Source organism: Variovorax glacialis (genome assembly GCF_051216375.1).
Lineage (GTDB): Bacteria > Pseudomonadota > Gammaproteobacteria > Burkholderiales > Burkholderiaceae_C > Variovorax.
On record NZ_JBPJZT010000017.1, the window covers coordinates 54,376 to 111,271 of the forward strand.

Sequence of the window (56,896 nt, forward strand, 5' to 3'; positions counted from 1 at the left end):
CGACGAGACGACGCTGTCAGTGGTCGAGGTCACCGGCGGCGGGGCCTTGCGCGATGTCCAGTGGCGCGAGGCGCTGTCCGGCCAGCCGTTGACCAGCGCGAGCGTCACCACCACCGGCCCGGCGGTGCTCGTCGCATGGTGGTGGGGCGATGCGGGCGTTGATCAGGACAAGACCGCCGTACCCAACAACGGCTTCACGGTGATCGATTCGGTGCTGAGCGCGGGCGCCTTGGTGCAGGGCGCCGTCGCCGTCAGGCAGGTGAGCGCGGCCGGTACCTACAACGTGACCTGGGTGTCGACGCCACAGCAGGGCGCGCAGCTCTGGCTCGTTGCAGTGCAGGCGGCCTGAGCCGCTGCGCGCGCGGCTGTTCAGCCGTTGCGAAAGAGAAAGCTGTACGCGTTGAGCGCCGGCACGCCGCCAAGATGCGCATACAGCACCTTCGAGCCCGCGGGAAACTCGCCGAGCCTTACCTTCTCGATCATGCCGTGCATCGACTTGCCTTCGTACACCGGGTCGGTGAGCATCGCCTCCATGCGCGCGCTCAGGCGAATCGCCTCGAGCGTTCCCTCGTTCGGCAGACCGTACTCCGGGCCGCCGAAACGGGTGTCGAGCACCACGTCCCTGGCGGTGATGTCGCGGCCGAGTTCGACCATCTCGGCCGTGTGCCGCGAGATGCGCAGGATCTGGTCGAAGGTCTGCTGCGGCTTGGCCGAAGCGTCGATGCCGATGACGCGATCGGCGCGCCCGTCGGCCGCGAAGCCCACCACCATGCCGGCCTGCGTGCTGCCGGTGACTGAACAGGTGACGATGTAGTCGAACTTGAAGCCCAGTTCCGCTTCCTGCTGCCGCACTTCTTCCGCGAAGCCGACGAAGCCAAGTCCGCCTTTTGGATGCTCGGAGCAGCCCGCGGGAATCGGGAAGGGCTTGCCGCCGGCCCGGCGCACGCTGTCCATGGCGTCTTCCCAGCTCTTGCGGATGCCGATGTCGAAGCCGGCGGCATCGAGCCGCACGTCAGCGCCCATGATGCGGGACATCTCGATGTTGCCCACGCGGTCGTACACCGCATCGGAATAGTTGACCCAGTTCTCCTGCACCAGCACGCACTTCATGCCGAGGTGGGCGGCCACCGCCGCGACCTGCCGCGTCTGGTTCGACTGAATGCCGCCGATGGACACGAGCGTGTCGTAGCCGCCTTCGATGGCTTCGGGGATGAGGTATTCGAGCTTGCGCGTCTTGTTACCGCCGAAGGCGAGGCCGCTGTTGCAGTCCTCTCGCTTGGCATAGAGCTCGACCTTGCCTCCGAGGTGCGCGCTGAGCCGGCGCAGCGGCTGGATGGGCGTGGGCCCGAAGGTGAGCGGGTAGCGCGGGAATTTCTGCAGGTTCACGGGGCGATTCCTTGTTGAAGCGATGCGCTGAATCGTAGGAAGAATCGCCTGTTCGATGGTTGCAAATTCAATGCCGTTCGCGACACTAACGCCTGTACGTTGCGTCGAAGAGCGATATTAATTTTGTGAAAGTCAGCATGGTCACAACAAAATTGCAAGCCAAGGATGAACTGGACCGAACCGATCGCGCCATCCTGCGCGCCCTGCAGCGCGATGCCTCGGTGTCGAACGTGGCGCTCGCCGCCAAGGTCAACCTGAGCGCGCCGGCCTGCCTGCGGCGGGTCGAGCGACTCAAGGCGATGGGGCTCATCCGGAAAGTGGTGGCGCTGCTCGATCCTGTGGCGCTGGACTTCGGCACGCTGGTCATGATCGGCGTCGTGCTCGACCGCTCCACGCCCGAGTCCTTCGCGAGTTTCGAGAAGGCCGTGCAGAAGGTGTCGGGCTGCCTGGAGTGCCACGTGGTCACCGGCGAGTTCGACTACTTCATGCTCGTGCGCACGCGCGACAACGACAGCTACAACCGCCTGCACGCCGAGCAGTTGCTGTACCTGCCCGGCGTGCGGCAGATTCGGACCTTCATGGTGCTCAAGGAGGTGATGTCGACGACGCAGCTGCCGCTGCAGGCCTGACCCCCCTTCATTTGGAGAATGGTCAACGCGGCAGGCAAATGCTATTGTCACCGGCCGAATCGACGCGGCAAGATCCGCCGGCGAGTCGGGCTATCCAACCTGACACTGATGGAGGAAGGTCGATGACTTCAAAGCCGATTTCCGAGCAGGATGCGCACGACATTGCAGTCGATGCATACATCTACTGCTACCCCCTCGTCACCATGGATGTCACACGACTCCAGTCGACGAACATCGAGCCCGGAAAGGAATTTGGCAAGGGCCCGATGAACATGTTCGTGAACATCCCGGCCTACCCGTCCGCGGACATGAAGCTGGTGGTGCGGGTGAATTTCGACACCCTCTATTCCATCGCATGGCTCGACCTCACGAAGGAGCCGCAAGTCGTTTCCGCGCCGGACACGAGTGGTCGCTTCTACCTGCTGCCGATGCTGGACATGTGGTCCGACGTGTTCGCATCGCCGGGCTGGCGCACGACAGGCACCCAGGCCGCCGAGTATCTCGTCACGCCGCCCGGCTGGACCGGCAAGGTTCCGGATGGCGTCACGCAGATCGCGGCGCCGACCTCCTATGTCTGGATCATCGGCCGCACCCGGACGGACGGGCCCGGGGACTACGACGCGGTCCGGGCGATCCAGGCCGGCTACCGCGTCACGCCGCTCTCGGGTTTCGGCAAGCCGCCTGTTCCTTCGACGGTGAAGATCGACCCCGGTGTCGATATGAAGACGCCGCCAAAGACACAGGCCGACACCATGCCGGCCGCCAAGTACTTCAGCTATGCCGCCGAGTTGCTCAAGCTGCATCCGCCGCACGTCACCGACCAGCCGATGGTCGCGCGGATGAAGCGCATCGGACTCGAACCGGGCAAGCCCTTCGACTTCGAGAAGCTCGATCCGACGGTGCGCAAGGCCCTCGAAGGCGCGCCTGCGGCAGCGCAGCAGCTGATGGCCTGGAAGGTTCCGACGCTGGCCCGCGTCGCCAATGGGTGGTCCATGAACACCGACACCATGGGCGTGTACGGCAACTACTACCTCAAGCGCGCGATCGTCGCCCAGCTGGGCCTCGGCGCCAACCTGCCCGAGGACGCGATCTATCCGCTGAACCTCGGGGACGAGGCCGGCAAGCCGCTGTCCGGGGCCAACAAGTACGTGATCCACTTCGACAAGGGCGCGACGCCGCCCGTGAACGCCTTCTGGTCGATCACGCTCTACGACGATAAAGGCTTCCAGGTGGGGAACACGCTGGACCGGTTCGCGCTGAGCAGCTGGATGCCGTTCGAGACCAACGCGGACGGGTCGCTGGACCTGTACTTCCAGAACGAGAGTCCGGGCAAGGGCAAGGAAGCGAACTGGTTGCCTGCGCCCAAGGGGTCCTTCAACCTGACGATGCGGCTCTACTCGCCCAGGCCGGATGCGATCACCGGCAAATGGAATCCGCCAGCCGTGAAGATGGCCTAACCTGGCAGCCAGCCGCACAACGAGCGCGCCGTTCGGGTGCTCACTCGATCACCCGGGTGGCGCGCTTCAACACGGAAGGCGGAATCGTCATGCCGAGCGCCGTCGCCGTCCTGCGGTTGACGACAAGCTGGAACACCGCCGGCAACTCGATCGCCAGGTCGCCGGGCGGTGTGCCCTTCAGGATCTTGTCGACGTAGGTTGCGGCGCGTCGGCCCAAGGCTTCGAGGTCCGCGCCATAGCTCAGCAGGAAGCCGGCGTCGGCAAGCAGTGTCAATTCGCAGATCGAAGGCAGTCGATGAGCGACGGCCAGCTCGGCCAGTGTCGTCCGGTTCGAAACGATCGTGTTGGTCGCAATGGCGTAGAGCCCTTGCGCGCGCTTCGATGCTGCGAACGACATTGCGCGTTCGAAGTCCTGCGGCCCCTTGACCTCCAGCATGGTCAATTCGAGTCCGAGCGCGCGGGCGCCGGCCGCCACGCCAGGGTCGTCGAGTTCGGCCGGCGCCACCATGACGGCGACCCGCTCCATTTCCGGCACTGCGCTCTTGAGGATTTCGAGTTGCTTCGACGCGAGCTCAGGGAACGTCACCTGGACGCCCGTCACGTTGCCGCCGGGTCGGGCCAGTGTTTGCGCCCAGCCTTCACGGACGGGGTCACTGCCGCTGATCGCAACGATGGGAATCGTGCGCGTCGCCTCGCGGGCGAACTGCAAAGGGACGGGACCGCCGGCCAGGATCACGTCCACCTTGAGCGTGACGAGTTCGGCGACCAACACCGCAAGCCGCTCGGTCTGACCGTCGGCATAGCGTTCGATGAACACGACGTCGCGGCCGTCGACATGGCCCAGGGCGCGCATGCCTTGGCGGAACCCGTTGTTGGGGTCCGGATCCGTGCCGGACGGCGCATGTGCGAAGGAGAGCAGCCCGATCCGCGGCACCCTCGCCTTGGCGGGCTGTGCATGCAGCGCTGCGGCTCGGGTTGCCAGATGCGCAACGGCGATCGAGACCACAAAGCGACGGTTCATCACCACCTGCGTCCTCCCGGCGACACTGGGCTGGACCAAAGTCTACGCCCGGACGCCGACTGCGCGGTGCTATTTCGCAGTGAGCGGCTAGTCGAATCGGACCAGTGTCCGGCCCGCAATCCTTCCCTCTAGCTGCCGTCCGGCGGTTTCCGCAAGCTCTGAAAGCCGGATTTCATGCACATGCGGTTCGATCGCGGAGAACGTCGGCTTCCATTCCGATCCAAGGCGGCCCCAGAGCCGCTTTCGCACGTCCCAACCTGCATTCGCGACCACGCCGAAGAGGCTGATCCCTCGCATGATGAAGGGCAGCACGCTGCCGTCGAAGGCATTGCCGCCCGCGTTGCCCACCGAGGCCACGCATCCTCCTTCGCGCGTGCTGCGCAGCAGCCACGACAGGGCGCTGCCGCCGACGTTGTCGATGCTCGCAGCGAACCTCGGCTTTTCCAATGGGCGCGTGGATGCCGTGATCTCGGCGGCGTCGATGACCTCGCCGGCACCCAGCGCAAGCAGTGCAGCGGACTGCTCGGGTCTGCGCGTCACGGCCGCCACGCGGTAGCCCGCGGCCGACAGGATGCCTATCGCGAGCGTGCCCACCGCGCCCGCTGCGCCCGTCACCGCGATGGTTGCGTCGTTCGGCTTCACGCCATGGCGCTCGAAGGCGTCGAGGGCCATCGCGACGGTGAAGCCCGGCACCCCGAGCACCGCGCATTGGTAGGCGCTCAGACCCGCAGGCAAAGTCATCGCGTGCGCCGCCGGCACCCGCACGTATTCGGAGAAGCCCCCGTCGAAGGCGATGCCGGTCCGGAAGCCGTGCACCAGCACGGTCTGGCCGACCTCGAATGAGCGACTCGCCCCATCGGCAACAGCCACCACATCACCCACCAGTTCGATGCCGCAGATGCGCGGGTAGCTTTCGACGATCTTTGCGCGGCCCAGCAGCGAAAGAGAATCCTTGTAGTTGAGGCCCGCATAGCGCGTTCGCACGACAAGCTCGCCCGCTGAAAGCGCGTCGAGTGCGATGGATTCGAGGCGGGTCTGTACGCCGCCGTCGCCTTGGTGCGTGCGGAGGCATTGGAATCGCGAAGGAATGCTGGCGGGTGAGTTCATGGCGGCTTCGTGTGCGGAAGGGGTCGGGTCGCTCATCAAAACACAGCGCCAGCGTTTGGCAATGCTGTGATTCGCCTGTCGAAACGCCCTCTCGACGCCGCCATGGTCGCGCGCGAACATGAGCGCTCCTACAACCATCCCGCCGGAGACAACCCGTGACCATCGCCCGACTCTTCTCCGACCATCGCCTGGATGCCCTCGAATCCGAGGAGCGCGCCCTCATCGAACGGCTGCGCGTCCTGTGCCGCGAGGAATTGGGCCCCCAGGCGGCGGCCGGCGCGCGCGAGGACGTCTTCGCCTGGAACACCTTTCGCACGCTCGCGCGCGAAGGCATCGTCGGCACGGCCTTTCCGCGTGAATACGGCGGCACCGATGCGCGCCAGGTGGCGCGCGTCTGCATCATCGAGGAGCTGGGCCGGGTGTGCAGCACCTCGGCGTCGATGATCACCGGCACGGACCTTTCGGCGCGCGCCGTGGTCGCGGGGGCCTCCGACCGCCTCAAGCGCGAGTTGCTACCGGCGCTGTGTCGCGGCGAGATCCAGACGGCCTTCGCGCTGACGGAGCCCTCCGCAGGCTCCGACGTTCGCGGCCTCGCGAGCACCGCGCGGCGCGACGGCGATCACTACGTGCTCAACGGCGCGAAGAAGTTCATCACCCGTGCCGGTACGGCGGACTGGCTCATGGTCATCGCGCGCCTGATCGACGATGCCGGTGCCGCCAGCGAAAAATTCGTCGGCCTGCTCGTGCCCAAGGGCGCAGCGGGCCTGACGGTGAGTGCCGATGCGGCCAAGCTCGGCTGGTTCGGCGTGCCCATCGCTTCGCTCGAGTTCGACAACGTTCGCGTGCCCGTCACGCATCGGCTCGGCGAAGAGGGGGAGGGCTTCTCGCTCGCACAGGACGCGCTGCTGCGCGCGCGTATCGGGCACGCATCGATGGCGCTGGGCCGCGCGATCGGCGCGGTGGAGATCGCCGCCACCTACACCGCCGATCGCAGCGCCTTCGACAAGGCGCTCAACGCGCACCAGGGCGTGCAGTGGATGCTGGCCGACATGGCCACGCAGATCGAGGCCTCGCGCGCACTCGTGTGGACCGCGGCGCAGAAGTACGATCGCGGCGACAGCGACACGGCCACCTTCGCGTCGATGGCCAAGCTGCACGCGACGGACCTCTGCATGAAGGTCGTGACCGATGCGCTTCAACTGACCGGCGGCTGCGGCTATCTCAAGGACTTTCCGCTGGAGCGCTTCTTCCGCGACGCCAAGCTCAACCAGATCGGCGAGGGCGCGAGCGAGGTCCACAAGACGGTGATCGGTCGCGACCTCGCGCGGCGCGTTGGCCAGTCGGAGCGCAACCCGTGCCTGCGCGACGGGCCGCTCACGGACTATTGATGGCCTTCCGGATCAGATCACGCCCTCGGCCTCGAGGGCGCTGAGCTCGCCCGCGGACAGTCCGAATTCCGCATACACCTCGGCGTTGTGCTCGCCCACGTCCGGGCCGGTACGCGGCACGGGCATCTCGCGCCCGGTGATTCGCGGCACGATGCAGGGCGCCGGCACGCTGCCGTACTGCGGATCGGGCAGCCGAACGATCGCCTGCCGCGCCACGAACTGCGGGTCGCGCTCGATGTCCTCGATCGAGTAGACCTTGCTGAAGGGAATGCCCGCAGCCTCCAGCGTGCGCTCGATGGCCTCGTAGGGGCGTGCGGCGAACCATTCCGACAGCATGCGATCGAGTTCGCGCAGATGCACGACGCGCTGAATGTTGGTTGCAAAGCGCTCGTCGCCGGCCCACTCGGGATGGTCGATGGCGGCTGCGAGCCGCGCAAAGATCGCGTCGGAGGACGCGACCAGCGAAAAGAAGAAGCGGTCCGCGCTCACGTACATGTTGCTCGGTGCGGTGTAAGTCGCGCAGTTGCCCGCCGGGGCGCGGACCAGGCCGAGTTGCTCGTGTTCGATGGCGAGCGGATCGAGCAGGCGGAACAGCGCCTCGGTGGCCGACAGGTCCACTTCCGCGCCCTTCGCCGTCGGGTCGGCCCGCAGGCGCGCGATTTCGGACGCGATCGAGAAGGCGGTGAAGAGCCCGGCCACCGCGTCGCCCACCGGGAAGTTCATGTGCTGCGGCGAACCGCCCTCTTCGCCCGTCAGATTGGTGAAGCCGCTCATCGCCTCGAACACGCGCGCGAATCCGGGTCGTGCGCGGTAGGGGCCGGTCTGGCCGAAGCCGGTGAGACGGAGGATCACCAGCCGCGGATTGATCGCCCACAGCGTCTCGGCATCCAGGCCCCAGCGGTCCATCGTGCCGGTGCGGAAGTTCTCGACCAACACGTCGAAGTGCGGAAGCATCCGCAGCAGGAGTTCGCGGCCGCGCGGCTTGCGCACGTCGAGCGAGATGCCGCGCTTGCCGCGGTTCGCCACCTTCCACCACAAGGGCACGCCTTCCTTCACGGGTTGCAGGGATCGCAACGGGTCGCTGCCGTCCGGCAGCTCCAGCTTCACGACCGTCGCGCCGTGATCGGCGCACAGCGTCGCGCCGAACGGCGCTGCCAGCACGGTGGCCATGTCGAGGATGCGGACACCCGACAGGGCGCCTGATGAAGGGGTGGATGCAGTCACTGTGTGGCCTCTGGGGAGTGGGTTCGGCGGGGCAGGGGTTCGGTTTTCCCCGTTTTTGCCAGAGCGCCTTTTGCACTACAACGGGTGTTTCGCACAGCGAAACAGGTTCACCAGCCCCATTCGATCGAGTCCATCATGAGTTCCAGCCAACGCCCGACATCCAACCGCCGCGCCATGTTCAACGCCCCGCTTCCTGGTCTCGTGAATCCGCACGACCTGAGCGCCGACCGCCAGTTCTCGATGAACTTGGCGCGCGGCATGGAAGTGCTGCGCGCGTTCACGCTGGCCGACCCGATGCTCGGCAACCGGGAGATCTCCGACCGCACGGGCCTGCCCAAGCCGACGGTCTCGCGGCTGACCTACACGTTGACCCTGCTGGGGTACCTGAGCCGCGTCGAAGGCCTGCAGAAGTACCGGCTGGGCTCGGGCGTGCTGTCGCTCGGCTACCCGCTCCTGGCCAACACGCGCGTGCGCCAGATCGCGCGGCCCTACATGGAGCAGGTGGCGCGCGAGACGGGATGCACCGTCAACCTCGGCATGCGCGACCGCACCAGCGTGGTCTATCTCGACACCTGCCGCGTCGATGCGGGCAACGTCTACCAGCCGGACATCGGCAGTACGCGCCCGCTGCTGTCGACCTCGATCGGACGCGCCCTGATCCTGGCCAGCCCGCCCACGGAGCGCAAGGCCATCCTGAACCGGCTGAGCGTGGAAGACCCGGAGCGCTTCGCACTCGACAAGCCGCTGTGGGACGCCGACCAGAAGGCCTTTGCGCAGCGCGGCTACTGCTATTCGCACGGCGACTGGCGCAAGGACGTGCATGCCGTCGCGGTGCCGATCCGCCTGAGTGCGCGCGACGAGATCGTCGCCCTCAGCTGCACGTCCGCCGCCTATCGGCTGAACAAGTCGACGCTGGAGAAACAAGTGGCGCCACGGCTGCTCGATGCCGTGCGCCTGATCGAAACCGCGTGCGGTACGCCCGCGCTGACACCCAGGAGAACCAGTCCATGATCCGCAACCCCGACGCCTTCGCAAGGCTGCTCACCGAGGTCCGCCAGTTCGTGCGGGACGCGTGCATGCCGCTCGAGGCCGAAGTCGACCAGAGCGACGAAATTCCGCCCGCCATCGTCGAGCGGATGCGCAGCCTGGGGCTGTTCGGCCACAGCATTCCCGAAGCCTACGGCGGCGCCGGGCTCACATCGGAAGAGCTGTCGCTGGTCAACATCGAGGTGTCGCAATGCGCCACCACCTTCCGTGCACGCTTCGGCGGCAACACCGGCATCGCATCGGAATCGCTGGTCGTCGATGGTACCGAGGCGCAGAAGAAGACCTGGCTGCCGCGCCTCGCGAGCGGCGAGGTCACCGGCTGCTTCGCGCTGACCGAGCCGGAAGCCGGCTCCGACGCGACCGCCCTGACGACGACCGCCGCGCTCGACGGCGATGACTATGTGATCAATGGCCGCAAGTGCTTCATCACGAATGCGCCGATCGCCGATCTGTTCACCGTGTTCGCGCGCACCGATGCGGCTGCCAAGGGCGCCGCGGGCATCAGCGCCTTCCTGATCCCGCGCGGCACGCCGGGCCTGAGCACGCCGCCGGCCTATCGCAAGATGGGTCAGCACGGCTCGCCAGTGGGCGAAGTGGTGCTGGAGGATTGCCGGGTCCCGGCTTCGGCGATCGTTGGCGGACAGCCCGGCCAGGGCTTCCGCACGGCGATGAAGGCTTTGAACAAGCAGCGCATCAACCTCGCGGGCTTGTGCGTCGGCCCGGCGATCCGGCTGGTCGACGAGATGGTGGATCGGGCGATGTCGCGACGCCAGTTCGGCCAGCCCATTGCCGAGTTCCAGCTCGTGCAACAGATGATCGCGGAGAGCAACGTCGAGGTACATGCCGCGCGCGCGCTGGTGCTGGAAACGGCGCGCAAGCGCGATGCCGGCGAGGACGTGACCATGGAAGCGTCGATGTGCAAGCTCTTCGCCTCGGAAATGTGCGGTCGCGTGGCCGATCGCGCGGTGCAGGTGTTCGGCGGAGGCGGCTATGTGGCGGACAACGTCGCGGAACGCTTCTATCGCGATGTGCGGCTGTTTCGGCTGTACGAGGGCACCAGCCAGATCCATCTCGTCAACATCGCCAAGCGCACGGTCGCGCTGGCGCTGGCGCGCAAGGCGGCTGCATGAAAGCGCTGGCCGGCCTGCGCGTGCTGGAGTTCGCCACGGTCGGCGGCGTGCCCTTCTGCGCCTGGTGGCTCGCGCAGCAGGGCGCGCAGGTCACGCGGGTCGCGAATCCGCGTGCTCCCGAACTGGGCGTGCCGGTCGACGCGGAAGCCGACATCGGCCAGTGGGGGCGAGAAGTGCTGACGCTGGATCTCAAGACGGCGGAGGGCCGCGAGGCCGCGCTCGATGCGGCCGCACAGGCGGATGTGCTGCTGGAGGGGTTTCGGCCCGGCGTGATGGAGCGCCTCGGCCTGGGGCCTGCGGCGATGCATGCGCGCAATCCTCGGCTCGTCTACGCCCGCATCGTCGGCTGGGAGCGGCAGGGGCCTTGGGCCCAGCGTGCCGGCCATGACATCAACTATCTCGCCATGAGCGGTGCGCTGCACGCCGTCGGTGCGGATCATCCGCCGCTCAATCTGCTGGGTGACCTGGCCGGTGGTGCGCTGTATGCCGCCATGGGCATCCTGTGTGCACTGCATGCGCGCGCATCGACGGACCGTGGCTGCGTCGTGGACGCCGCGATGACACACGGTTGCGCGCACCTGCTCACGGCGGTGTTCGCCCGCCTGGGCGTGGGAGCCTGGAAGGACACGCCCCATGGCAACGTGATCGACGGCGGTGTGCCCTGGTACCGCAGCTACCTCACCGCCGACGGGCGCCACATGGCCGTCGGCGCGATCGAGGAGCGCTTCTATGCGAACTTCGTTGCGGGCCTCGGGCTCGACCCGGGCGAGTTGCCGTCGCGCGGCGAGCGCGCACGCCACGGCGAACTGGCGGCGCGCTTCCAGGCGCGCTTTCTCCAGGCGCCCATGGCGCATTGGGCTGCGCACTTCGAGACGCGCGACGCCTGCGTCACGCCGGTGCTGAACCTGCACGAAGCGCGCGTGCATGACGTGAATCGCGGACTGTTCGATGACGGACATGGCCCATGGGTGCCAGCGGCGGCGCCCCACCTCTTTCCAATTCAATGACAGGAGACACGCAATGACTTCCCGCTATTCGACGCGCCGCACCTTCGGCACCCTGTGCATCGCGGCGCTGGGTGTGGCCGCGGTGCCTGCCCTCGCGCAGGGTGACGCCTTTCCGAGCAAGCCGATCCGGATCATCGTTCCCTTCTCCGCGGGCGGGGTCGTGGATTCGATCGCCCGCATCGTCGGGGAGAAGCTCAGCACGAAGTACGGGCAACCGGTCATCGTCGACAACAAGACGGGTGCGGGCGGCTCCATCGGCACCGACTTCGTGGCCAAGTCAGCGCCCGACGGCTACACCTTGCTGGCCGTCAGCCCCGGCCATGCCGTGGCACCGAGCCTGATCAAGGGCGTGACGTGGAGCCCGGTGAACGACTTCCGCGCGATCGAAGGCTTCGGGATCATCTCGAACGTGTTCGTGGTGCCGCCGAACGTGCCGGTCAAGAACATGGCCGAACTCGTCGCACTCGCGAAAAGTGGCGGCGCGCCGCTGACCTATGCCACCGCTGGCGTCGGCACTTCCAACCATCTCTCCGGCGAACTGCTCGCGCAGATGGCCGGCGTGAAGCTCACGCACGTGCCCTACCGCGGCCAGCCCGATGCACTGAATGACCTGCTGGGCGGCCGCGTGACGATGATGCCGCTGACCGCGGCGCTGGCATCCGGCTACATCAAGAGCGGCAAGCTCAAGGCGCTTGCGGTGACCACATCGAAGCGCTCGGCGGCGCTGCCCGATGTGCCGACCGTTGCCGAGGCCCTCAACCTGCCGGACTACAGCGTCGGGACCTGGTTCGGCTTCGTGGCGCCTGCGAAGACGCCGGATGCGGTTGTCCGGAAGCTGTCGGCAGACGTGGCCGACATCCTTGCAATGCCGGACACGCGGGCCAAGCTCGAAACGCTGGGCCTCGAACTCGCGCCGCAGGGCCCGAAGGAGTTCGACGCCTTCATCGCCGCGGAGGCCGGCCGCTGGAGCAAGGTCATCAAGCAGGCCGGCATCGACCCGCAATGAGGAGACCGTCACAATGACATCGCCCTTGACGCCACCCCTCTGCGCGAAGCTCGGCATCACGCACCCCATCTTCGGTTTTTCGCATTCGGTAGACGTGGTGGTCGAGATCGCGAAGGCTGGCGGGTTTCCGGTGCTGGGCCTGGCGCGCGAGATGCCACACGAGATTCCGCACATCCTGCAGGAGGTCGATGCACGCATGCAGGGCCGACCCTACGGCGTCGACCTGATGCTGCCTTCGCAGGTGCCGCAGACCGGCAGCATCGATGACGTGCGTGGGGCCTTGCCGCAGGCGCACGTGGATTTCGTCTCGGGCCTGCGCGATCGCTTCGAGGTGCAGCCGCCGGTCAAGCCCAGCTTCTTCACGACCCAGGTCCGCTCCGAGGCGCTGTTCGAGCAGCAGATCGAGCAAGTGCTGGCATCCAACGCGCTGGGCGTGGCGACGGCGATCGGCCTGCGGCCGGAACTCATCGCGCGTGCCAAGGCGGCGGGCAAGGTGACCTTCTCGCTCATCGGCTCCGTCCGCCATGCGCGGAAGGCCCTGGCGATGGGGGTGGACGTGCTGGTGGCGCAGGGCTACGACGCCGGTGGGCATACCGGGACGGTGGGCACTTTCTCGCTGGTGCCGCAGATCGTCGCCGTCGCCGGCGATGCGCCGGTTCTGGCGGCAGGCGGCATCGGCAACGGCGACCAGATCGTTGCGGCCATCGCGATGGGCGCGCAGGGCGGCTGGCTCGGCACCCTGTGGATGGCCGCCGCCGAGAACCACACGCCGCCGGCCCTGTTGCGCCGCCTGATCGACAGCGGCAGCGAAGACACAGTGATCACACGCGCACACAGCGGAAAGCCATGTCGGGTGGTTCGCAGCGATTGGATCGATGCGTGGTCGGCTGCCGAAGCGCCCGAGCCGCTGCCGATGCCCATGCAGCAGGCGCTGACGGGCGATGTGTTCGCGTCGATCCACGAACACGACGACGCACGGCTGGTCTACGAGGCAGCCGGACAGAGCATCTTTGCCATTCGGGGAGAGACGCGCGTCGCGGACCAGATGACCGCGCTCAAGGACGAGATGCAGAAGGCGTGGCAGCGTCTGGCGAAGATGGCTGCCCATTGACTGGCGTGCGTTGCCCCGCCGTTTCGCTCCGGCGGGCCGGGCTCGAGGGCAGATTGCTCCTACACCGGGCGACCCTCCGGCCTGACATCCTTATCGCTCGTGGCCTCCATGCTTCATCTGAACGCAGTCAATTCACCACAAGGAGTTCAGATGAACGTATATGGTTTCGACGCGACGCCAACCGTCGCCGATGAAGTGAGCGCAGTCGTGGACGACGCGCAGGTGATCGAAAAAACACTGCCGGCGACCGCATGCGCGCCCGCCCGGACCCTCAGGGGCCGCGTCGATCAGGCCCTGGAAGAGACGCGTGACTTCGTGAGCAAGCAGCCCATGCAGGCCATGATGATCGCGGCGGCAGCGAGTTCGCTGCTGACCATGGTGTTGACAAGGCGCTCGCGCGGAAGGAATGCCTGGTCGGACGCCGATTACTGAAGCGAGATGGCCTTGTGCGTCGGCGATGCGTCGAAGATGAGCGTCGCAGGCCACGGCTGCCAGGTGACACCGAGCGCTGAGGGCGCGTTCGGATCGCCGCGCTTGGCGAACGCGCCGAGGCTCTTCATCATCGCGCGAGACAGTTCGAGCCGGCCGGGCTTGTTGGCCGTGGAGTTCGCAACATTGGCAAACAGCGATGGCCCGAAAGTCCCGAAGATGAAGGGCAGGTCGAAGGCGTGCGCGGCGCCATAGATATCGTTCCACGGGGCAGGCTCTTCATCCCAGTCGAAGCGGTAGTACCAGACCTCGTTCTGCTGCGACTTGAGCGCGTTGAGAACGTTGTCGCGGCTCGCGATGAAGAAGAGCTGGTTGAGCAGGTCCGTGCGCGCGTTGAAGCCGGTGACCGGTGTCGTCACCGGAAGATATGGCGCGGGAATCCACTGGTCGATGCTCACCGTGGGCGGTCCGTCGGGGTTGTAGCCGAACTGCGTCGAGAACAGGACCGCATCGCTCACCAGCCGGCCGCTGACGCCCCCGAGCGCGGGCGAGAGCGCCAGGAAGGTGGGAAACAGCTTGGCTTCATCACGGGTGTTCCCTGCGAGCACAGGCACCTGCAGGTAGTTGCCGGCCTGGATGGCGGCGACCGGGTCGACCGGGACCACGATGCCATCGGGAATCGGCCCAGAGCCCGCCAAGCCGAGCAGCGAGAGCTTGGTGAGCAGCGTGGTGAAGAGCGCTGCCGGCGTCTTCGAACGCAGGTAGGCCGCGATCTGCTGCGGTGTCTGGCTTGCCGCGTAGGCCGCAGCGGACGCCGCATCGGTCGCAAGGCCATCGGCAATCAGTTGATTCGTGAGAAGAGCATTGCCCTGGGCGGCATAGGTCGACTGCGGATTGAGCGTCGGAATGCGGCCGGGCGCAAGGTTGGTCGCCAGTGAAATCCCGCCGCTGAGCGGCACCGTACGGTGGAACAGCGGGCGGCGAGCGCTGGTGACCACCGGCGACGTCTGGAGCGCATACACGTTGATCGCGCCTGCCGACTGGCCCATCAGCGTGACGTTGCGCGGATCGCCGCCGAACGCGTCGATGTCGCTGCGCACGAACTCGAGCGCCTTGATGATGTCGAGCAGCGCGAAGTTGCCGGAATCGCCCACGCCATTCGCGCCGGACTTGAGTTGCGGCAGATCGAGGAAGCCGAAGATGCCGAGGCGGTAGTTCACCGTCACGACGACGGCATTCGCCGCCTTGGCGAGCGCGGCGCCGTCGTAGACCGGGTCCGCCGTGTAGCCTGAAACGTCGCTGCCGCCGTGGACGAAGACGATCACGGGCAGGTTGTCCTCTTCCCTGTCATTGCCCCGGTCGCGGCCTCTGTCGTCGTCCCTGTCGCGGCCCCTGCGGTCGTCCTTCGCGGGGCGCCAGATGTTCAGGTACAGGCAATCCTCGCTGCCGACCGCCTGGTTCAAGGTGGTGCCGATGGTCGCGTCATAGCGGTTGTTGGCGCCGGGGCCATAGATGCGGCCGTACTGCGCGCATGCGTTGGCGAAGGACTGCGTCGCCCTCGCTCGATTCCAGCGGTCCGGGTCGACGGGAGCTTTCCAGCGAAGGTTGCCGACGGGCGGCTTCGCAAACGGGATGCCCTTCCATGCGTACGTCCCGGTGGTGTCGGAATCGTCGGTGCCGACGACTTTTCCGAAGTGCGTCTCTCGCTCGACGTCCGCAGAGCGTCCGTGCGCCCAGCTCGGGGCCTGAGAAAGAAGCGCGGCACACGCGGCCACCAACCAGGCTGTACGCATCATGGTCTTGTCTCCTCCAGAAGGCCGCAACGGTAAGGGGCCGGTGGTGGGGGTGCCTACGGGGTAAACCCGACGGACTGTCGGGCGCGAAGGAGGACTCACTTGAGCGCACGGGAGAACGATCGTCGGGCACTTGAGGCCAGAATAGGCGGCACCAATGCCTTCGATGACCCGGTGAACCCGAAGCCCGCCCCATGATCATCCGCCCCCGACCGAACTGGCTGCACATGCTGTTTGTCTGGCGAGGTTCGGTCCTGCCGGTGATCGCACCGCAGTTGCTGGCGACCACCGCCTTCGCCGTCCTCGTCACCGTACTGCATGGCCGCCTTTTCGCGTGGAAGATCCCGCTGAACTTCGTGCCGTTCTCGCTCATCGGGCTGACGCTGGCGATCTTCCTCGGATTCCGCAACGGCACGAGCTATGCGCGATTCTGGGAGGCGCGCACGCTCTGGGGCACGCTGCTCAACGAGTCGCGCGCGCTGGTCCGGCAGGCGCTGACGCTGGCCGACGGTCCTTCGGATGCCCCGCTGCTGACGGCACGCCTGATCGCGTTCGTCCATGCGCTGCGCCATCAGTTGCGCCTGACCGATCCGACCGCCGACTTCGAGCGCTTGCTGCCGGCAGAGGACCGTTCGCGCCTGCGGCTTGCGCGCTACAAGCCCGCGATGCTCCTGCTCATGGCAGGCGAATGGTTGCGAGACCGCCGTCTGGCGGAACAGCTGTCGCCGGCGCTGGTCCAGGCGATGGAAGGGCCGTTGGGCCGCCTGACCGAAGCCCTTGGCGGCTGCGAGCGGATCGCGAGCACGCCGATCCCGTTCACCTACGCGGTGATCATCCATCGCACGATCTACCTCTACTGCGTGCTGCTGCCCTTCGGCCTGGTCGATGCGATCGGACCGATGACACCGGTGATCGTCGCCTTCATCGCCTACACCTTCTTTGCGCTGGAGGCGCTGGGCGCGGAGATCGAGGAGCCCTTCGGCACGCAACCCAACGACCTCGCCCTCGATGCGATGTCGGCCATGATCGAGGCGACGCTGCGCGAAATGATGGGCGAGACGCTACCGCCGCCGCAAGCGGTGCCGCGGAGCCAGTTCATCCAAACCTGAGGGCCGGGAAGGAAAGCCTCAGCCGCGCTTCGTCGCGATCAGCGGCTTCACATCGGGCGCCTTGACGCGCGGGCGATCCTTCTCGACCTCCGACAACGGATCGACCTTTTGCATGCTCGCAAGACTGCGGCGCGTGAGGTCGTGGTACGTGCGCGTGCCTTCCAGTTTCCATGCAACCTCCTGGTCGCTGAGTTCGCGCATCACCTTTGCCGGCATGCCGGCGGCCAGCGATCGAGCGGGGATCTTCTTGCCGGCCGGCACGAAGGCACAGGCCGCGACGATGGCGGCTTCACCGACCTCGGCGTCGTCCATGACGACCGCATTCATGCCGACCAGCGCGTTGCGTCGGATGATGCAGCTGTGCAGCACTGCGCCGTGGCCGATGTGCCCGTTTTCCTCGACGACGGTGTCGTGCGCCGGAAAGCCGTGGACGACACAGGTGTCCTGGAGATTGGAGCCGCGCTCCAGCACGATGCGCCCGAAGTCGCCGCGCAGCACGGCGCACGGACCGACGTAGCAGTCCGGCCCGACGATGACGTCGCCGATCAGCACGGCTTCCGGATGCACATAGGCGCTCGGGTCGATGACCGGCACCACCCCTTCGATGGAATAACAAGGCACGGCTGTCTCCGTAGTCAGGTGATTGGGCGCCAAGGGTTTACCCCAGCGAAAGAGGACTTGCGCCTCGTCGAAGTCGATCCTAAGATAAACCGACCGGTCGGTCAACAATACAAACAACCCGCATCGACACGGCCCGCTCCCATCCTGACACTGGAGACTCAGCTTGTCCGATTCACTTGTCCTCGCCTCGCGGGAAGGCCCTGTCCTGACCCTCACGCTGAACAGGCCCGCCGCGCTCAACAGCTTCACGGGTGCCATGCACGAGCAGCTTCGCGCGGCGCTCGACGCCGCGGCCTCGGATGCGGAAGTCCGCTGCCTGGTCCTCACCGGTGCCGGCCGCGGCTTCTGCGCGGGCCAGGATCTGGCCGACCCGATGGTCGCGCCTTCGTCCGTCGGCGAGCCGCCGAAGGATCTCGGACGCACGATCGAGCTGCTCTACAAGCCCCTGGTGCAGCGGCTGCGCACGATGCCCGTCCCCGTGATCGCCGCTGTCAACGGCGTCGCGGCGGGCGCGGGCGCGAACCTCGCCCTGAACTGCGACCTGGTGCTGGCGGGCCAATCAGCCAGCTTCATCCAGGCCTTTGCCAAGATCGGCCTCGTTCCCGACACCGGCGGCACGTGGCTGCTCCCGCGGATCGTCGGGCGCGCACGCGCCATGGGCCTCGCGATGCTGGGCGACAAGCTGCCCGCCGCCGAGGCCGAGCGCATCGGCCTGATCTGGAAGTGCGTGGAAGACGCGGCCCTCGCCGGCGAGGCCAGCCAGCTAGCGCAGCGCCTCGCCGCCATGCCCGTGAAGGCGCTGGCCGCCACGCGCAGTGCCCTCGACAGCGCGCAGCACCTCACGCTCGACCAGGCCCTCGACATGGAAGCCGCCGTGCAGGCCGACCTTGGCCGCGCGCACGACTACCTCGAAGGCGTCGCCGCGTTCTCCGCGAAACGCGCCCCCCGATTCACCGATCGTTGAACCCGCCATGTCCGCACTGCCTTCCCAACGCACGCCCCAGCAGACCGCCGAGATGGTCCGCGAACGCATGTACGCCAACGACCGCGCCGTCCAGAGCCTCGGCATGCATGTCACCGAGATCTCTCCCGGCCGCGCCACGGTCACGATGACCGTTCGCGACAACATGCTCAACGGCCACGACATCTGCCACGGCGGATTCCTCACCACGCTCGCCGACACGGCCTTTGCGTACGCCTGCAATTCGTACAACGAGCTCACCGTGGCGTCGAGCTTCTCGATGGACATCGTCGCCCCGGCGCGCCACGGCGACGTGCTCACCGCGCGCAGCGTCGAGGTGTCGAAGGCTGGCCGCACCGGCGTCTACGACAGCGACATCACCAATCAGCGCGGCGAGCGCGTCGCCGTTTTCCGCGGCCGCTCGTACACCCTCAAAGGCAAGCCGGCCGTGGTCGAGTGAAGCGACCCAGGAGACACACAGATGCCCAAGAAGCAACCCGCCCCCGGTGAACTCGACGCCATCGAGACCGCCAGCCGCGACGAGGTCCAGGCCCTGCAACTGCAACGGCTGCGCTGGTCACTCAGGCACGCCTACGACAACGTGCCCCACTACCGCAAGGCCTTCGACGACAAGGGCGTCCATCCCGACGACCTCAAGCAGTTGAGCGACCTCGCGAAGTTCCCCTTCACGACGAAGAAGGACCTGCGCGACAACTACCCCTTCGGTCTCTTCGCGGTGCCGCGCGAGCAGGTGTCGCGCATCCATGCATCTTCCGGCACGACCGGCAAGCCCACCGTCGTCGGCTACACGAAGAACGACATCGACACCTGGGCGTCGCTGGTCGCGCGCTCCATCCGCGCCGCCGGTGGCCGTGCAGGCGACATCGTGCACGTGTCCTACGGCTACGGGCTCTTCACCGGCGGCCTCGGCGCGCACTACGGCGCCGAACGCCTGGGATGCACGGTCATCCCCATGTCGGGTGGCCAGACCGAAAAGCAGGTGCAGCTCATCCGCGACTTCAAGCCCGACCTCATCATGGTCACGCCCAGCTACATGCAGGTCATCATCGAGGAGTTCGTGCGCCAGGGCCTCGACCCGCGCGAGAGCTCGCTGCAGGTCGGCATCTTCGGCGCCGAGCCGTGGACCGAGGCCATGCGCCACGAGATCGAGGGCAAGGCCGGCATCGACGCGGTCGACATCTACGGCCTTTCCGAAGTGATGGGCCCCGGCGTCGCAAGCGAGTGCATCGAGACCAAGGACGGCCCGGTGGTGTGGGAAGACCATTTCTATCCCGAGATCATCGACCCCGAGACGGGCGAAGTGCTGCCCGACGGCTCGGAAGGCGAACTCGTCTTCACCTCGCTCACCAAGGAAGCGCTGCCCATCATCCGCTACCGCACGCGCGACCTCACGCGCCTGCTGGCACCGACGGCGCGTTCGTTCCGCCGCATGGGCAAGATCGTCGGCCGCTCGGACGACATGCTGATCATCCGCGGCGTCAACGTGTTCCCGACGCAGATCGAGGAGATCGTGCTGCAGCACGCCAAGCTCTCGGGCCAGTACCAGATCAACGTCAGCCGCGACGGCCTGCTCGACACCGTCGAGGTACAGTGCGAACTGCAACCGCTGGCGGCGCCGACGACCGACGCCGCCGAGGTGCGCGAGATCACGCAATGGCTCCAGCAGAGGATCAAGACCCTGGTCGGCATCACGACCAGCGTGAGGATCCTCACGCCGGACACCATCGAACGCACGTTGACCGGCAAAGCCCGCCGCGTCATCGACAAACGACCGAGATGATGCTCGCCCCCAGTCTTCGCGCACTTCGTGTCGCTTCGCCGACCCCCTTTCAGGGGGCGATGCCGGCGGGCCGGCGGAGCCGGACCCGCGGCATCTCCCGAAGGGGGTGCGCTCTCTTGATGCGTTGCGCCGCGCTTACGGCGCAGAGGAACAACTGAAAGGATCACGATGTACACGCAAGCCATGGACACGATGGGCAAGGAAGACGGCGGCAAGAAGGCCGTGCGTTCCGCCGAGGAAATGCAGCTCGAACAGCGCTTCGACGCGCGCATCGACGAGGGCGACTTCATCGAGGCGAAGGACTGGATGCCCGAGCACTACCGCAAGACGCTGGTGCGTCAGATCAGCCAGCACGCGCACTCGGAGATCGTCGGCATGCTGCCCGAGGGCAACTGGATCACGCGCGCGCCCACGCTCAAGCGCAAGGCGATCCTGCTGGCCAAGGTGCAGGACGAGGCAGGGCACGGGCTGTATCTCTACTCCGCGGCCGAGACGCTGGGCACCTCGCGCGACCAGATGGTCGATGCGCTGCACACCGGCCGCGCCAAGTACAGCTCGATCTTCAACTACCCCACGCTGACCTGGGCCGACATGGGCACCATCGGCTGGCTGGTCGACGGCGCGGCGATCATGAACCAGGTGCCGATCTGCCGCTGCTCGTACGCGCCCTATGCGCGGGCCATGATCCGCATCTGCCGCGAGGAGAGCTTTCACCAGCGCCAGGGCTTCGAGGCGCTGCTGACGATGATGCAGCAGGGCACCGACGCGCAGAAGGCGATGGTGCAGGACGCGGTCAATCGCTGGTGGTGGCCGTCGATCATGATGTTCGGCCCACCGGACGACCAGTCGCCCAACTCGGCGCAGTCGATGCGCTGGGGCATCAAGCGCTTCTCGAATGACGACCTGCGCGCCAAGTTCATCGACGCCGCCGTCGACCAGGCCAAGGTGCTTGGCGTGACGCTGCCGGATCCCGACCTCAAGTGGAACGAGGAGCGCCAGCACCACGACCACGGGCCGATCGACTGGGCCGAGTTCTGGCGCGTCGTGGGCGGCGACGGCCCCTGCAACCGCGAACGCCTCGGTGCCCGCGTCAAAGCGTGGGACGACGGCGCCTGGGTACGCGAAGCCGCGCTGGCCCACGCCGCCAAGCGTGTTACCCCTCAACCTCTTGCCGCCTAGGAACAACGTCCATGAGCACCCCCGATACCTCCACCGCCGCCGAATGGCCCCTCTGGGAAGTCTTCGTGCGCAGCAAGTCCGGCCTCGACCACAAGCACTGCGGCAGCCTGCACGCCGCCGACCCCAAGATGGCCATCCAGATGGCGCGGGATGTCTACACGCGCCGCCAGGAAGGCACCAGCGTCTGGGTCGTGCGTTCCGACCAGATCGTCGCGAGCGACCCGGCCGACAAGGACATGTACTTCGACCCGATGGAAGACAAGGTCTACCGCCACCCCACGTTCTACCGGCTGCCTGGCTCGGTGGACCACATGTGAGGCCGTGATGCAAGGTTCCATCGCGATCGACCCCAACCCGAGCGTGCAGTACCTGCTGCGCATCGGCGACACCTGCCTGATCCTCGGCCAGCGCATCGCCGAGTGGTGCGGGCATGCGCCCATCCTCGAGGAAGACATCGCCATGTCCAACATGGCGCTCGACCTCATCGGCCAGGCCCGCGCGGTGCTTACGCATGCGGGCAAGCTCGAAGGCCTCGGCCACGACGAAGACCAACTGGCCTTCCTGCGCGACGAGAAGGACTACCGCAATCTCACGCTGGTCGAACTGCCGCGGGGCGACTTCGCCTTCACGGTGCTGCGCAATGCGATGGTCGCGACCTTGATGAAGCTGCTGTGGGAACGCCTGCGCGATTCCGGCGATGCGGAGTTGGCCGGCATCGCAGGCAAGGCGATCAAGGAAGCGCGCTATCACCAGCAGCACGCGGCCGACTGGGTCGTGCGCCTGGCCGACGGCACGGACGAATCTCGCCAGCGCATCGAGAAGGCGCTGCGCGAACTCTGGCTCTACGTGCCCGAACTCTTCGAATCCGATGCGGTCGACGACGCTGCGCACGCGCGGGGCCTCGGGCCGCGCTGGGCCGACCTGCGCGCGCCGTGGATGGCGGAGATGGACACCATCCTCGACGAGGCGACCTTGCGCCGTCCTGACGAGTCCGCCTTCCGCAGCACCGGCAAGCGGGGCGTGCACAGCGAGCACATGGGCTACATCCTCGCGGAGATGCAGCATCTGCAGCGCGCGTTTCCCGGAGGCGTGTGGTGAGCGCAGTCGCCGCCGTGGCCACCACGCGCTCCGAGCAGGCGTGGGATGTGCTCGGCACCGTGCTCGACCCCGAGGTGCCGGCACTTTCGGTGCGCGACCTCGGCATCGTGCGTGATGTCGTCGACCACGGCGAAGCATTGGAGATCGTGCTGACGCCCACCTATTCCGGCTGTCCCGCCACGGAGGTGATCGAGCACGACGTGCTGCAGGCCATTGCGAAGGCCGGCCTCGGGCCCGCCCACGTCACGCTCCAGCGCGCGCCCGCGTGGACCACCGACTGGATCAGCGCCGAAGGCCGCCGGAAGCTCTTCGAGTACGGCATTGCACCGCCCGGGCCGGCCGCACCCGACGGAGCCGTGCCCATCCGCATCTTCGGTCGACGAGCCGATGTGGTCGCCTGCCCGCGCTGCGGCAGCAGCAATACCGAACGCTTGTCGGCCTTCGGCTCCACGGCCTGCAAGGCCATGTACCGCTGCGTCTCCTGCCGCGAACCCTTCGAGCACTTCAAGCCCATATGAACCACACCCCCAGGCTTGCCCACTTCGTGTGGCCGCCCACCCCCTTGCAGGGGGCAACACCAGTGGACCGGCAAAGCCGGCTCCCCGGTGTTTCCTCAAGAGAGCTGCCGCGGAGCCGGCTTTGCCGGTCCGCTGGCTGCGCCCCCGGCAGGGGCTGGGCGGCTACGCGAAGCGAGCGAGCCTGGGGGGGAGAAACAAAATGAGCGTCATCTTCCATCCACTGCAAGTGCGTGCCGTCGAACCCGACACCGAGGAAGCCGTCATCGTCTCCTTCGACGTGCCCGTCGAACTGCGCGACGTCTTCGGCTTCACGCAAGGCCAGTACCTCACGCTGCGCAAGGACATCGACGGCCAGGACCTGCGCCGGTCGTACTCGATCTGTGCGGGCGTCGACGACGGCGAACTGCGCGTCGGCGTGCGCAAGGTCAAGGACGGCACCTTCTCGAACTGGATCAACGAACAGCTCCAGCCCGGCGACACCATCAACGTGATGGCGCCGCAAGGTCGTTTCTTTGTGCCGATCGAACCGCAGTCGCGGCGACAGCACGTCGGCATCGTCGGCGGCAGCGGCATCACGCCGATCCTGTCGATCATGAAGACGGTGCTGGCGCGCGAGCCGCATTCGCGCTTCACGCTGATCTACGCCAACCGCAAGCTGCAATCCACGATGTTCAAGGAAGAACTCGAGGACCTGAAGAACCGCTACATGAGCCGCCTGGTGCTGCACCACGTGTTCTCCGGCGAGCCGACCGATGCGCCGCTCAACATGGGCCGCATGAACCGCGAGAAGCTCGGCGAGTTCCTGTCGACCGTGGTGCCGGCCAGCAGCATCGACCACGTCTACATCTGCGGCCCCTTCCAGATGAACGACGAGGCCGAGGCCGCCCTGCTGGCGGCCGGTGTGCCCGAGGAGCGCATTCACATCGAGCGCTTCGGCGTCGCCGCGCCGGAAGGCGCTCCGGTCGGCGCGGTCATCCACGAGGCGCGCCCCGGCGATGCCGAGCTGGCAAAGATCGTCATCATCCGCGACGGCCTGCAGCGCGAGATCGAGTTCCGCAAGGACCAGCCGAGCATCCTCGATTGCGCCTCGGCGGCCGGCATGGAAGTGCCGTTCTCCTGCACCTCCGGCGTGTGCGGCACCTGCCGCGCCAAGCTGGTCGAAGGCAAGGTCCGGATGGAACGAAACTTCGCGCTCGACAAGAACGAGGTCGCGGCCGGCTTCGTGCTGACCTGCCAGGCCCATCCGCTCACCGAGCGCGTGGTTCTGTCATTCGATGAACGCTAGAAGCTGCAATCAAGAAGGAATTCCATGGCCCGAGGACGCTCACCCGGATACGAAGACCAGCGCGAAATGATCCTGGATCATGCGGCGCAGCTCTTCGCGAACCGCGGCTATTCGGCGACCTCGATGAACCAGGTGGCCGAGGCCTGCGGGTTCTCGAAGGCGCTGCTCTATCACTACTACCGCGACAAATACAGCCTGCTGGTGAGCATCGCCGAGAACCATGTGTCGCGCCTCGAAGCGCTCGTGGCCGACGTCGATCGCCAGAAGCTGGCGCCCGAGGCCAAGCTGCGCGAGCTGATCCGGCGCTTCGTCGAGGAGTACGCCGGTGCCAAGCATGCGCACCGCGTGCTGACCGAGGACGTCAAGTTCATGGAAGACGCCGACCGCGAGCGCGTGCTCGGCACGCAGCGCACCGTGGTCAACGGATTCGCGCGTGCGGTCATCGAGCTGCGTCCGGACCTGAAGAAGGCCGCGCTCGCCAAGCCGTTGACGATGCTGCTGTTCGGGATGATCAACTGGATGTTCATCTGGATGCGTCCCGACGGCGAGCTCGACTACGACGCGATGGCGCCCGTGGTGGCCGACCTGTTCCTCGGCGGGCTGCCGGCCGTCAAGGTGCCCCAGCGCATCGTGCCGATCGACGTCTGACACCGACCCTTCACCCTTCTTTTTCATTTTTTCAACCAACCACAACGGAGACAACCGTATGAAGTACTTCAAACCCCTCGCGCTGGTCGCGGCGCTGCTGGCCTCGGCGCTCGCGCACGCGGACATCAATGTCGGCGTGACGGTCTCGGCGACCGGCCCCGCGGCCTCGCTCGGCATTCCCGAGAAGAACACGATCGCGCTGATGCCCAAGACCATCGGCGGGCAGAAGATCAACTACATCGTGCTCGACGATGCCAGCGACACCACCGCCGCGGTGAACAACACGCGCAAGCTGATCTCCGAGAACAAGGTCGACGTCATCCTCGGCTCGACCACGACTCCGAATTCGCTGGCGATGATTGACGTGATCTCCGAGAGCCAGACACCGATGATCTCGATGGCCGCTTCGGCACGCATCGTGGAGCCGGTGGACGCCAAGAAGCGCTGGGTGTTCAAGACGCCGCAGAACGACATCATGATGTCGCTCGCCATTGCCGAGCACATGGCCGCGAACGGCGTGAAGACCGTCGGCTTCGTCGGCTTTTCCGACGCTTACGGCGAAGGGTGGTTCCAGGAATTCACCAAGGCCGCCGAGCTGAAGAAGCTGCAGATCGTCGCGAACGAGCGCTATGCGCGCACCGACACCTCCGTCACCGGCCAGACCCTGAAGCTGATGGCGGCCAAGCCGGATGCCGTGCTGGTCGCGGGTTCCGGCACGCCGGCCGCGTTGCCGCAGAAGAGCCTCAAGGAGCGCGGCTACACCGGCAAGGTCTACCAGACGCACGGCGTCGCCAATGCCGACTTCCTGCGCGTGGGCGGCAAGGACGTCGAGGGCACCTTCCTGCCGGCCGGCCCGGTGCTTGTCGCGGAACAGCTGCCCGCCAGCAATCCGGTCAAGAAGTCCGCCCTGGCCTATGTGTCGGCCTACGAGGCCGCCAACGGCAAGGGAACGGTCTCGACCTTCGGCGCGCATGCATGGGACACCGGCCTGCTGATGGCCGCTGCGGTTCCCGTCGCGCTCAAGAAGGCGCAGCCCGGCACGCCCGAATTCCGCGCTGCGCTGCGTGATGCACTGGAGCAGGTGAAAGAGCTGCCCGGCGCGCACGGCGTGTTCAACATGACGGCCAACGACCACCTGGGCCTGGACCAGCGCGCTCGCGTGATGGTCAAGATCGAGAACGGCGCCTGGAAATACTTGCCACCGAATCCTTGAAACAGGCACACCCCCAGGCTTCGCGCACTTCGTGTCGCTGCGCCTACCCCCTTGCAGGGGGCGATATCGGCGGGCCGGCGGAGCCGGTTCCGCGGTATCTCGGGCATTGCGCTTGAAGGCGCGTCGCTGATGGACTGATTGGAACGGATATGGATTTTCAGATCGGGCTTTTGCTCGGGCAGGACGGCATCGTCAATGGGGCGATCTACGGACTGATGGCCCTGGCATTGGTGTTGGTGTTTTCCGTCACGCGGGTGATCTTCATTCCGCAGGGCGAACTGGTGGCCTTTGGCGCGCTGTCGATGGCCGCGCTGACTGCCGGGCGGGTGCCGGCCACGCTGTGGCTGCTGGTCGCGCTGGCGTTGGCGACGCTCGCGGTCGAGGGCTGGCGCTGGAAGCGGGGCGCCACGGTGGAGTGGAAGGCCACGCTCGTTTGGACGGTCGCCTTTCCCCTGCTGGCCTGTGCGCTGGTGCTGGGCGTTCGGCCATCGTCGCTGGCGCTCCAGGCCGTCACGACGCTGCTGCTCATCACGCCGCTCGGGCCGCTGCTGTACCGGCTGACCTACCGGCCGCTGGCCGATGCGACGGTGCTGATCCTGCTGATCGTCTCGGTCGCGCTGCATGGCGTGCTGGTCGGCCTCGGGTTGCTCTTCTTCGGCGCCGAAGGATCGCGCACGCCGGCCTTTTCGGAGGCGCGTATCGATATCGGCGGCGTGCCGATCACCGGCCAGTCGATGGTGGTGGTGGGTGTCGCTCTTGCACTGGTGGTGTTGATGTTTCTCTTCTTCGAACGTTCGATCGTCGGGAAGGCGCTGCGCGCCACGGCAATGAACCGTGTCGGCGCGCGGCTCATGGGGATTCCGACGGACCTGTCGGGTGACCTGAGCTTTGCGCTCGCGGCGCTGATCGGTGCGGTCTCCGGCCTGCTGATCGCGCCGTTGACGACGGTCTACTACGACACCGGCTTCCTGATCGGCCTCAAGGGCTTCGTCGCGGCGATCGTCGGCGGGCTCGCGAGCTATCCGATTGCCTTGCTCGGCGCATTGCTGGTCGGTCAACTCGAAGCCTTTTCTTCGTTCTGGGCCAGCGCCTTCAAGGAAGTGCTGGTCTTCACGCTGATCATCCCCGTGCTGTGGTGGCGCTCGCTACGCAGCCGTCACGTGGAGGACGAGGAGTGATCACCCCCATGCTTGCCCACTGCGTGTGGCCGCAAACCCCCTCTCCGGGGGCAACACCGGCGGGCCGGCAGAGCCGGTTCCGCGGTGTTCCTGGTCTTACCCGTTGCATCCTGGAGTCAATGGCATGACAAGGCGCCATCTCACCTTGCTCTTCGTCGCGGCACTGGCGCTCAGCTGGGCCTGGCTGCCCGAGTTCACGGTCACGATGTTCAGCTACATCGGCCTCTATTCGATGGTCGCGGCAGGGCTGGTCATGCTCACCGGCGTCGGCGGCATGACGTCCTTCGGACAGGCCGCCTTCGTCGCCATCGGTGCCTATGCAACGGCTTGGGTCTGCACCTCGCCGGCGGCGGCTGCAGCGCTGGGTGGCGTGGTCCCTCCGGGCCTGCTGCCATGGGTCGGACTGGTGCTGGGCCTTGTCGTCACGTTCCTCGTTGCATGGGGGCTCGGTGCGATCACCCTCAAGCTCTCCGGCCATTACCTGCCGTTGTGCACGATCGCCTGGGGATTGAGCCTCTACTTCCTGTTCGGCAACCTGGAATTCCTCGGCGGGCAGACCGGCATCACCGGGCTGCCGGCGCTCACGATCGCCGGCTTCTCACTTGCCTCGCCGCGCGCGCTGGGCCCGCTGATCTGGGCGGCGCTGCTGCTGGCGCTGTGGGCGCTGCATAACCTGCTGGATTCGCGTGAAGGCCGCGCCATCCGCGCACTGAAGTCCGGCCGTGTGATGGCCGAGTCGATGGGCGTCGACACCGCGCGCTACCGCGTGAAGGTGTTCGTGCTGGCCGCGCTGCTGGCCGCGTTGTCGGGCTGGCTCTACGCGCACATGCAGCGCTTCGTGAACCCGACGCCCTTCAACCTCAACATCGGCATCGAGTACCTCTTCATGGCGGTGGTGGGCGGTGCAGGCCACCTGTGGGGCGCCGTGCTCGGCGCGACGCTCATCACGCTGGTCAAGGAGCAGTTGCAGGACATCCTGCCGAAGCTGCTGGGCGCGAGCGGCAATTTCGAGGTGATCGTGTTCGGCCTGCTGATGCTCTTCGTGCTGCAGCGTTTCGCCGAAGGCCTGTGGCCGACGCTGGCGCGTGTGTCGGACCGCTTCCTGAAGCCGGACCCCGCACCACCCGCCAAGGCGATGGCGCCCCTCGCGAGCCGGACGCTGCCCGCCGCGGGCGAAATGCTGCTCGAAGCCGACAAGGTCACCAAGCGCTTCGGCGGCCTCGTCGCGAACAACGCGGTCGCGATGACGCTGAAGGCCGGCGAGGTGCATGCGTTGATCGGCCCGAACGGCGCTGGCAAGAGCACCTTCTTCAACATGATCTCCGGCGTCGACGATCCGACCGAGGGCGAAGTGCGCCTGATGGGCGAGTCGATGAACGGCAAGCCCTCGCGCGACTACGCTGCACGTGGCCTGGGACGCACCTTCCAGCACGTGCGCCTGCTCGGCACGCGCAGTGTGCTGGAGAACGTGGCGCTGGGCGCGCATCGTCGCGGACATCGCGGCTGGCTGTCGGCGATGCTGCGGCTCGACCGCGCTGAGGAAGCCGCGCTGCTCGCCGAGGCGCGCCGGCAGATCGAGCGCTGCGGCCTGGCCGAGCATGCCGACGCGCCGGCGGCATCGCTGGCGCTGGGGCAGCAACGCGTGGTGGAGATCGCACGCGCGCTGGCGGGGCAGCCCGCCGCACTGTTGCTCGACGAGCCTGCCGCCGGCCTGCGCCATCTGGAGAAGCAGGCGCTCGCGACGCTGCTGTCGCAACTGCGCGCCGAGGGCCTGGGCATCCTGGTCGTCGAGCACGACATGGAGTTCGTCATGAACCTTGCCGACCGCATCACGGTGCTGGAGTTCGGCGCCGTCATCGCCGAAGGAACACCCCAACAAGTGCAATGCAACCCCCGTGTGCTGGATGCCTATCTCGGCGGCAGCGACGAACCTATCGCGATGGCCGCATAGCATGGAACTCACCCCCAGCCTCGCCCACTTCGTGTGGCTCTGCCCCCCTCTCCAAGGGCGCACCGGCGGCCCGGCAGAGCCGGTTCCGCGGATGCTCGCGCGTGCGAGCGGTGCGACTCACGGTTGAACTGACATGAATCCACTTTTCGAACTTCAGGATTTCAGCGTCTCGTACGGCGCCGTCGAAGCCGTGCACGGTATCGCGCTGCGCGTGGACGAGGGCGAGATCGTCACCGTCATCGGCCCCAATGGCGCGGGCAAGACGACGCTGTTGTGCGCGGCGATGGGCCTCCTGCCTTCTACCGGCAGCCTCACGCTCGCCGGCGAGCGCATCGCGCGGCCCAGCGTCGAGGCGATGGTGGCGCGCGGCGTCGCACTGGTGCCCGAGCGCCGCGAGCTCTTCGGCGAGATGCCCGTAGAGGACAACCTGCTGCTCGGCGGCTTCTACCGCTGGCGCACCGGCAAGCGCGACCAGCGCGAGCGCATGGACGAGGTCTTCGCGATCTTCCCGCGCCTCAAGGAACGCCGCGCGCAGCTGGCGAGCACGCTGTCCGGCGGCGAGCGGCAGATGCTGGCCATCGGACGCGCGCTCATGGCCCGTCCGCGCCTGCTGATGCTGGACGAACCCTCGCTCGGGCTCGCCCCGCTGATCGTTCGCGAAGTCCTGCACGTGGTGTCGTCGCTGCGCTCGCACGGCGTCTCCGTGCTGCTGGTCGAGCAGAACGCGCGCGCCGCCCTGCAGGTCGCCGATCGCGGCTATGTGCTGGAGACCGGCGCCGTCGCACTCACGGGCGAGGCGCAGGCGCTGCTGCACGACCGCCGGATCATCGATACCTACCTCGGCCTCGGCAACAAGAACGCCGTCGCGGCCTGAACAACCTTCGGAGATTTCCATGACCCAGATCCTTCAAAGCTTCATCGGCGGCCGCTGGCTCGGCGAGCAGGGCGCGCAGGTGCTCCGCAGTGCCGTCAACGGCCGCCCGGTCGCCAGCACGCATGCCGAGTCGATCGACTTCGGCGAGGCGCTCCATCACGCGCGCAGCGTCGGCCTGCCGAATCTGCTGGCCATGGATTTCCAGCAGCGCGCCCAGCGGCTTCGCGCGCTCGCGAAGTACCTGGCCGAGCACAAGGAAGCGCTGTACGCCATCTCGGCCCATACCGGCGCGACGCGGGCCGACAGCTGGATCGACATCGAGGGCGGCGCGGGCACCCTGGCGGCCTACGCCGGCATCGGTGCCGGCGAACTGCCTTCCGGCAACCTCGTGCACGAGGGCCCCGCGATGCCGCTCGGCAAGAAGGGCGGCTTCGCCGGCACGCACATCCTCGTGCCGCGCCATGGCGTGGCGGTGCACATCAATGCCTTCAATTTCCCGGTGTGGGGCCTGCTGGAGAAATGGGCGCCCAGCTTCCTTGCCGGCATGCCCTGCATCGGCAAGCCGGCGACGTCGACCAGTTTCCTGACGGAAGCGCTGGTGCGCCTGATGCACCGTTCCGGCCTGTTGCCGGAGGGCAGCCTGCAACTGGTGATCGGCAGCACCGGCGATCTGCTCGACCGCCTCGACGGCGCCGATGTCGTGACCTTCACCGGCTCGGCGGACACCGCGGCCAAGCTGCGCGTGCATCCGAACATCGTCCGCCAGTCGATCCCCTTCAACGCCGAGGCCGATTCGCTGAACTGCGCGATCCTCGCGCCCGACGTGTCGCCCGACGACGAGGAGTTCGATCTCTTCGTCAAGGAAGTGGCGCGCGAGATGACGGTCAAGTCGGGCCAGAAGTGCACCGCGATCCGCCGCGTCATCGTGCCGCGCCAGCATCTGGATGCGGTCGCCGAGAAGCTGCGGGCGCGGCTCGCGAAGACGGTCGTGGGCGACCCGTCGCGCGAGGACGTGCGCATGGGCGCGCTGGCATCGCACGCGCAGCAGTCCGACGTGGCCGAGCGCGTCCGCATGCTGATGGAGGGCGCGGAACTGGTCTATGGCGCGCGCGACGGCTTCTCGCCGCAGGGCGAGGGCGTGGCCGAAGGCGCGTTCTTCTCGCCGACGCTGCTGCTGTCGCGCGATCCGCTGCGTCACGACGCGGTGCATGACGTGGAAGCCTTCGGCCCCGTCAGCACGCTGATGGCCTATGACGGCCTGGACGATGCGCTGGCGCTGGCTGCGCGGGGCCGCGGCAGCCTCGTCGGCACGCTGGTCACCAAGGACCCCGCAACGGCCGCCAGGGCCATTCCGGTGGCTGCGGCGTACCACGGCCGCCTGCTCGTGCTGGACCGCGAGGCCGCGGTCGAATCGACGGGCCATGGCTCGCCGCTGCCGTTCCTCAAGCACGGCGGCCCCGGCCGCGCGGGCGGCGGCGAGGAGCTGGGCGGCCTGCGCGCGGTCAAGCACTACCTGCAGCGCGCGGCGGTGCAGGGCTCGCCCACCATGCTCGCGGCCGTCACCGGCGAGTACATGCGCGGCGCCAAGGTCAACGAGTCGGAAGTGCATCCCTTCCGCAAGCACTTCGAAGACCTGGCCATCGGCGATTCGCTGCTGACGCATCGCCGCACGGTGGGCGAGGCCGACATCGTTGCCTTCGGCGGCATCTCCGGCGACTACTTCTACATGCACTTCGACGAGGTCGCGGCGAAGGAGAGCCCCTTCGGCAAGCGCATCGCGCACGGCTACTTCGTGCTGTCCGCGGCGGCCGGCCTGTTCGTCTCGCCGGCGCCCGGACCGGTGCTGGCCAACTACGGGCTCGACACGCTGCGCTTCGTCAAGCCGGTCGGCATCGGCGACACGATCCGCGCGCGCCTCACTTGCAAGCGCAAGATCGACCGCCAGAAGAAGGACGCCAACGGCGTCGGCCAGGGCGTGGTCGCGTGGGACGTGGAAGTGACCAACCAGGACGGCGATCTGGTCGCGAGCTACGACATCCTGACGCTGGTGGCCAAGCGCGGCTGACACAGCGCGCCGGATCCGTCTACTGGCCAAAGGTCTGGCGCCTCCGGCCGGCCGATGCCTTGCAATGCGCAGGGGGCTGGGATCAAATCCCCTGCCCAGCCTGCCGTGCAAGGATCGCGCATGACCCCGTTCACCCAGTCGTCCCGCCATTGGATGGCCGTCTTCGTTGCCGCGACGGCGCTCGCGGGTTGCGCGAGCAAGAACGATCCAGTGTCCCAGGCTGAAAGGGCCGGTGCCGCCAAGGGCGTCGCCGCCCCGAGCATTGCGGAGACCAAGGCGATCGCCGAGGAGGCCTTCATCTACGGCCTGCCGCTGGTGATGAACTATGCGGTCATGAACGAGTACGCGGTGGACAAGGGCGGGCCGCAGTTCAAGGCGCCGTTCAACCAGATCAACAACGAGGCGCGCGTCTTCACCTACCAGGACACCGCCATCGTCACCCCCAACAGCGACACGCCCTATTCGATCCTGTGGATGGACCTGCGCGCGGAGCCGATGGTGATCACGGTGCCCGCGGTCGACAAGCGGCGCTATTACTCGGTGCAGCTTGTCGACGGCAATACCTACAACTTCGGCTACATCGGCAGCCGCGCCACGGGCAACGACCCGGGCAGCTACATGGTGGCCGGTCCGGATTGGAAGGGGCCGACGCCGCCGGGCATCGGCAAGGTCTTCTTCTCGACCACGCCGTTTTCGGCAACGATCTTCCGGACCCAGCTCTTCAACCCGAAGGACATGCCCAACGTGGTGAAGGTGCAGTCGGGCTACAAGGCGCAACCGTTGTCGTCCTTCCTGAAGCAGCCGTCGCCGCCGGCCGCTGCGACGCTCAAGTTCCTTCCGGCCACCACGGCAGGGATCAAGGAGAACTTTTTCGAGTATCTCGACGCCGCGCTCCTGTACGTGCCGCAAACGCCCGAGGACGCGGCCGTGCGGGCCCGGATCGCGCGCATCGGCATCGGGCCCGGGAAGACCTTCGAGTTCAGGGACCTGTCGCTCGAGCACAAGGCCGCCGTCGGTCTCGGCATGAAGGAAGGCGACGAGAAAGTGGACAAGTTCCTTGCCGGTGGAACGAAGAACGTCGACGGCTGGAAGGTCGGCTCCGCCTTCGGCGACCGCAACTTCTACAAGGGCAACTGGCTGCTGCGCGCCGCCGCGGCCAAGGGCGGCATCTACGGCAACGATGCGGTGGAGGCCACCTATCCGCTGACCCGCACCACGGCGGCCGGCGAGACGCTGGATGGCAGCAAGCACAACTACACGCTCACTTTCCCGGCCGGGCGATTGCCGCCGGTGGATGCGTTCTGGTCGGTCACGATGTACGACGGCAAGACCCAGCTGCTGATCAGGAATCCGATCAACCGCTATCTGATCAATTCACCGATGCTGCCCGGAATGAAGAAGAATCCCGACGGATCGCTCACGCTCTACATCCAGAAAAAGTCGCCGGGCAAGGCGAGGGAGAGCAACTGGCTGCCCGCGCCCGATGGCCCGATCTACCTGGTGATGCGCCTGTACTGGCCCAAGACGAAGCCGCCGTCGATCCTGCCGCCGGGCGAAGGCACGTGGAAGCCGCCAGGGGTGGTGGCAACGTCGAAGTAGCCGCGTCCGGACCTGACGCACGGCGCCGCCGGCTTCCTACACCGGTGCGCGGCGGCGCGACCTACGGTGCCGGCCTGGAGACCCATGCAATGCTCGCATCCGAGACCCCCGCGCCGTGAACAAGCCGAGTGCAAGCGAGGCGCTGGCGCCTTATCACCTGAAGCGCGACTTCGAGAAGACGCCCGAACCCCGCACGGGCGGCAAGTCGGGCGCCAAGGGCGCGCTCTCCTTCGTCGTGCAGAAGCACCATGCGAGCCACCTGCATTACGACTTCCGACTGGAGCTCGACGGCACGCTCAAGAGCTGGGCTGTGCCGAAGGGGCCCTGCCTCGATCCGACCGTCAAGCGCATGGCCGTGCATGTTGAGGACCATCCGATTTCGTACGCGAATTTCGAAGGCACGATCCCGGCCGGGCAATACGGCGGCGGCAACGTCATTGTGTGGGATCGCGGCGAGTGGGCCGCGGAAGGCGATGCCCGCGCGGGCCTGTCGGAAGGCAAGCTCAAGTTCGAATTGCGCGGCGACAAGCTGCGCGGCCGGTGGACGCTGGTGCGCATGCGCGGCAAGGGCGAGAAGCAGGCGCCCTGGCTGCTGATCAAGGAAAAGGACGACGAAGCGCGACCGCTCGCGGATTACGACGTCGTCGAGGCGCTGCCCGACAGCGTGCTGAGCGGTCGGGATGTCGACGATCCCCCGAACGTCAGCTACGGTCGGGAGCCCGCACCCGGGAAAGCCGAGACATCCGCTGCGAGCAAGAGCGCAAGCAGGAAGGCGAGCAGCAAGGCCGCCGCCAAAGGCCCCGACGCGCTCGGCCGCAAGGCTGCATTGCCCGCTTCGCTCTCACCGCAACTCGCGACGCTCGCATCCGCGCCGCCGGCCGCGCCGGACGACTGGCTCTACGAACTCAAGTTCGACGGCTATCGGCTGCTGACGCGCATCGATGGCGACAAGGTGCAGTGCATCACGCGCAATGGCCACGACTGGACCTCGAAGCTGCCCAAGCTCGCGCAGGCGCTCGCGAAGCTGCCCACGCGCTCGGCTTGGCTCGACGGCGAGATCGTGGTCGAAGGCCAGAAGGGCGCGCCCGACTTCCAGGCGCTGCAGAACGCCTTCGACAGCGGCGCCACCGCGTCCATCGTCTACTGGCTGTTCGATGCGCCCTTTCTCGACGGTCGCGATCTGCGTGACGTGCCGGTCGAGGCACGTCGAGCGCAACTCGCCCGGTTGCTCGGCAAGAAGCCGCCCGCCCTGCTGCGCCTCAGCGAAGCGTTCGATGCCTCGCCGCGCGACCTGCTCGCATCCTCGGCGCGTCTGGGTTTCGAAGGCATCATCGGCAAGCTGAAAGGTTCCGTTTATGTGTCGCGCCGCTCTCCCAACTGGATCAAGCTCAAGAACCAGCAGCGGCAGGAATTCGTGATTGGCGGGTACACCGCCCCCAAGGGCTCGCGCGCGGGTTTCGGCTCGCTGCTGCTGGGCGTCTACGACGAGGAGGGGGCGCTGCAGTACTGCGGCAACGTCGGCACCGGTTTCGATGGCACCCGATTGGCGGACGTGAAGGCGAAGCTGGACAAGCAGCTAGCGGACAAGTGCCCGTTCGCGACCCGTCCCGCCGGCGTCAGGGCGCAGTGGGTCAAGCCCGCGCTGGTCTGCGAAGTGGCCTTCGGCGAGTGGACGCGCGAAGGGCGCATCCGTCATTCGGTCTTCCAGGGACTGCGTGCCGACAAGCCGGCGCGCCAGATCCGACGCGAGACCGCGAAGTCGCCAGACCCGAAGCCCTCGAGCGCGGCCGACAAAGAAAGCACCAAGCCCATGAAGCAACGCATCACCAACGCCGACCGTGTGATCGACGCGCAGAGCGGCGCCACCAAGGGCGAGCTCGCCGCCTACTACGAGCAGGTGGCCGCATTGATCCTGCCGCACCTCAAGGGCCGGCCCGTGTCGCTGGTGCGCGCGCCGGACGGCGTGGGCGGCGAACTGTTCTTCCAGAAGCACCTGAAGCTGGACGAGCTCCCGGGCGTGAAGCTGCTCGATCCGGCGCTGGACCCGGGGCATGAACCGCTGCTGCAGATCGACTCCGCCAAGGGCTTGCTGTCGGCGGCCCAGATGAACGTGATCGAGCTCCACACCTGGAACGCGACGTCGAACGCCATCGGGAAGCCCGACCGCATGACCTTCGATCTCGACCCAGGGGAAGGGGTGCCGTGGGAGCGCATGCAGGAAGCGGCCATGCTGGTGCAGACGCTTCTCACCGAACTCGGGCTGCCTGCATTCCTCAAGACCAGCGGCGGCAAGGGCGTCCACGTGGTGGTGCCGATCCGCCGCCATTTCGACTGGGACACGGTGAAGGGCTTCTCGCAGGCCGTCGTGCAGCACCTGGCAGACACCATTCCCGATCGCTTCGTCGCCAACAGCGGCCCGCGCAATCGCGTCGGCAAGATCTTCGTCGACTACCTGCGCAACGGCTTCGGCGCGACCACGGTCAGCGCCTGGTCCGCGCGTTCGCGGCCTGGCCTGGGCGTGTCGGTGCCGCTTGCGTGGGATGAGCTTCCGGCGTTGACGAGTGCGTCGCAATGGACCATCCGGAACGTCGGCGAGCGCGTGGCCACGGGCAATCAGCCGTGGGCCGAGATGGAAAAGAGCCGCAAGTCGATCGGCGCGGCGATGAAGATGCTGGGCTACAAGGCGCCTTGATGGCGCTTCGGCCTCAGGCGGCCACCGGAACCGGCAGCACCTCGTCGGTCGTGACTTCGAACTTCTCAAGCGTGTTGACGCCGAACACCATCGTGATCGGCACGTCGGCCGCATCGCGCCCGCGCGCAATCAGCACGCGGCCGATGCGCGGCACGTTGTGGCGTGCATCGAAGGTGTGCCACCGGTCGCCCAGGTAGACCTCGAACCATGCACTGAAATCCATCGGATAGGGCACCGGCGCGATGCCGATGTCGCCGAGATAGCCCGTCACGTAGCGCGCGGGGATGTTCATGCAGCGGCAGAGGGTGATCGCGAGGTGCGTGAAATCGCGGCAGACGCCGACGCGCTCGCGGTAGGCGCCCAGCGCCGTGCGGGTCGCGTTCGCGCACTGGTAGTCGAAGCGAAGATGTCCGTGCACGAAATCGCAGATCGCCTGAACGCGCTGCCATCCGTGCGGAACGCCGCCGAACCGCGCCCACGCGAACTGCAACAGCTCGCTATCGACTTCGCAGTAACGGCTCGGCAACAGGAACTGGAGGGTTTCGACGGGCAGGTTGGCCGGCGGATGCTCGAAGGCGGTCGGCACGACGGGATCGGGCCAACCGGTGTCGAACACCACGGCTTCGTTCTTCAAGTGCACCCTGTTCACGCCAAAAGGCACTTCCACGCGCGCGCAATGGTTATTGAAGGCGTCGGTGTAGTGATCAGTGCGCAGCGGCGGGCTGATGGTGAGGTTCTCCCCCGACTGAATGTCCGCTGCGCGCGAAGGATGTACGCGCAGCATGTAGATCAGCGCCGTGGGCGCCGTGACGCCGAGTTCGATGTCGAAACCGATTTTGATGAGCATGGTTCGCTGACGTTGAGGGAGGTGAAGGGGAGATCAAGCATGTTTGGTGCCCGCGTATTGCAATTCATCCTAGCCACGCGCGGCCGCGCCGGACGTCGACGAATCCCCGAAGCCGCGTAGTCCAATTTCAACGCCCTCCATCGTCAGCGTGGTCCTACCGCGCTCGCCTGTCCGTTCCCACACGCCGGAGCGTGGCGCCACTACGGGCACGGCTGCCGACGCCACCTAAGCTTGGCAATCGGTCCGCAGCCGACCCCTCCCACAACCCGCACGCCTGGAGCGAACCATGGATCTTTCCGCGTTGTTTGGCCTGTTCGGTGAATCCTGGATCGACGAGTTCCTCATCTGGGCCGTCGCGTCGGCAGCCGCCGTCGTTGCCGTGGTGGCCGTGGCGAATGCACTGAACATGCTGTTCGAAACGGAAGCGGGCTGACTCTCTCGCGGCGCCACGACGCGCCGCCTCTCGACTGAAACAGAAGGATTCCCTGATGACGCAACAGAACAGGGCGGCCGCCGGACGTCGCCCGGCAAAGGGCGCCGACGGCAGCAATGCCAAGCAGGAGCAGCTCGCCACCTTCACCGCCGACAACACCGCGCAGCTCACGACCAACCAGGGTCTGCAGATACCGGACAACCACAATTCACTCCGGGCCGGCGTGCGCGGGCCGACGCTGCTCGAGGACTTCATCCTTCGCGAGAAGATCACGCACTTCGACCACGAGCGCATTCCCGAACGGGCAGTGCACGCCAGGGGATCGGCGGCGCACGGCTATTTCGAGGTCTACAAGTCGATGTCGCAGTTCACCTGCGCGGAGTTCCTGCAGGACCCGGCGGTGAAGACGCCCGTTTTCGTGCGCTTTTCGACCGTCGCCGGTTCGCGCGGTTCGGCCGACACGGTGCGCGACGTGCGTGGCTTCGCCGTCAAGTTCTACACGCAGCAGGGCAACTACGACCTGGTGGGCAACAACATCCCAGTGTTCTTCATCCAGGACGCGATGAAGTTCCCGGACCTGATCCACGCCGTGAAGCCGGAGCCGCACAACGAGATGCCGCAGGCCGCGAGCGCGCACGACACCTTCTGGGACTTCGCCTCGCTGATGCCCGAGACCACGCACATGCTGATGTGGGCCATGTCGGACCGCGCGATTCCGCGCAGCCTGCGCATGATGGAGGGCTTCGGCGTCCACACCTTCCGCTTCGTCAACTCGCGTGGCGAGAGCCATTTCGTGAAGTTCCACTGGAAGCCCAAGCTCGGCATCCACGGCCTGGCCTGGGACGAGGCGCAGAAGATCGCGGGCAAGGACGCCGATTTCCACCGCCGCGACCTGTGGGAAGCCATCGACAAGGGCAATTTCCCCGAATGGGAACTCGGCGTGCAGATGATTCCGCAGGACAAGGAGCACGCCTTCGGCTTCGACCTGCTGGACCCCACCAAGCTCATCCCCGAAGAAATGGTGCCGGTGCAGCGCATCGGCCGCATGGTGCTCAACCGCAACCCGGACAACTTCTTCGCCGAGACGGAGCAGGTGGCCTTCCATCCGGGCCATGTGGTGCCGGGCATCGACTTCACGGCCGACCCGCTGCTGCAGGGGCGCCTGTTCTCGTACACCGACACGCAGATCTCACGCCTCGGCGGTGCGAACTTCCACGAGTTGCCCATCAACAAGGCCGTGTGCCCCTTCCACAACTTCCAGCGCGACGGCATGCATCGCCAGACCATCGCGCGCGGCCAGGTCGCGTATGAGCCCCATTCGCTGATCGACGGCAAGGAGTACAGGATCGACGGCGCGAGCGGCGGCTTCCAGTCATTTCCCGAAGTGCTGGAATCGCCCAAGGTGCGGCGGCGCAGCCCGTCCTTCGACGACCACTTCACGCAGGCCCGGCTGTTCTTCAACAGCCAGAGTGCCGCGGAGAAGGAACACATCATCGCGGCCTTCCGCTTCGAACTGTCGAAGGTCGAGGCGCCGGGCGTGCGCCAGCGCATGGTGGACAACCTCGCGCACGTCGACGAGAAGCTCGCGCGCCGCGTGGCCGAGCCCCTGGGCATCAATCCGCCCGACGCGAAGGCCGCGGCCGGCCGTGCGGGCTACCGGGACCATCGCTTCACGATGCCGATCGACGAGTCGCGCGCACTCAGCATGCTCGACACTGGCGACGGCTCGATCAAGACGCGCAAGGTCGCGATCCTGGTCGCCGACGGCGTCGATTCCGCATCGCTCAAGCCCATCCGCGAGGCCATCGAGCAGGCCGGGGCGCAATGCAAGGTGGTCGGCCCGCGGCTGGGCACGATTGCGAGCGCATCGAAGCGCCAGCTCGACGTCGATGCAACCTTCGTCAACATGCCGTCAGTGATGTTCGATGCGGTGCTCGTGCCCGCCGGCGCGCAAGGTGTCGAGGCCATGGCGCGCAACGGCGATGCGGTCCACTTCGTGCTGGAGGCCTACAAGCACTGCAAGGCGATCTGCACGGTGGGCGACGGCGTGCGCTTGCTCGCGTCGCTCGGCATCGGAACGGATGCGAAAGCCGCCCCGGCCGGCGTCGTGGTGGCCCCAACGCCGGTGACGAATCTTGGCGACGACACGGCGGCGGTGAAGATCGCGCAGGACTTCATCGCGGCGATCGCGAAGCATCGGCACTGGGACCGTGCCAATGTGGAAGGCGTGCCGGCGTAGTCGCCGGCACGGCCGTCAGCGACCGTTCGGGCGCGAGGTCCAGCGGGAGCGCGCGAGCGCAACCAGCTCGATCGCGCCCCACAGCAAGGCGATTCCGACGCCCCTGAACGGGTGACTGGGCAGGTGTGGGGAGATGCGAGGCATGGTCTCCCACCGTAGCGCGCATGTGTGACGGCTTGATGGCACCGGATGCGGCTATCCTGCCGTCACTCCCCCGTCCTTCCAGACCCGTGTGACCCCCTCCGATCTGCCCGAATTGGTCGAGCTGCAGAGGCTCTCCGAACTCGCCGGCGTCCACATGTCGCGGCGCGTGCTGTGCGAGGTGACGACCGGCGAGCGGCGCTTTCCGGTGGAGACTTTCATCCTGGGCAGCGCGAGCCCGCTCGCGCCGGCCGTCGGCTTCTTCGGCGGGGTGCATGGCCTCGAGCGCATCGGTGCCGAAGTGACGATCGCCTACCTGCGCAGTCTCGTCATGCGCCTGCAGTGGGACGACACGCTGCACCGCCTGCTGGAGACAGTGCGCCTCGTCTTCATGCCGCTCGTCAACCCGGGCGGGCTGTGGCGCGGCACGCGCGCCAATCCGAACGGTGTCGATCTCATGCGCAACGCGCCGGTGGATTCCACCGAGCGCGTGCCCTATCTCATCGGCGGCCAGCGCATCAGCGCGGCGCTGCCCTGGTATCGCGGCGCGCAGGGCGCACCGATGGAGAGCGAAAGCGCGGCGCTGTGCGAATTGGTCGAGGCGGAGCTGACCGCACGGCCCTTCAGCATCGCGGTGGATTGCCACTCCGGCTTCGGGCTCACCGATCGGATCTGGTTTCCCTTCGCGCACACCTCGCGTCCCATTGACCACCTGCCCGAGATGCATGCCTTCTGCGACATCGTCGACGGGTCGCTGCTGCACCATCGCTATGTGCTGGAGCCGCAGAGCCGCCAGTACATGGCGCATGGCGACCTGTGGGATCACCTCTACCTGCGTGCCTGCGACACCAAGCCCGGCTCGGTCTTCCTGCCGCTCACGCTGGAGATGGGCTCGTGGCTCTGGGTAAAGAAGAACCCGCGACAGATCTTCTCGCGCCATGGCATCTTCAATCCGATGATCGCGCACCGGCAGCAGCGGGTGCTGCGGCGCCATGTCGCATGGCTGGACGTCATCACGCGCGCCGCGTGCAGCCATGAGCGCTGGGTTCCGAAGGGGGCCGAGAGGGATCGGCATCGACAGCAGGCGCTGGCGCGCTGGTACGGAGGTACGGCCCGATGAGCACATGGGTTCTCCTGCGCGGGCTCACGCGCGAGAGCGGACACTGGGGTGCCTTTCCGGACCTGCTGCGCGCGCGCATGCCCGGTGCGCGCATCCTCACGCTCGACCTGCCCGGCAACGGACAGCTGAACCATGCACAGAGCCCCACGCGCATCGAGGCGACGATGGAAAGCTGCAGGCTGCAACTCGCGGTGGATGGTCACTCGCCGCCCTTCCACCTGCTCGCGATGTCGCTCGGTGCGATGGTGGCGGTGGAGTGGGCGCATGGCTACCCCGAGGAGCTCTCGGGCTGCGTCCTGATCAACACCAGCCTGCGTCCCTTCAGTCCGTGGTATCGGCGCCTGCGCCCTGCCAACTACGCGGCGCTTCTCGGCGTCGCGGCCGGCCTCGGCACGAGCCGCCGACGCGAGCAGACGATCCTGCGGCTGACGAGCCGACACGTGCAGGACGATGCGCGGGTGATCGACGAATGGACGGCCTTGCGCGAGGCGCGTCCGGTCTCGGGCATCAACGCGTTACGGCAACTGCTGGCGGCCGCGCGTTATCGCGCGCCGGCCGTCGCGCCGCCCGTGCCCCTGCTGGTGTTGTCGAGTCGGTGCGACGAACTCGTGAACGCGCAGTGCTCGCGTCGACTCGCCCGGCAATGGAGGACGGCCATCCTCGAACACCCGACGGCCGGCCATGACCTGCCGCTCGACGATGGTGCGTGGGTCGCCCGGCAGGTCGCGCGGTGGGCCGGTTCGGCCTCGCGCAGACCCATCACTTCCGGCCATCCGCCGGACGCAGCACCGTTCCCTTGAGCGTGACTGGCTTGCCGATCGGCGGGGCGGTGCTGGTTTGGACCGTGCGCAACGAGCCGTCCTGCATGCGCACGCTCACCTCGTAGGCCGTCACCGTGTGCGTGCGCTTTTCGATCTCGTTGCCCGCGAAGCCGCCGCCGACCGCGCCGAGCAATGTCGCCGCGGTGCGTCCGTTGCCATGACCGATCTGATTGCCGACCACGCCGCCGACGACGCCGCCGGCGACCGCGCCGACGCCCGTCGTGGGCACCTGGTGCTGCACGGTGCGGACCGATTCCACGTGGCCGCAGACCGAGCACACGCGCGCAGGTGCCGGCGCGGGACCCGGAGCCGGTGCCGGGCCTGCCTGCGCGACGTTCGGCAGCGTTTCAGGTGCCCGGACCGGTGGCGGCAGCGGCGTCGTGGGAGCCGCCGCGCTGCTCACGGGCGGCGGAGCAGGGACGGCCTGCGCAGGCGGAGGCGTCTTGAAGTCATCCGGCGCGGGTGCCTGCCTCACGGGCGCCGCGGCGATCGCAGCGGGCTCGGGCGTGCTGTTGCGGCCTTGCTGATGCAGCAGCACGCCGCCGAGCGCGGCCACGGCCACCGCGAGCGCGCCAATGGCCGTCCACAGCACCTTGGGCGACGAGTGTGTCGGCATGGGTTCGACCGGCGGGCGGTCGAGCGAAGTCGAGTTCATAGAGGGTCCCCTTTACATCCCCGCTGCACGAAAGCGCGGGGTTCAGGGAACAGCATCGCCGTCGAGCAGGCGCTGTCAATGCGCCGCAGTCCTACAAGCGGCTCAGGCATCCCACGCGACAAGGCGTCGAGGCGTGTCCCACAACAGCTTCCGGCGATCGTGCGCGCCGGGAAAGAGTTGCTCGACGAGCGCCAGCTGCAAGCCGTAGTCGATGCGCTCCGTGGCGCGGAGATAGGGCCAGTCGGAACCCCAGACACAGCGATCGAGCGAGAACGCATCGACGAGCGCGCGCACGAAGGGCCAGACGTCTTCGTGCGGATGAGGCCGCTGCGAGAACTTCGCAAGGCCGGACAGCTTGACGAATGCGCGCCCGGTGCGCCCCAGTTCGAGCAGTGCCTGGAAGCCCGGTTGATGAAGGCCCGCATCGGGCTGCGGCTTGCCGCAATGGTCGATCAGCAGGCCGACATCGGAACCGGAGAGCAATGGATGCAGGCTGGGAAGCTGGTCCTTCTCGACCTGCACCTGCAGCAGCAGATCGAGCTCGACCAGTTTCCGCAGCAACTCGCGGGCTCCCAGGTAGTAGTCGACGCCGAGGAAGGAAGGATTGAACGCGACGCCGACGATGCCCTGCGCCTTCAACGCCGCCAGCGCATCGAGTGCGATGTCGTTGTCCACGACCGCGATGCCCTTGAACCGGCCCTTGCTGCGGGCGATGGCATCGAGCATGCAGCGGTTGTCGGTGCCGTAGCCGGAATTGGGGCCCACCAGCAGGGCGTGGTGCACACCGTAGGCTTCCGTCACCGCCATGAAAAGGTCGGCCGATCCCGATTCCTGGCCGATCGGGCGGTAGTGCGTGTCGGCCGCGTACGGAAACCGGGCGGGATCGAAGATGTGGTTGTGGCAATCGATTTTGGGTTCTTCGAAGATGCGCGTCATGGGTGTCGGGGAAGTCGTGGCGTGTCGGCGCAAGCGTACTCCCGGCGAACGGTACCTACCATGACCCCCAGGAGACACGCAATCGGCCATGGGTCTAGGAGGGGCGGCCCACGGGTTCGTATGATGCAGATGGCGGCAACGGGGCCGCGGGATCCAGCGAATCGAACATGACACTTTCCGAGGATGGAGCTTCCGGCCAGGAAGATGCAGACAGTCTGGTGGTGCGTGTGGTCGACGATGACTGTGCGTTCCGACGCGCGGTTTGCGACCAGTTGATGACGGCCGGCCATCGGGTGCGTGACTACGGCTCCGTCAGCGAGCTTCTGCGCGAAGGCATCGGCGACGAGCCCGGCTGCCTGATCCTCGATCTCCACATGCCAGGCCCTGACTGGCTCGACCTGCAGGATGTCGTCACACGCAGCGTCGAACCACTGCCCGTCATCGTCCTCACCGCCAGGGCCAGCGCGCACGACACCTTGCGCGCCATGAAGGCGGGGGCGGCGGATTTCTTCCTCAAGCCGGTCGACCGGGAGACGCTCGTCGGCGCGGTGAGAAACGCCCTGGCCCACCATCTCGCCCGTCGCCGGACCCTCAGGCAGATCGCAGCGCTGAAGGCGCGCTACGCGACGCTCACGCCCCGTGAGCGGCAGGTCGCGGCCATGGTCGTCGCGGGTGCCTACAACAAGGAAATCGGCGTGGCCCTCGGCACCGCCGAGCGGACGGTGAAGCTGCACCGCGCGAACGCGATGGACAAGATGGGCGCGCGGTCGTTGCCGGATCTGGTGCGCGCATTCAGCGAACTGAATGTCGGCCCGCCCGACGACTCAGCGATGAACGGCACCTGAGTCGCCGGCCTGGAAACGGGACGGTCACGGCGTAGAAGCAGACGCGGCGACCCCGGGCCAACCCGACGAGCGCCGCCGTTTGCGGCCTTATCCGACAGGGTGCGGGCCCCGGGTCTGGCACGCTCGCAGGGTTTTGCCCTTTCTGACCGCTTCATGAACCAACCCTCCGCGATCGATCCGCAGGACTTCGAGCGCCTGCTCAGCCGAAACCTAAAGCTGCCGCTCGCAGGCGGCATCTTCGGCGCCGTGGTCTTCGTCGCACTCATCGTGTACCTCTTGTCGGTGATCGGCTGGGTGGAACACACCGACCGCGTCACGCGCGCCGCGAGCGACGTCCAGCGGCGCAGCATCGATCTCGAGACCGGGATGCGAGGCTTCCTGATCACGGGCGACGAGACCTTCCTGGAGCCGTATGAAAGTGCGTTGCCCCGGATCAAGAACGACCTCGGCGCCCTCAAGACGCTCGTGTCCGACAACCAGGCGCAGGTGGAGCGGGTGGACCGCATCGCGTCGCTGCAGGATGCCTGGAACCAGTTCGCACGGGAGATGATCGACGCGCGCCGCAGCGGGGGCGACTACCAGCAATCGGTTCGCCTTGGCCGGGGCAAGCGGCTGACCGACGAGATGCGCACCGAGTACACCGCTTTCAACAACACCGAGCAGAGCCTGCGTTTCGAGCGCAACAACGAAGCCAATCGCACGAGCATGGCGATCGTCGCTTTGTTCGTTCTCTTCACGCTCATCACCACCGGCCTGCTCGCCTATTTCGGGCGGCGCCAACTCGTGCGCCTTTCCGAGAGCTATGACGCCGTGCTCGCCGAGCAGGCGACCCACGCCGCGACGCTGCAGCGGCAAGCCTGGCTACGCGGGGCGCAGACCGAACTGACCGCCGAACTGGTGGGCGAACTCAGTGCGCAGGAGATGGGGCGCAAGGTGCTGGCCTTCTTCTCGCGCCGCATCGGCAGCCCGGTCGGCGCGCTGTACGTTCGCGAGCGCCATGGTGCGTTGCGCCGCGTGGCGAGCTATGGCTTTTCGAGCGAAGCGGAGGCTTCGTCGCAGGTCTTCTCGCCGACCGAGAGCCTCGTCGGCCAGGCGGCCGCGGAGAAGCGGCGCATGCTCATCGAGCCTGTCAGTGCCGACTACCTCAAGGTCAATTCCGGGCTCGGGGAGATGGCGCCGTCGGCGTCGTTGCTGCTGCCCGTGGCCAACGACGGCATCGTCAATGGCGTGGTCGAACTCGGCCTGCTTCAGGCGCCGGCGGAGGAGGCGAACCTGCTGCTCGACCTGGTCGCGGGCAACATCGGCAGCTCCATCGCCGCGGTGCGCTATCGCGAGCAGTTGCAGGACGCGCTGGCCGAGACCCAGCAGCTCAACGAAGAGCTCCAGGTGCAGCAGGAAGAACTGCGCACCGCGAACGAGGAACTGGAGGAACAGTCCCGCGCACTGCGCGTTTCCCAGGCGACGCTCGAAAACCAGCAGGCCGAGCTGGAGCAGACGAACAGCCAGCTGTCCGAGCGCACCGAGGCGCTGGACCTGCGCAATGCGGCGCTGCGCCGCGCCCAGCACGATCTCGAGGAGCGCGCCGACGAGCTCCAGCGCGCGAGCCGCTACAAGTCCGAATTCCTCGCGAACATGTCGCACGAGCTGCGCACGCCGCTCAACAGTGCCCTCATCCTGGCGAAGCTGCTGGGCGACAACCCCCAGGGCAACCTGAGCGGAGAGCAGGTGAAGTTCGCCGAATCGATCTACGCCTCGGGCAACGACCTGCTGGTGCTGATCAACGACATCCTCGACATCGCCAAGGTCGAGGCCGGCAAGCTGGAAGTGGTGGCCGAGGAGGTCGCGCCGGCGAAGCTGGCCGCCGGGCTGGAGATGAGCTTCACGCAGCAGGCCGGGCAGAAGGGGCTGAAGTTCCGGCTCGACGTCCGTCCGGATGCGCCGGCCACGCTGGTCACCGACCGGCAGCGCGTGGAGCAGATCCTGAAGAACCTGCTGTCGAACGCGCTCAAGTTCACCGACCACGGGGAAGTGGCACTGACCGTGTCCGGCGCGCCCGGCGGCGGCGCGGCCTTCGCGGTCACCGACACGGGCATCGGCATCGCCGAAGGCCAGCAGGAAGTGATCTTCGAAGCCTTCCGCCAGGCCGACGGGACGACCAGCCGCCGCTATGGCGGCACGGGCCTGGGCCTGTCGATCTCGCGCGACCTGACCCGGCTGCTCGGCGGCACGTTGAGCGTCAGCAGCCAGCCGGGCGCCGGCAGCACCTTCACGCTCGAACTGCCCGCGCAATCGCCGCAGGCCATCGCGCCCCCGGTGGACCCGAAGCCGGCGCCGCCTCCGCCGCAGGCCCGCGCCGCAATGGTGTCGGCTCCGCCCGCACCGGTTGCGCAGGACGTCCCGGCGCCGCAGTTTTCCGACGATCGCGCTCTGCCGCGGGACCAGGCCCGTCGGGTGCTGGTGATCGAGGACGAGCCGCAGTTCGCCCACATCCTCTACGACCTGGCGCACGAGCTCGGCTACCGCTGCCTGGTCGCGCATGGCGCGGCCGACGGCTTCAGCCTGGCGACGCAGTTCCTGCCGGATGCGATCCTGCTCGACATGCGCCTGCCCGACAGCCCGGGCCTCGGCGTGCTCCAGCGGCTGAAGGACGACCCGCAGACGCGTCACATCCCGGTCCACATCGTCTCCGCGCAGGACAGCTCCGAAGCCGCGCTGCACATGGGAGCGATCGGCTATGCGCTCAAGCCCACGTCGCGCGACCAGCTGATGGAGGTGTTCCGCAAGTTCGAGGACAAGCTCACGCAGAAGCTGAAGGCCGTGCTGCTGGTGGAGGACGATGCGCTGCAGCGCGACAGCGTGGTAAGGCTGATCGGCGACGACGACGTGGTCATCACCGCGGTCGAGTCGGGCGAAGAGGCGCTGGCGTTGCTGCGCACGCGGGTCTTCGATTGCATGATCACCGACCTGCGCCTGCCCGACATGCAGGGCAGCGAGCTGCTCAAGCGGATGGCCATGGAGGAGATCGTCTCGTTCCCGCCCGTCATCGTCTACACCGGCCGCAACCTGACGCGCGACGAGGAAGCCGAGCTGCTGCGCTATTCGCGCTCGATCATCATCAAGGGCGCGCGCTCGCCCGAGCGGCTGCTCGACGAGGTCACGCTGTTCCTGCACAAGGTCGAGGCCGACCTGTCGAGCGAGCGCCGGACCATGCTGAAGACGGCACGAGGACGCGACCGCGTCTTCGAAGGCCGGCGCATCCTGCTGGTGGACGACGACGTGCGCAACATCTTCGCGCTCACGAGCGCGCTGGAGCAGCGGGGCGCCACCGTGGAGATCGGCCGCAACGGGCGCGAGGCGCTCGAGAAGCTCGACCAGGTGCGCGACATCGACCTCGTGCTGATGGATGTGATGATGCCGGAGATGGATGGCCTGGAGGCCACCCGTCGGCTTCGCCAGGACCCGCGCTTCGCGAAGCTGCCGGTGATCGCGGTCACTGCAAAGGCCATGAAGGACGACCAGGAGCAGTGCCTGGCGGCCGGTGCCAATGACTACCTCGCGAAACCGGTGGACCTCGACCGCCTGTTCTCGCTGCTCCGGGTGTGGATGCCCAAGATGGAGCGGCTGTGAAACCCGTCGCGTCGCCTCCGCCGTTGCATCCGCCGAGCGATACGGACATCGAGCTGCGCCTGCTGATGGAGGCCATCTACCTCAAGTACAGCTACGACTTCCGCAACTACACCGGTGCCTCGCAGAAGCGCCGCGTGACGTACGCGCTGGCGCAACTGGGTTTGCCGAGCATCTCGGCGCTGCAGGACAAGGTGCTGCGCGATCCGGCACTCTTCACGCAGCTGCTGCAGTACCTCACGATTCCGGTGAGCGAGATGTTCCGCGACCCGGGCTACTTTCTCGAACTGCGCCGGCAGGTCGTGCCGCTGCTGCATACCTATCCGTCGCTGAAGGTGTGGGTCGCCGGCTGCAGCACCGGCGAGGAAGTGTTCTCGCTGGCGATCCTCCTGCGCGAGGAGGGCCTGCTGCAGCGCACGCAGATCTATGCGACCGACATCAATCCCTCGTCGCTGGAGAAGGCGCGGCAAGGTATCTTTCCGCTGGAGGCGATCCGCAACTACACGACCAACTACCAACGCGCGGGCGGCCTGCGGGCGTTTTCGGACTACTACACCGCCGCCTACGACGCAGCGCGCTTCGACCCTTCGCTGTGCGTCGACGTGATCTTTGCCGACCACAGCCTCGCGACCGATGCGGTCTTCGCGGAGACGCAACTGGTGTCGTGCCGCAACGTGCTGATCTATTTCAACCGGCAACTGCAGGACCGGGCGCTGGGCCTGTTCCACGAGTCGCTCTGCCATCGCGGCTTTCTCGGGCTGGGCGCGAAGGAGAGCATCGATTTTTCGAGCTACTCGGATCGATTCGAGGTCCTGTCGCGCGGCGAACGTGTCTTTAGAAAATTAGCATGAAACTCGCCCCTGGACTTCGCGCGCGGCCGGTGAGTGCCGTCGTCATCGGTGCATCCGCCGGTGGCGTCGATGCGCTGATCGCGCTGCTCGCCGGCCTGCCCGCGCAGTGGCGGCTGCCGGTCGTGGTGGTCATCCACCTTCCCGAGGGGCATGACAGCCGGCTGGCCGAGGTGTTCGGGCATCGGCTGCCGTTTCCCGTGCTCGAGGCGGAGGACAAGGCGCCGGTCGCTGCCGGCACGCTCTACTTCGCGCCGTCGGGCTACCACCTGTCGATCGAACGCGATTTCCACTTCTCGCTGAGCTGCGAGCCGCCGGTGCTTTTCTCGCGGCCGGCGATCGACGTGCTGATGAGTTCCGCGGCCGACGCCTACGGCCCGGCGCTGGCAGGCGTCCTCTTGACCGGCGCCAACGAGGATGGCGCCGAAGGCCTGCTGCGCATTCACCAGGCCGGCGGGTTGACCATCGTGCAGGACCCGGACGAGGCGGAAATACCGACCATGCCCAATGCCGCCATCGGCGCCCACTCACCCGACCACGTGCTGTCCCTGCGCGACATCCGCGCGCTTCTCCTGCAACTGGATTCCGCCCATGCCCATTGATGTCGAAAGCAAGTTGCTGATCGTCGACGACCTGCCGGACAACCTGCTGGCGCTGGAGGCGCTGGTTCGCGGCCCGGCGCGGCGGGTGTTTCAGGCCACTTCGGCGGAGGAGGCGCTTTCGCTGCTGCTGGAGCACGAGTTCGCGCTGGCGATCCTCGACGTGCAGATGCCCAACATGAACGGCTTCGAACTCGCCGAGATGATGCGCAGCACCGAGCGCACGCGCCACATCCCGATCATCTTCGTGAGTGCAGCGGGCCGCGAGATGAACTACGCGTTCAAGGGGTACGAGAGCGGCGCGGTGGACTTTCTCCAGAAGCCGCTGGATGCGCACGCGGTGAACAGCAAGGTCAGCGTCTTCGTCGATCTGTATCGCCACCGCAAGGCGCTTCGGCACGAGATGGACGCGCTGGCGGAGGCGAACCGGCAGCAGGAGGCCCTCGTGCAGCAGTTGCAGTGCGCCCAGCGCGAACTTGAGCGCGCCGTGCGCATGCGGGACGATTTCATGTCGATGGTGTCGCACGAACTGCGCACGCCGCTGAACACGCTGTTCCTCGAGACCCAGGTGCGCAAGCTGCATCTCTCGAAGGGCAACCTGGCGCCCTTCGGTCCGGACCGACTGCCCGCGATGATCGAGCGCGACCAGCGCCAGATCCAGAACATGGTGCGCCTGATCGACGACATGCTCGACGTCACGCGCATGCGGCGGGGCGCGCTGTCGATCCGGCCCAAGCCGGTGGATCTCTCGGCGCTCGCCCGTGGTGTGGTCGAGGATCTGGCGCAGCAGGCCGAGGCAGCAGGGTCGGTCGTCGAACTCAGCGCACCCACGCCGGTGGAAGGCGTGTGGGACGAGTTCCGGATCGAGCAAGTGCTGACCAACTTGCTGACGAATGCGCTGCGCTACGGCGGCGGCAAGCCCATCGCGGTCACGGTGTTCCGGGACGGCGACAGCGCGCAACTGACCGTGCGCGACCACGGCATGGGCATCGCCGCCGAGGACCACGAGCGCGTCTTCGAGCAGTTCGAGCGAACGGACGACAGCCGCAAGCACGCGCCCGGACTCGGGCTGGGTCTTTACATCACCCGGGAGATCGTGCGCTCGCACGGCGGGGAGATCGGCCTGGAGAGCGCCCAGGGAGAGGGCGCCGAGTTCCGCGTGACCTTGCCGCTGCACGCCGCGCAGCCCGAATGCTGACAAGGCCCCGATGCGCAGGGTGCGAATGTGTCCTACATCGCGAAGGCGGCCGGCGGTTCGATACTCTGGAACTTTGTATCGGGAGATTTGCAAGTGAACGTTCTGATCGTCGACGACAACGAGGCTGCGGCGGATCTGCTGCAGGAACTCCTCGTGTTGCAGGACCACACGGCGCGCTGTACCTACACGGGTCAGCAGGCCCTGGATGTCGCTGCCAGCGAAGTCTTCGATGCCGCGCTCGTGGACCTCACGCTGCCGGACTTCCCGGGAACCGAAGTCGCGCGGCAGCTGCGGGCGGGCGCACGGGGCGAGGCGCCGCTGCTGGTCGCGATCTCCGGCTACTCGGCCGAGGAAGCGGACGGCGCGGCCGGGCTGTTCGACCATCACCTTCAAAAGCCGATCGACTTCGATCAGCTCGACCGCATCCTGACGCGGGCGGCCGCCGGATGAAGGCTTCACCCGGCGCGCGCAGCTGGATGGCCGCCGGCGTGCGGCACGAACTGCTGACCCGCGCGCTCCCGGCGTTGCGGCATGAAATGGCCGCGCCGGTATCGGTCATCCGCATGGGCATCCTGCTGCTGAAGCGGCAGGTGACTGCCGCGACCTCGCCTGACGCTGCCGCCTGGGCCGAGCGCGTCGCCACGATCGAAGACCAGGTCACGGCGCTTGCCAACGGCGTGCGCTCCTTGCGCGACTGGGAACTCGCGACGCACGACGACGGCGTCACCCGGAGTGAGCTCGTCGCGCAGTGCACGGCGTTGATGCGCGTCGCTTTCGACCTGCACGGCGTCGCGCTGCGGGTCGGCGAAGACCTCTCGGCCGGCGACGGAGATCCACGCTTTCCCTCGGGGGCCGCCCTGCGCTACATGGTGCTCGGCGCACTGGGCTATCTGCACGACAGCGTGCCGCATGTCGGCGCGATCGACGTCGAGTCCGAAGGCGCCGAGGGGCTGCGCTTCTCTGCGACGGTCGGCGATTCGGCCGAGGCCGATCCGGTCGCCGGCGCGCACCGGGCGCCACGTGCGCTGGCGATCGATGCGATCGCGCTGCAATCGCTCGCCGATGGATTGGGGTACGAGGTGACGGTCGCGCCCGACTCCGTGCGCTTCTCGCTCGGCACCCCGCAAGTCGCTGCCTGAGGCCGCGTTCGCGCATCTCGCGGACCTCCCGCATTCCCTGTCAAGCTTGGCGCCCAGCTCGATTTCGGCGGTGGCTGGACCGGGTGGGGCCGGATCGCCTCCGGACCGGCAGCAATTACCAGAACGTGGAAGGGCTCGTGGGCGCCAAGTACGTCTGGTGAACGCACCCCGCCCAGCGCACGCGCGCGGGCGGGGCTCTCCGGGAGGCGCTCCTTAAAGCGACGAGCGCCCCGGCCGGCGCCGGCGCCACCCCGGCGAGGTTCGTTGCCCAGACATCGGCAGGGCCGTGGTGGTCGCTGCAACGGGCCGGTCTTCGCATTCCGCCATCATCCGGATGCTCTGCTTCACGCGGCCGGTCATCTTCTCGTTCAGGTGATTCCAGCCACGGTACATCGGCACCACGACCAGCCAGCCGATGCCGATCACGCCACCCAGCGCGCCCATGTACTCCCAGTGCATCGGTTCCATCTGCCCCGTCCTTCCTCACTTCGTGCGTTCACCGTCAAAGAAACGGGATCGTAGCAACGGGTGGCCTTCCAAGCGGTCCTCGCACCTACGACTAAGGTACAGGCCGATACATTACTGATTCTTTCGCGCTACTTTCTTCGCCATAAAGTCGCGCGGGTGTCGCTCGGATGGCACACAAGAAGGCCGCGACGTCAGGCCAGCACCGCGACTTTCCGGGTCGACAGCAGCGCCCGCAGCTTGGCCGGCGCCACCGGCTTGGTGAGAAGCATCACGCCGCCCTGGCGCAGTCGCTGCAGGACCTCCGGGCCGGTCGCTCCCGAGACCAGCACGGCCAGCGCGTCGGGTTGCAGACGCCGCGTGGCCTCGATGACTTCCATGCCGTCGTCTTCCCCGTCCAGTTGCAGGTCGCACAGCACCACATCGAAATGCGCGCCGGATTCTTCCAGCCGGACAAGCGCAGCCGCGCGGCTGGAGGCGCATTCGACCTGGCAGCCCCATTGCTCGAGCAGGTTGCGGCTGCCGTGCAGGATGGCCGGATCGTCGTCCACCACCAGGCAGCGCACGCCGGCCAGCGGCGCCGACGCGACCGGTTCCGGCGCGGGCGGCGCCACTTCGCGCGGGTTGGCCGCCGGCAATTCGAGCGCGAAAGTGCTGCCGGCCTGCAGCGCCGAGCGCAGCGTGATCCGCGTACCGAGCAAGGCGGCGATCCGCGCGCAGATCGCGAGGCCGAGGCCGAAGCCCTGGCGGCGGTCGCGCTCGGTGTTCGCGACCTGGTAGAACTCCTCGAAGATGCGCGCCTGGTGGATCGGCGCGATGCCGACGCCGTTGTCGCGCACCTCGATGCGGACCGCGCCGCCGCGCCGGCGCGCGGCCACCAGCACGGTGCCGTCGGGCGGCGTGTGGCGGATGGCATTGCTGACCAGGTTGCCGATGATGCGCTGCAGCAGCGCCGCATCGCTGCGAATCGCCAGGCCCCGGTCCTCCCACAGCAGGCGCACGCGTGCGGCGGCGGCCGGCGCGGCATGCTGGGCGTCGAGCTGGTCGAAGATCGTCGCCAGCGACACGCCGGTGATGGTGGGTGTCAGCACCTGCGCATCAAGCCGCGAGATCTCCAGCAGGTCGTCCAGCAGCAGGGTCATGAAGCCGGTGGCCTCCTGCAGCCGCAGCACGGCGGGGCGCTGTGCGGAGCTGGCCGTCGGCAGCAACCCGTCGATGAAGAGGCCCATCGCGTGCAGCGGCTGGCGCAGGTCGTGGCTCGCAGCCGCAAGAAAGCGCGCGCGGGACAGTGCGGCCTGCTCGGCTTCGGCCATGCGCTGCAGGGCGACGGCGGTCGCTTCGCGCACCCGCTCCTCGCTGATCTGCCGGTTGCGTTGCAGGCGTTCGGCCAGGCGGTTGATGTCGTGCGCGAGGTTGGCGAGTTCGTGCTGGGCGCGTCGGGCGCTCATCTCGGCGTCGCCGTCCTCCCGATCCGGCGTGACCACGTTGCAGCGCGCATCGAACTGGCCCGCCTGCAGCGCCGCCACGGCCCGCGAGATGCGGCGCAGCGGCTGGGCGACGGCGCGCGCCGTGTGGCGCACCCAGGCCCACGCGATCAAGAGCGCGATCATCGCGATGCCGATGCCCGCCATCAGCGAGCGCGTGCGTTCACGGTCATAGGCCGTGGTGTCGCGGAAGGTCTGCACCAGGCCGATCGGTGTCTCTCCGACGGCGGTCGAGCCGGGTGGCGCGAAGGCCGTGGCGCGCGAAGCCTCGCGCAGCGTGACCGGTGCCGTGAACATGCGCAACTGCGCGAGCGGCGCCGTCTTCGGGCCGGCCGTCACGTAGACACCGGCGCTGTTGCTGATCTCGACGCGGGTGACCTGCCCGCCCCTCAACGCGGCATTGGCGACATTCTGCAGGGCGGGCAGGTCGCCGGCATAGAGGCTCAGGTCGGACATCGCGGCCACCTGGCGGGCCACGGCCCGGCCCTCGGCGTCGAAGGCGGCTTCGAGGGTGTCGAGACGGCTGTTCGTGAACCACCCGGTGAGCGCGATCGCCACCGCCGCGCAGGGCACGACGCCGAGGCGGAACAGGTCGCGCTGCAGGCTTCCATCGACCACCAGGGCGCGATCGTCGGCGACCGGTGGATCGGCGGGCCGCACCGCGGTGGCGGGTGCGATCAGGCGATGCGCGGGCGCGGTCATCGGTGCCCCCACGCTCGGCACTTCGTGTCCTCGCTGCCCCCCGAGGGGGTGCGACCTTGCCTGAAGCGGTTCTGTGCGGCGGTCATCGAATGGCGGTGACCCGCTCCGTGAGTTCGCGCTCTTCCGGCAGGCGCATGCCCAGGCCGCGTGCGACCGTGGGATTGACGCGAACGGTCGCCGGGGTGGCGGCTTCGACCAGCACGCCGCATGTTCCGGTACTGGATGCCAGTTTCAGCCCCAGCAGCCGCGCTTGCTGGGCCAGTTGTGCCGGGGTGGAGACTGCCGCCGCGAGCCCGCCGGAGCGCACCAGTCCGTCGCTCGTGCCGAACACCGGCAGGCCGGCGCTGGCGCCCGCCCGCAACACGGCCAGGGTCGCGGGCTGGCTGTCGCCGATCAGGTCGGGCAGCACCATGAGCGCGTCGCTGCGAGGCACCAGCTGCCGCAGCACCGAGGCCAGCGCCTTCGCGTCGGGTGCGTATTCCACCTGCAGGTTCCAGCCGTTCGCGGCGCGCTGCAGTTCGCGCACCATGGGTTCCGATTCGGTGGTCGCCACCACGCCCAGCCGGCGTTTCTTGGGCATCACGGCATCGATCAGCGCCAGCTGGTCGGCCATCGCCGGCTCGCGCAGCAGCACGCCGATCCAGCGGTCCGGCCGCCGAAGGGCGGGGTTGTCCTTGAGGCTCTCGTAGTCGAGCCGGCTCAGCATCGCGAGGACCAGCGGGTCCTGGCCCGGGCGCTCGATCGCGGTCCGGGCGGCATTGACGCCGACCGCCACGGTGATGGGGACGTCCGCAGGCGCAGCCGGGCGGGCGCTGCGCGGGCGGGTGCCGACGGCCGGATGGTCCTCGTCGATGGCTTCGGCCGGCCGGGGGTCGGCCACGCGGACCAGTTCGAGGCGACTGCCCTCCTCCTGCGTCTCCCGCAACTGGCGCACGAATTCCGCGTGAGGGGCGGTGTCGTCCGCCATGAGCACCGTGATCACCGCCGCCGAGCTGGTCCCGGACCACACCGCGCATGCGCAGGCGATCGCCGCAATGGCGCATCGCATTCCGGGCAGCTGGTGAAATCGGTTGGAAAACATGGACTGCATCCGCAGTAGGTGATGGGGCCAATGTACGGACGGGGCTCTGTCGGCGCGATAAGGCAGAGGGCTTATGTCGGGACGCGGGCGGTCGGCTTCTCGCGGGGGATGGCCCGAAGCCGCAGCCTGTCGGCCTATGTCAGACGTCGTATCCCTACAGCGCCGGCTCCCGGGCGGCCGCCAGCTGCGCCTGGATCGCCTGCCGCAGCACCCTCGGCGAGACCGGTTTGTAAAGCACCGCCACCCCGGCGCTCGCCACCTCGCGGAGGCGGTCGGGCTTGGTTTCGCCGGTCACCAGCAGGCGTGCCGTGCCCGGGCCGATGCCGTTCGGATGGCGTTCGAGCGCGGCGAGTACGTCGAGGCCGTTGTCGCCGCCCTGCAGCAGGAGGTCGCTGACGACCACGTCCGGCGGGCGGCTCCAGGCGTCGGCGAGGGCCAGGGCCTCGGCGCGCGTCTGCGCGGCCATCACTTCCGCACCCCAGTTCGAGAGCACGACCTGCAGCCCTTCGAGGATGGTGCGCTCGTCGTCGATCACCAGCACCCGGACGTTGCGCAGTCCGCCGTCGTCGTCGACCGCCGCGCCCGGCGCGGGCAGGGGTGGCGGCGCCAGCCCGATCATCGGCTCCGTGCCGCGCACCATCACGCGCACGCAAGTGCCCTTGTGGAGCCGCGAACTGAGGTCGACGCGCGTGTTCAGCAGTGCCGCGAGCCGTTGCACCGTCGCCAGGCCGAGGCCCATGCCGCGGACGTTGCGGCCGCCCGGGCTTCCGTGCGGCTCGACCTGGAAGAACTCCTCGAAGACCCGCGCCTGGTGATGGGCCGCAATGCCGACGCCGGTGTCCCAGACGTCGATGCGGATGCCCTTGCCCCGCCGCCGGGCACCGACCAGCACGCCGCCTTCGACGGTGTGGCGCAGCGAGTTCGACACCAGGTTGTTCAGGATGCGCGAGAGCATCACGTAGTCGCAGCGCACCCACGCGTCGGTCTTGCGCACCACCAGCCGCAGGTTCTGCTGTTCGGCCACGGCGCGGAAGTTGCGGCTGATCTCGTCAAAAAGGGTGTCCAGCGCGAAGTCGGCCCAGTGCGGCTGCAGCACGCCGGCGTCGAGTTGCGAGAGGTTGAGCAGTTCGGTGAACAGCCGGTCCAGCGAATCGACGCACTCCCGGATGTGGCCGATACGCTGGAGTCGCGC

51 protein-coding genes (2 of these 51 running past the window's edge) are annotated in these 56,896 nt (G+C 67.5%); 38 read left to right on the top strand and 13 right to left on the bottom strand.

From position 1 onward, the window contains the following. Positions 1–349: the end of a hypothetical protein gene (locus ACSFBL_RS29565; protein WP_435519382.1), read on the top strand. 572 nt of this gene lie to the left of the window's left edge; the window shows 349 of its 921 coding nt (coding positions 573–921); its start codon lies beyond the left edge, outside the window; it ends in the stop codon at positions 347–349. A 20-nt stretch (positions 350–369) separates the two neighbouring features. On the opposite strand, the gene ACSFBL_RS29570 is transcribed toward ACSFBL_RS29565, so the two are convergent. Beyond that, positions 370–1,386: a 1-aminocyclopropane-1-carboxylate deaminase gene (locus ACSFBL_RS29570; RefSeq protein WP_435519383.1), complete on the bottom strand. Its 1,017-nt coding sequence runs from the start codon at positions 1,384–1,386 to the stop codon at positions 370–372. A gap of 137 nt (positions 1,387–1,523) precedes the next feature. Here ACSFBL_RS29570 and ACSFBL_RS29575 point away from each other — a divergent pair, with 137 nt between their 5' ends. Together ACSFBL_RS29575 and ACSFBL_RS29580 are read left to right on the top strand one after the other, a co-directional pair. Beyond that, a complete protein-coding gene (locus tag ACSFBL_RS29575) occupies positions 1,524–2,015 on the top strand; it encodes an Lrp/AsnC family transcriptional regulator (protein WP_435519384.1) in 492 nt (163 codons plus the stop codon). A 122-nt stretch (positions 2,016–2,137) separates the two neighbouring features. Further along, positions 2,138–3,472 (top strand): DUF1254 domain-containing protein, encoded by a 1,335-nt coding sequence (locus ACSFBL_RS29580; protein WP_435519385.1) that lies wholly within the window; start codon positions 2,138–2,140, stop codon positions 3,470–3,472. A gap of 40 nt (positions 3,473–3,512) precedes the next feature. On the opposite strand, the gene ACSFBL_RS29585 is transcribed toward ACSFBL_RS29580, so the two are convergent. Next, positions 3,513–4,493, bottom strand: a complete 981-nt coding sequence (locus tag ACSFBL_RS29585; protein ID WP_435519386.1) for an ABC transporter substrate-binding protein — start codon at positions 4,491–4,493, stop codon at positions 3,513–3,515. Positions 4,494–4,580: 87 nt separating this feature from the next. Further along, positions 4,581–5,600, bottom strand: a complete 1,020-nt coding sequence (locus tag ACSFBL_RS29590) for a YhdH/YhfP family quinone oxidoreductase (RefSeq protein ID WP_435519387.1) — start codon at positions 5,598–5,600, stop codon at positions 4,581–4,583. Between the two features lie 155 nt (positions 5,601–5,755). Between ACSFBL_RS29590 and ACSFBL_RS29595 the strand changes: the two genes are divergently transcribed. After that, a complete protein-coding gene (locus tag ACSFBL_RS29595; RefSeq protein ID WP_435519388.1) occupies positions 5,756–6,988 on the top strand; it encodes an acyl-CoA dehydrogenase family protein in 1,233 nt (410 codons plus the stop codon). 12 nt (positions 6,989–7,000) lie between these two features. Here the strand turns inward: ACSFBL_RS29595 and ACSFBL_RS29600 are convergent, their stop codons facing one another. After that, complete coding sequence (locus tag ACSFBL_RS29600; RefSeq protein WP_435519389.1) at positions 7,001–8,212, bottom strand: CaiB/BaiF CoA transferase family protein; 1,212 nt, start codon at positions 8,210–8,212, stop codon at positions 7,001–7,003. A 135-nt stretch (positions 8,213–8,347) separates the two neighbouring features. Between ACSFBL_RS29600 and ACSFBL_RS29605 the strand changes: the two genes are divergently transcribed. The 6 genes from ACSFBL_RS29605 (at position 8,348) to ACSFBL_RS29630 (ending at position 13,945) form a co-directional block, all read left to right on the top strand. Beyond that, positions 8,348–9,223: an IclR family transcriptional regulator gene (locus ACSFBL_RS29605; RefSeq protein ID WP_435519390.1), complete on the top strand. Its 876-nt coding sequence runs from the start codon at positions 8,348–8,350 to the stop codon at positions 9,221–9,223. Continuing rightward, positions 9,220–10,389 (top strand): acyl-CoA dehydrogenase family protein, encoded by a 1,170-nt coding sequence (locus ACSFBL_RS29610; RefSeq protein ID WP_435519391.1) that lies wholly within the window; start codon positions 9,220–9,222, stop codon positions 10,387–10,389. Before ACSFBL_RS29605 ends, ACSFBL_RS29610 begins: the two co-directional genes overlap by 4 nt. Continuing rightward, complete coding sequence (locus ACSFBL_RS29615) at positions 10,386–11,396, top strand: CaiB/BaiF CoA transferase family protein (RefSeq protein ID WP_435519392.1); 1,011 nt, start codon at positions 10,386–10,388, stop codon at positions 11,394–11,396. The genes ACSFBL_RS29610 and ACSFBL_RS29615 overlap by 4 nt, the downstream gene beginning before the upstream one ends. A 13-nt stretch (positions 11,397–11,409) precedes the next feature. Next, positions 11,410–12,402 carry a tripartite tricarboxylate transporter substrate binding protein gene (locus tag ACSFBL_RS29620; RefSeq protein WP_435519393.1) on the top strand — a complete coding sequence of 331 codons (993 nt, stop codon included), beginning with the start codon at positions 11,410–11,412 and terminating at the stop codon, positions 12,400–12,402. A 13-nt stretch (positions 12,403–12,415) separates the two neighbouring features. Next, entirely contained in the window at positions 12,416–13,513 is a 1,098-nt protein-coding gene (locus ACSFBL_RS29625; protein WP_435519394.1) for an NAD(P)H-dependent flavin oxidoreductase, read from the top strand. A 108-nt stretch (positions 13,514–13,621) separates the two neighbouring features. Next, a complete protein-coding gene (locus tag ACSFBL_RS29630; RefSeq protein ID WP_435519395.1) occupies positions 13,622–13,945 on the top strand; it encodes a hypothetical protein in 324 nt (107 codons plus the stop codon). Here the strand turns inward: ACSFBL_RS29630 and ACSFBL_RS29635 are convergent. Beyond that, entirely contained in the window at positions 13,939–15,738 is a 1,800-nt protein-coding gene (locus tag ACSFBL_RS29635; protein WP_435519396.1) for a carboxylesterase/lipase family protein, read from the bottom strand. The two genes, ACSFBL_RS29630 and ACSFBL_RS29635, sit on opposite strands and share 7 nt — an antisense overlap. Before the next feature lie 191 nt (positions 15,739–15,929). Between ACSFBL_RS29635 and ACSFBL_RS29640 the strand changes: the two genes are divergently transcribed. Further along, a complete protein-coding gene (locus tag ACSFBL_RS29640) occupies positions 15,930–16,844 on the top strand; it encodes a bestrophin family protein (RefSeq protein ID WP_435519397.1) in 915 nt (304 codons plus the stop codon). 18 nt (positions 16,845–16,862) lie between these two features. Here the strand turns inward: ACSFBL_RS29640 and ACSFBL_RS29645 are convergent, their stop codons facing one another. Beyond that, positions 16,863–17,465, bottom strand: coding sequence for a phenylacetic acid degradation protein PaaY (locus ACSFBL_RS29645; RefSeq protein WP_435519398.1), 603 nt, complete (start codon positions 17,463–17,465; stop codon positions 16,863–16,865). Between the two features lie 163 nt (positions 17,466–17,628). On the opposite strand from ACSFBL_RS29645, the gene paaG reads away from it, so the two are divergent. From paaG to ligD, 16 genes are all read left to right on the top strand, one after another. Continuing rightward, positions 17,629–18,429, top strand: a complete 801-nt coding sequence (gene paaG / locus ACSFBL_RS29650) for a 2-(1,2-epoxy-1,2-dihydrophenyl)acetyl-CoA isomerase PaaG (RefSeq protein WP_435519399.1) — start codon at positions 17,629–17,631, stop codon at positions 18,427–18,429. Positions 18,430–18,436: 7 nt separating this feature from the next. Further along, complete coding sequence (gene paaI / locus ACSFBL_RS29655) at positions 18,437–18,886, top strand: hydroxyphenylacetyl-CoA thioesterase PaaI (protein WP_435519400.1); 450 nt, start codon at positions 18,437–18,439, stop codon at positions 18,884–18,886. Between the two features lie 21 nt (positions 18,887–18,907). Further along, positions 18,908–20,227, top strand: a complete 1,320-nt coding sequence (paaK, locus tag ACSFBL_RS29660; RefSeq protein WP_435519401.1) for a phenylacetate--CoA ligase PaaK — start codon at positions 18,908–18,910, stop codon at positions 20,225–20,227. 168 nt (positions 20,228–20,395) lie between these two features. Next, positions 20,396–21,406, top strand: coding sequence for a 1,2-phenylacetyl-CoA epoxidase subunit PaaA (gene paaA / locus ACSFBL_RS29665; RefSeq protein ID WP_435519402.1), 1,011 nt, complete (start codon positions 20,396–20,398; stop codon positions 21,404–21,406). A gap of 11 nt (positions 21,407–21,417) precedes the next feature. Continuing rightward, positions 21,418–21,723, top strand: a complete 306-nt coding sequence (gene paaB / locus ACSFBL_RS29670) for a 1,2-phenylacetyl-CoA epoxidase subunit PaaB (protein ID WP_286603554.1) — start codon at positions 21,418–21,420, stop codon at positions 21,721–21,723. A 7-nt stretch (positions 21,724–21,730) separates the two neighbouring features. After that, positions 21,731–22,504 carry a 1,2-phenylacetyl-CoA epoxidase subunit PaaC gene (gene paaC, locus ACSFBL_RS29675; protein WP_435519403.1) on the top strand — a complete coding sequence of 258 codons (774 nt, stop codon included), beginning with the start codon at positions 21,731–21,733 and terminating at the stop codon, positions 22,502–22,504. Continuing rightward, the gene (gene paaD, locus ACSFBL_RS29680) at positions 22,498–23,022 is read left to right on the top strand and encodes a 1,2-phenylacetyl-CoA epoxidase subunit PaaD (RefSeq protein ID WP_435519404.1); all 525 of its coding nucleotides are present in this window, start codon (positions 22,498–22,500) and stop codon (positions 23,020–23,022) included. The genes paaC and paaD overlap by 7 nt, the downstream gene beginning before the upstream one ends. A 199-nt stretch (positions 23,023–23,221) precedes the next feature. Further along, positions 23,222–24,307, top strand: a complete 1,086-nt coding sequence (paaE, locus tag ACSFBL_RS29685) for a 1,2-phenylacetyl-CoA epoxidase subunit PaaE (RefSeq protein ID WP_435519405.1) — start codon at positions 23,222–23,224, stop codon at positions 24,305–24,307. Between the two features lie 24 nt (positions 24,308–24,331). Beyond that, the gene (locus ACSFBL_RS29690) at positions 24,332–24,955 is read left to right on the top strand and encodes a TetR/AcrR family transcriptional regulator (RefSeq protein ID WP_435519406.1); all 624 of its coding nucleotides are present in this window, start codon (positions 24,332–24,334) and stop codon (positions 24,953–24,955) included. Between the two features lie 58 nt (positions 24,956–25,013). Continuing rightward, positions 25,014–26,168 carry an ABC transporter substrate-binding protein gene (locus ACSFBL_RS29695; RefSeq protein WP_435519407.1) on the top strand — a complete coding sequence of 385 codons (1,155 nt, stop codon included), beginning with the start codon at positions 25,014–25,016 and terminating at the stop codon, positions 26,166–26,168. Between the two features lie 149 nt (positions 26,169–26,317). Next, a complete protein-coding gene (locus tag ACSFBL_RS29700) occupies positions 26,318–27,346 on the top strand; it encodes a branched-chain amino acid ABC transporter permease (RefSeq protein ID WP_435519408.1) in 1,029 nt (342 codons plus the stop codon). 124 nt (positions 27,347–27,470) lie between these two features. Next, positions 27,471–29,297: a branched-chain amino acid ABC transporter ATP-binding protein/permease gene (locus tag ACSFBL_RS29705; RefSeq protein ID WP_435519409.1), complete on the top strand. Its 1,827-nt coding sequence runs from the start codon at positions 27,471–27,473 to the stop codon at positions 29,295–29,297. Between the two features lie 133 nt (positions 29,298–29,430). Further along, on the top strand, positions 29,431–30,171 hold the full coding sequence (locus ACSFBL_RS29710) for an ABC transporter ATP-binding protein (RefSeq protein ID WP_435519410.1): 741 nt from the start codon (positions 29,431–29,433) through the stop codon (positions 30,169–30,171). Between the two features lie 19 nt (positions 30,172–30,190). Continuing rightward, complete coding sequence (paaZ, locus tag ACSFBL_RS29715; RefSeq protein WP_435519411.1) at positions 30,191–32,236, top strand: phenylacetic acid degradation bifunctional protein PaaZ; 2,046 nt, start codon at positions 30,191–30,193, stop codon at positions 32,234–32,236. A gap of 120 nt (positions 32,237–32,356) precedes the next feature. Continuing rightward, the gene (locus tag ACSFBL_RS29720; RefSeq protein ID WP_435519412.1) at positions 32,357–33,835 is read left to right on the top strand and encodes a DUF1254 domain-containing protein; all 1,479 of its coding nucleotides are present in this window, start codon (positions 32,357–32,359) and stop codon (positions 33,833–33,835) included. 115 nt (positions 33,836–33,950) lie between these two features. After that, positions 33,951–36,527, top strand: a complete 2,577-nt coding sequence (gene ligD, locus ACSFBL_RS29725) for a DNA ligase D (RefSeq protein WP_435519413.1) — start codon at positions 33,951–33,953, stop codon at positions 36,525–36,527. A gap of 13 nt (positions 36,528–36,540) precedes the next feature. Here the strand turns inward: ligD and ACSFBL_RS29730 are convergent, their stop codons facing one another. Then, positions 36,541–37,374 carry a transglutaminase-like domain-containing protein gene (locus ACSFBL_RS29730; protein WP_435519414.1) on the bottom strand — a complete coding sequence of 278 codons (834 nt, stop codon included), beginning with the start codon at positions 37,372–37,374 and terminating at the stop codon, positions 36,541–36,543. A gap of 286 nt (positions 37,375–37,660) precedes the next feature. Here ACSFBL_RS29730 and ACSFBL_RS29735 point away from each other — a divergent pair, with 286 nt between their 5' ends. From ACSFBL_RS29735 to ACSFBL_RS29750, 4 genes are all read left to right on the top strand, one after another. Further along, entirely contained in the window at positions 37,661–37,807 is a 147-nt protein-coding gene (locus ACSFBL_RS29735; RefSeq protein ID WP_435519415.1) for a hypothetical protein, read from the top strand. A 55-nt stretch (positions 37,808–37,862) separates the two neighbouring features. Then, complete coding sequence (gene katE, locus ACSFBL_RS29740) at positions 37,863–40,046, top strand: catalase HPII (protein WP_435519416.1); 2,184 nt, start codon at positions 37,863–37,865, stop codon at positions 40,044–40,046. 232 nt (positions 40,047–40,278) lie between these two features. Then, on the top strand, positions 40,279–41,307 hold the full coding sequence (locus ACSFBL_RS29745) for a M14 family zinc carboxypeptidase (RefSeq protein ID WP_435519417.1): 1,029 nt from the start codon (positions 40,279–40,281) through the stop codon (positions 41,305–41,307). Continuing rightward, positions 41,304–42,107: an alpha/beta fold hydrolase gene (locus tag ACSFBL_RS29750; protein ID WP_435519418.1), complete on the top strand. Its 804-nt coding sequence runs from the start codon at positions 41,304–41,306 to the stop codon at positions 42,105–42,107. Before ACSFBL_RS29745 ends, ACSFBL_RS29750 begins: the two co-directional genes overlap by 4 nt. Here the strand turns inward: ACSFBL_RS29750 and ACSFBL_RS29755 are convergent. Continuing rightward, entirely contained in the window at positions 42,067–42,783 is a 717-nt protein-coding gene (locus ACSFBL_RS29755; RefSeq protein WP_435519419.1) for an outer membrane lipoprotein, read from the bottom strand. The genes ACSFBL_RS29750 and ACSFBL_RS29755 overlap by 41 nt on opposite strands. A gap of 102 nt (positions 42,784–42,885) precedes the next feature. Next, positions 42,886–43,719, bottom strand: a complete 834-nt coding sequence (locus ACSFBL_RS29760) for an amidohydrolase family protein (protein WP_435519420.1) — start codon at positions 43,717–43,719, stop codon at positions 42,886–42,888. A 167-nt stretch (positions 43,720–43,886) separates the two neighbouring features. Between ACSFBL_RS29760 and ACSFBL_RS29765 the strand changes: the two genes are divergently transcribed. The 7 genes from ACSFBL_RS29765 to ACSFBL_RS29795 all read left to right on the top strand — a co-directional run bounded on the left by ACSFBL_RS29765 (position 43,887) and on the right by ACSFBL_RS29795 (position 51,972). Then, positions 43,887–44,564, top strand: a complete 678-nt coding sequence (locus ACSFBL_RS29765) for a response regulator transcription factor (RefSeq protein ID WP_435519421.1) — start codon at positions 43,887–43,889, stop codon at positions 44,562–44,564. A 153-nt stretch (positions 44,565–44,717) separates the two neighbouring features. Next, the gene (locus tag ACSFBL_RS29770; RefSeq protein WP_435519422.1) at positions 44,718–48,191 is read left to right on the top strand and encodes a response regulator; all 3,474 of its coding nucleotides are present in this window, start codon (positions 44,718–44,720) and stop codon (positions 48,189–48,191) included. After that, positions 48,188–49,039 carry a CheR family methyltransferase gene (locus tag ACSFBL_RS29775; protein ID WP_435519423.1) on the top strand — a complete coding sequence of 284 codons (852 nt, stop codon included), beginning with the start codon at positions 48,188–48,190 and terminating at the stop codon, positions 49,037–49,039. Before ACSFBL_RS29770 ends, ACSFBL_RS29775 begins: the two co-directional genes overlap by 4 nt. Beyond that, complete coding sequence (locus ACSFBL_RS29780) at positions 49,036–49,638, top strand: chemotaxis protein CheB (protein ID WP_435519424.1); 603 nt, start codon at positions 49,036–49,038, stop codon at positions 49,636–49,638. Before ACSFBL_RS29775 ends, ACSFBL_RS29780 begins: the two co-directional genes overlap by 4 nt. Beyond that, positions 49,628–50,833, top strand: coding sequence for a hybrid sensor histidine kinase/response regulator (locus ACSFBL_RS29785; RefSeq protein ID WP_435519425.1), 1,206 nt, complete (start codon positions 49,628–49,630; stop codon positions 50,831–50,833). Before ACSFBL_RS29780 ends, ACSFBL_RS29785 begins: the two co-directional genes overlap by 11 nt. 27 nt (positions 50,834–50,860) lie before the next feature. Continuing rightward, positions 50,861–51,283 (top strand): response regulator, encoded by a 423-nt coding sequence (locus tag ACSFBL_RS29790; protein WP_435519426.1) that lies wholly within the window; start codon positions 50,861–50,863, stop codon positions 51,281–51,283. Beyond that, on the top strand, positions 51,280–51,972 hold the full coding sequence (locus ACSFBL_RS29795; RefSeq protein WP_435519427.1) for a hypothetical protein: 693 nt from the start codon (positions 51,280–51,282) through the stop codon (positions 51,970–51,972). Before ACSFBL_RS29790 ends, ACSFBL_RS29795 begins: the two co-directional genes overlap by 4 nt. Before the next feature lie 213 nt (positions 51,973–52,185). Here the strand turns inward: ACSFBL_RS29795 and ACSFBL_RS29800 are convergent, their stop codons facing one another. The 4 genes from ACSFBL_RS29800 to ACSFBL_RS29815 form a co-directional block, all read right to left on the bottom strand. Continuing rightward, positions 52,186–52,440: a hypothetical protein gene (locus tag ACSFBL_RS29800; protein ID WP_435519428.1), complete on the bottom strand. Its 255-nt coding sequence runs from the start codon at positions 52,438–52,440 to the stop codon at positions 52,186–52,188. Between the two features lie 191 nt (positions 52,441–52,631). Next, on the bottom strand, positions 52,632–54,623 hold the full coding sequence (locus tag ACSFBL_RS29805; protein ID WP_435519429.1) for an ATP-binding response regulator: 1,992 nt from the start codon (positions 54,621–54,623) through the stop codon (positions 52,632–52,634). An 82-nt stretch (positions 54,624–54,705) separates the two neighbouring features. Continuing rightward, positions 54,706–55,590: an ABC transporter substrate-binding protein gene (locus ACSFBL_RS29810; protein ID WP_435519430.1), complete on the bottom strand. Its 885-nt coding sequence runs from the start codon at positions 55,588–55,590 to the stop codon at positions 54,706–54,708. 268 nt (positions 55,591–55,858) lie between these two features. After that, positions 55,859–56,896, bottom strand: partial view of an ATP-binding response regulator gene (locus ACSFBL_RS29815; RefSeq protein ID WP_435519431.1) — the 3' portion only. It continues 855 nt past the right edge of the window; only the last 1,038 of its 1,893 coding nucleotides appear in the window; the start codon falls outside the window, past its right edge; it ends in the stop codon at positions 55,859–55,861.

What these genes read in the sequence shown, in the direction of transcription:
- ACSFBL_RS29750 (WP_435519418.1), top strand. Translation starts at nt 41,304, where the DNA reads ATGAGCACATGGGTTCTCCTGCGCGGGCTCACGCGCGAGAGCGGACAC.
- ACSFBL_RS29700 (WP_435519408.1), top strand. Translation starts at nt 26,318, where the DNA reads ATGGATTTTCAGATCGGGCTTTTGCTCGGGCAGGACGGCATCGTCAAT.
- ACSFBL_RS29575 (WP_435519384.1), top strand. Translation starts at nt 1,524, where the DNA reads ATGGTCACAACAAAATTGCAAGCCAAGGATGAACTGGACCGAACCGAT.
- ACSFBL_RS29620 (WP_435519393.1), top strand. Translation starts at nt 11,410, where the DNA reads ATGACTTCCCGCTATTCGACGCGCCGCACCTTCGGCACCCTGTGCATC.
- ACSFBL_RS29705 (WP_435519409.1), top strand. Translation starts at nt 27,471, where the DNA reads ATGACAAGGCGCCATCTCACCTTGCTCTTCGTCGCGGCACTGGCGCTC.
- ACSFBL_RS29735 (WP_435519415.1), top strand. Translation starts at nt 37,661, where the DNA reads ATGGATCTTTCCGCGTTGTTTGGCCTGTTCGGTGAATCCTGGATCGAC.
- ACSFBL_RS29585 (WP_435519386.1), bottom strand. Translation starts at nt 4,493, where the DNA reads ATGAACCGTCGCTTTGTGGTCTCGATCGCCGTTGCGCATCTGGCAACC.
- ACSFBL_RS29785 (WP_435519425.1), top strand. Translation starts at nt 49,628, where the DNA reads ATGCCCATTGATGTCGAAAGCAAGTTGCTGATCGTCGACGACCTGCCG.
- ACSFBL_RS29640 (WP_435519397.1), top strand. Translation starts at nt 15,930, where the DNA reads ATGATCATCCGCCCCCGACCGAACTGGCTGCACATGCTGTTTGTCTGG.
- ACSFBL_RS29770 (WP_435519422.1), top strand. Translation starts at nt 44,718, where the DNA reads ATGAACCAACCCTCCGCGATCGATCCGCAGGACTTCGAGCGCCTGCTC.
- ACSFBL_RS29615 (WP_435519392.1), top strand. Translation starts at nt 10,386, where the DNA reads ATGAAAGCGCTGGCCGGCCTGCGCGTGCTGGAGTTCGCCACGGTCGGC.
- ACSFBL_RS29730 (WP_435519414.1), bottom strand. Translation starts at nt 37,374, where the DNA reads ATGCTCATCAAAATCGGTTTCGACATCGAACTCGGCGTCACGGCGCCC.
- paaI (WP_435519400.1), top strand. Translation starts at nt 18,437, where the DNA reads ATGTCCGCACTGCCTTCCCAACGCACGCCCCAGCAGACCGCCGAGATG.
- ACSFBL_RS29590 (WP_435519387.1), bottom strand. Translation starts at nt 5,600, where the DNA reads ATGAACTCACCCGCCAGCATTCCTTCGCGATTCCAATGCCTCCGCACG.
- ACSFBL_RS29720 (WP_435519412.1), top strand. Translation starts at nt 32,357, where the DNA reads ATGACCCCGTTCACCCAGTCGTCCCGCCATTGGATGGCCGTCTTCGTT.
- ACSFBL_RS29765 (WP_435519421.1), top strand. Translation starts at nt 43,887, where the DNA reads ATGACACTTTCCGAGGATGGAGCTTCCGGCCAGGAAGATGCAGACAGT.
- ACSFBL_RS29760 (WP_435519420.1), bottom strand. Translation starts at nt 43,719, where the DNA reads ATGACGCGCATCTTCGAAGAACCCAAAATCGATTGCCACAACCACATC.
- paaZ (WP_435519411.1), top strand. Translation starts at nt 30,191, where the DNA reads ATGACCCAGATCCTTCAAAGCTTCATCGGCGGCCGCTGGCTCGGCGAG.
- ACSFBL_RS29580 (WP_435519385.1), top strand. Translation starts at nt 2,138, where the DNA reads ATGACTTCAAAGCCGATTTCCGAGCAGGATGCGCACGACATTGCAGTC.
- ACSFBL_RS29630 (WP_435519395.1), top strand. Translation starts at nt 13,622, where the DNA reads ATGCTTCATCTGAACGCAGTCAATTCACCACAAGGAGTTCAGATGAAC.
- katE (WP_435519416.1), top strand. Translation starts at nt 37,863, where the DNA reads ATGACGCAACAGAACAGGGCGGCCGCCGGACGTCGCCCGGCAAAGGGC.
- ACSFBL_RS29810 (WP_435519430.1), bottom strand. Translation starts at nt 55,590, where the DNA reads ATGGCGGACGACACCGCCCCTCACGCGGAATTCGTGCGCCAGTTGCGG.
- ACSFBL_RS29755 (WP_435519419.1), bottom strand. Translation starts at nt 42,783, where the DNA reads ATGAACTCGACTTCGCTCGACCGCCCGCCGGTCGAACCCATGCCGACA.
- ACSFBL_RS29695 (WP_435519407.1), top strand. Translation starts at nt 25,014, where the DNA reads ATGAAGTACTTCAAACCCCTCGCGCTGGTCGCGGCGCTGCTGGCCTCG.
- ACSFBL_RS29690 (WP_435519406.1), top strand. Translation starts at nt 24,332, where the DNA reads ATGGCCCGAGGACGCTCACCCGGATACGAAGACCAGCGCGAAATGATC.
- ACSFBL_RS29635 (WP_435519396.1), bottom strand. Translation starts at nt 15,738, where the DNA reads ATGATGCGTACAGCCTGGTTGGTGGCCGCGTGTGCCGCGCTTCTTTCT.
- paaA (WP_435519402.1), top strand. Translation starts at nt 20,396, where the DNA reads ATGTACACGCAAGCCATGGACACGATGGGCAAGGAAGACGGCGGCAAG.
- ACSFBL_RS29710 (WP_435519410.1), top strand. Translation starts at nt 29,431, where the DNA reads ATGAATCCACTTTTCGAACTTCAGGATTTCAGCGTCTCGTACGGCGCC.
- paaC (WP_435519403.1), top strand. Translation starts at nt 21,731, where the DNA reads ATGCAAGGTTCCATCGCGATCGACCCCAACCCGAGCGTGCAGTACCTG.
- paaE (WP_435519405.1), top strand. Translation starts at nt 23,222, where the DNA reads ATGAGCGTCATCTTCCATCCACTGCAAGTGCGTGCCGTCGAACCCGAC.
- ACSFBL_RS29795 (WP_435519427.1), top strand. Translation starts at nt 51,280, where the DNA reads ATGAAGGCTTCACCCGGCGCGCGCAGCTGGATGGCCGCCGGCGTGCGG.
- ACSFBL_RS29610 (WP_435519391.1), top strand. Translation starts at nt 9,220, where the DNA reads ATGATCCGCAACCCCGACGCCTTCGCAAGGCTGCTCACCGAGGTCCGC.
- ACSFBL_RS29780 (WP_435519424.1), top strand. Translation starts at nt 49,036, where the DNA reads ATGAAACTCGCCCCTGGACTTCGCGCGCGGCCGGTGAGTGCCGTCGTC.
- ACSFBL_RS29625 (WP_435519394.1), top strand. Translation starts at nt 12,416, where the DNA reads ATGACATCGCCCTTGACGCCACCCCTCTGCGCGAAGCTCGGCATCACG.
- paaB (WP_286603554.1), top strand. Translation starts at nt 21,418, where the DNA reads ATGAGCACCCCCGATACCTCCACCGCCGCCGAATGGCCCCTCTGGGAA.
- ACSFBL_RS29805 (WP_435519429.1), bottom strand. Translation starts at nt 54,623, where the DNA reads ATGACCGCGCCCGCGCATCGCCTGATCGCACCCGCCACCGCGGTGCGG.
- paaK (WP_435519401.1), top strand. Translation starts at nt 18,908, where the DNA reads ATGCCCAAGAAGCAACCCGCCCCCGGTGAACTCGACGCCATCGAGACC.
- ACSFBL_RS29800 (WP_435519428.1), bottom strand. Translation starts at nt 52,440, where the DNA reads ATGGAACCGATGCACTGGGAGTACATGGGCGCGCTGGGTGGCGTGATC.
- ACSFBL_RS29605 (WP_435519390.1), top strand. Translation starts at nt 8,348, where the DNA reads ATGAGTTCCAGCCAACGCCCGACATCCAACCGCCGCGCCATGTTCAAC.